Here is a 57,671-nt window from a genome sequence, read left to right on the forward strand (position 1 = left end):
CAAGCAAACCGGGATAGACGAGCCGTGAACATTTCCCTCTATGACCTTTCGGTGTGGGTGCTGCCGCTGGTCCTGGCCATCACCTTCCATGAGGCCGCGCACGCCTTCGTCGCGCATCGTCTCGGCGACAACACGGCCTGGCAGCTCGGCCGCGTCAGCTTCAATCCGATCAAGCACATCGACCCGTTCGGCACCCTGATCCTGCCGGCGATGCTGTTGTTTGCGCATTCGCCGTTCCTGTTCGGCTACGCCAAGCCGGTGCCGGTGAATTTCCGCAAACTCAACAACCCCAGGCTCGACATGGTCTGGGTGGCGCTGGCCGGGCCCGCGACCAACATCCTGCTGGCGCTCGCGGCAGCCCTCGCCCTTCACGCCCTGCCCTTGGCGCCGGCGGCGTCGGCGCAGTGGATCTTCGACAATCTCAAGAATGCGCTGGTCATCAACGCGATCCTGGCCGTCTTCAACATGATGCCGATCCCGCCGCTCGACGGCGGCCGCGTCGCGGTCGGGCTACTGCCCCGCCCCCTCGCTTTGCCGCTGGCCCGGCTGGAGCCGTTCGGTATGCTGATCCTGATCGGCCTGTTGATCCTGCTGCCGCTCGCGGGCTCGCAGTTCGGTCTAAATCTTGATGTTATTTCAGCAATACTGCGAACGTTGACCGGTTATGTGATTCAGGCTGTTCTCTTCCTGACCGGCAATGCGTAGTTGAACAGACCGCTCCGAACACACGCCGAAGGGCCAGAGGCCGACTTGGTCAAAGCTGCCGATATGCTGATCGCGCGACGCGCGGACACCCGTGCCCGCGCCGATTTCGCCACCTGGAAGATGATGGCCAAGCTCAACGGGGCATCCGCGCTGCCTCCGGAAGCCCAGGAGTTCCTCAGCAGCTACAAGAACCTGCTGGCCCGGATGAGCGAGGGCGAGGCCACCGAGGCCACCATCGCCGCGATCTACAAGGCCTACTATGCTGAAATGGGCGGCGGCGGAACACCGCCCGATGTCCGCCCCCGCCAGGCTGAGCCGGCGGCGGACAATGTTACCGCTTTCCGGCGCCCGGCACCGAAGCCGAGGACGACCGGCTTTTTCGGGACTGGCACGGCCGCTGGAACCCAGAAACGGCCGTTGCCGGTGGCGTTGATCTTCGCCTGCCTGGTGGTCGTCTATGTCGGGATCCGGTTTTACTGGCGCTGAGCCGACTTCTTCTTTTTCTTCTCGTCCGCCGGCTTGAACACGATGTCGACGGTGCGTTCGATCCGATCCTCTGTCAGCGCGGCCGGCGGCTGCGGGAACGGGTCGGACTTGCGGACCATGGCGATCGCGGCGGCATCGTAGGCCTTGTCGCCTGATGACGTCACGATATCGACCGACAGCACGTTGCCCATCCGGTTGAGCGCAAAGCTCACCTTGGCCGTTTCGTTATTGGGGTCCTTGCCTTCCGGATTGACCTTGTGCGCCGAAAGATGCGCGCTGATCTTGCGGTTCCAGTCAGCGGTCACCTTCAGGATGTCCTTGCCGATACCCATCACCGGCGCCATGGCCTTCTCGGCCTCGCGGGTTGCGTCCTCGAAGGTCTGGCGCTCCATCGCAATCGACTTCTGCGCGGCTTCCATGGCCGGCGTTTCGACGGCGGCGATCTTGGGATCGTCGTCCTGCTCCTTCTTCGGCTTGTTCTCGGTGACGAGCCGATCGGCCTCCTCGACCTGTTGCGGTCGGTCCTGGGGAAGATCCGTCTCCTTGACCTCGGCCTTTTGCTCGGGCATCTCCGGCCGCTCTTCCTGCTCTTCGGAGTCCACAGGCCCGGGCGGCATATCGGTCTCGCGCGGCGGCGGCGACGTCATCTCGACCGCGAACTCCGCTCCCGCAGCCCCCAGCCCTTCCTCGCTGTCGTCGGCCTTCAGATTTGCGAGCGCGAGCGCAGCGCCACCCACATGGAGGGCGACCGCCGCGACGGCAGCCAGCGTCCAAAGGGCGACAGGCAATATCCAGAGCTTTCGCAACGATCTGGGTTCGAGCTCGGCGTCAGACATGACTGACCTCTAAGGCTGCGCAGGGCCCGCGGCAGGCGTTCCCGCCGCCGTGGGAGGCCCCTCGAGTGCAACCAGCTTCACTCGTGTGTAGCCGCCGGAGCGCAACAGCTCCATGACACCCATCAGCTCGCCATAAGGCACCGAGCGATCGGCGCGCAGGAAGAGGTACTTGTCCTTGCTCATGTCGGACATGGAGTCGAGGGTCATGGTGAGCTCGGCGCGGTGGACGGTCTCCTCGCCTATGGCGATCGTCAGATCGCGTCTGATGCTGAGATAGGTCGGCTTGTCCGGCTTCTTCTGCGGTATCGCGCTCGAGGTCGGCAGGTCGATCGGCAGATCGACCGTGGAGAGCGGCGCTGCGACCATGAAGATGATCAGCAGCACCAGGATGACGTCGATGAACGGCGTGACGTTGATGTCATGCGTTTCCGAGAAATCGTCGTCGTCATCATTGTCTGTGAGCGAGACGGCCATGGTTCACTCCGCTGCGCGCGAATGCACGCTGCCGTGGCTGCGGTCGAGATCGCGCGAGAGCAGCCGCGCCGCCGCGCCCGAGGCCCGGCTGACCAGCTCGAGATAGCCCTTCGTCACGCGCGAGAAGTGATTGTAGATGATGACGGCGGGAATGGCGGCGACGAGGCCGATCGCGGTGGCGAGCAGCGCCTCGGCGATGCCGGGGGCGACCACGGCGAGGTTCGTGGTCTGCGACTTCGAGATGCCGATGAAGCTGTTCATGATGCCCCAGACCGTCCCGAACAGGCCGACGAAGGGCGACGTGGAGCCGATGGTGGCGAGCACGCCCATGCCGATGCGGATGCGCCGCGCCTCCGCGCGCACGATCTCCTGGAAGCTAGAGGCTGCACGCTCCTTGATGCCGGCATCGCTGGACAAGCCGGCCGACATCCGCGCCTCGCGCAGCGCCGCCGCCAGAAACGACGGCAGGATGCCCTCCTTGGCGCCGAGCGCCATCTGCGCTTCGGCGAGCGAGCGTGCCTCCGCGACCTTCTTCAGGGCCGAACGCAGCTTGGCCGAGGCGACCGACAGCTCGATCGACTTCGCGATCAGCACCGTCCAGGTCATCAGCGATGCAAAGGCGAGACCGATCATCACCGCCTTCACGATGACGTCCGCCGACATGAACATCACCCAGGGCGACAATTCCTTCATGGCGGGCGCGGTGGATACAGCCTCGGACTTCGCAGCCGGTGCGGCGGCCGTCGGAGCCGCGGCGGCCGAGGGGGCCGCGGGAGCCGCCGCCATGGGGGCGGTCACGGGCGCAGCCGCCGGCGCCGACGGCGCTGCCGCCGGAGCGGGTGCAGCAGGCTGAGCCTTCTGGGCCGGTGCCGGCGCGGCCGGCTGGGTTTGTGTCTGGGCGGAAACAGGTGATGCGAGCCAGGTGGCCGCCAGAAGGACGGCTGCGGCAAGGCTGGCTTGGAAGGTTGTGGTCTTCATACTTCGGCCCAGTAGCGAATGAGGTTGTGATAGATACCCGTCAATTTGACCGTTTCGGGATCGTCACGCCCGAGCCGTTCCACCAGCGCCTGTATCGCGGTGTCGAGGTCAAAGATCATGCTCCGGGCTTGATCGTCCCGTATCATGCTCTGAAGCCAGAAGAAAGACGCAACCCGCGTTCCCCTCGTCACCGGCGTGACGAGGTGGAGGCTGGTCGAGGGATAGAGCACGCAGTCGCCGGCTGGCAACTTGACTTCGTGCGAACCGTAGGTGTCCTCGATCACAAGTTCGCCACCGTCGTATTCCTCCGGTTCGGCGAGGAACAGCGTCACCGACAGGTCTGTGCGGATGCGAAGGCCGGTCAGCCGGTCGCCTCGGATCGCATTGTCGACATGCAGGCCGAAATGGTGGCCGCTGTCCGCCGCATAGCGGTTGAACAGCGGCGGGAAGATCTGGAGCGGGATTGCCGCCGCGATGAAGCGCGGGTTCGACGTCAGCGCCGAGATGATGCGGTTGCCGAGCTTGCGCGCGACCTCGCCGTCCGGCGGCAATTGCTCGTTGCGCTTGACCATGGCCGACTGCGCGCCCGCGGTGGAGCGGCCGTCTTCCCACGCGCTGGCGTCCATGATGCGGCGGAAATCCGCCACATCATCTTTGCTCAGGATGCCAGGCAGGCAGGTCAACATGATCAGAACTTCGCCGTCGTCACGAGGTAGAAGGCCCGGCCCGGTGCGACCGCCACGAACGGTACGTTGCTGCGATAGAACGAGTCGTAATAGAGCTTGTTGGTCAGGTTCTGCGCGTAGAACTTCATCGTCCAGTTCTTGTCGATCTTCTTTTCGACGAACGCATCGAAACGCCAATAGCTCGGCAGCTCGTTGGTATTGGCCGCGAAGGTGCCGCCATAGACCTTGGAGCGATAGACCGCCTGGCCGCCCAGCTCCCAGCCGTCGTCGAACTTGTACTTGGTCAACATGCTGAACGACTGATGGGCAACGTTGGCAAGCTGCAGGCCGAGATTCGAGGCGACGCCGCTCTGCGTGACCTTGGACTGCATCAGCACCAGGCCGCCGAAGATGCTCCAGCGATCGGTGATCTTACCCTCGGCTTCGATGTCGATGCCCTGGATCCTGTAGGCAGCGCCCGACGTCAGCAGGCCGTTGACGGTCTCGCGCGCGTTGTCCTTGGTGGTCTGGAACAGCGCACCGGTCACCAGCAGGTGGCGATCGGCGAGCTCCCATTTGGTGCCGAGCTCGATTGCCTTGTTGCGCTCTGGCCCGAGCAAGAGGGTCGAGTTGGGGGGAACACCGCCGTAGTCGGTGCCGGTCGCGTCCAGCTCCGAACCGAACGGATTGGCCGAGGTCGCATAGGCTGCATAGACGCTGCCGATCGACATCGGCTTGTAGACCAGACCGACGTTGTAGTTCACCAGATCGGCGTTCTGCTTCACATAGTTCGAATTGTTCGACGCGCTCTGGCTGTAGCCGTCGTAGCGCACGCCGCCGTTCACGATGATCGTGTCCTGCCAGTTCGCGGTATCCATGACATACACGCTGCTGGTGTTGACGCCGTAGCGCGTCGGGTTTCCAACCAGCGAGGGCGTGCCGAAGCCGGTGAGATAGGTGTACTGAGGGGAATAGACATTGACCCCCGAGATGGCCCCCGTGCTCGTAAAGGGCGAGCCGGCCAGTTCCGACGAGAGGCCGGCGTAGCGGTCGATCGAAATGTTCTCGTTCGAATATTCGACGCCGAACACCGCGGTGTGCTTGACCCCGCCGGTGTCGAGCTTGAACGTGGCCTCGTTCTGATTGGCCCACACGTCCACGTTCTGGTAGCGGCTCTGCGCGCTCGCCGTCGTGGTCCAGAGCAGCGGATTGCCGCTGATCGTCACCGGGTTCTGCGGCAGCGTGCCGATGTAGTTGAGCAGCGAGTGCTCGCCGCGCACCTTGCTGGTCAGCGTGATGGCTTCGTTGACCTTGTACTCGATCGTGCCGGTGCCGAAATCCTGCCGCGCGGTCTGGAAGTCGCGGTTGAGGAAGCCGTACCAGTTACCGCGCGGAATGCCCGCCGACGTCACCGGCACGTTGCCCTGCTTGTAATAGGGCACGCCGAAATCCGGCAGGCCGCTGAGGTCGGTGTGGACGTAGTTCGTCGTGATCTTGATGTCGTTGGTCGGGGTGTACTTGGTCGAGATGAAGGTGCCCCAGCGATTGTCGGTCACGTAATCGCGGCCTGCGACATTGGCGTCCTGGAACAGGCCGCCGGTGCGCACCGAGAAGGTCGGATCGACCACCTGGTTGACGTCGATCGTGACGCGCTTGGTCCGGTCGGTGCCGAACTCGGTATCCATGCGCTGGAAGTTGCGGTCGCCGGCCTGCTTGGTGACGATGTTGATGGCGCCGCCGGCGGTGCCGCGGCCGGCATAGGAGGATGCCGGGCCGCGCAGGATCTCGATCTGCTCGGTGAAGAAGTTCTCGCGGATGGAAACCGCGGGATCGCGGATGCCGTCGATGAAGACGTCGTTGCGCGCGTCGAAGCCGCGGATGAAGAAGCGGTCGCCGAACGCGTTGCCACCTTCACCCGAGCCGAGCGTCACGCCGGCGGTCGAGCGCCCGATCTCCTTCAGCGTCGTGGCGTTCTTGTCCTCGAGCACTTCCTTGCTGAGCACCGTGATGGACTTGGGCGTGTTCAGCATCTTCTCGGGAAACTTGCCCGAAGCCTGGACGTGGTCGACCTTGTAGGGCGCGGCCGGATCGGAATAGGGATTACGGTCCGCTTCGCCGGCCGGTGCCGCGGGAGCAGCCTGCTGGGACGCCTGCTGCCGCTGCGCGGCGCGGCGAAGCGCGTTGCGCGCGCGGACCTGATCAGGTGTCGGCTTCGACGCCGTCGGACGCGGCCGCTGCACCGGAGCATCGACCGTCACCGGCGGCAGGTTCGACTGCTGCGCCTCTGCGCCGCTCGAGACCGACGCCACCGCGATCAAGCTCGCGACCGCCGAGACCTTCTTGCCGGAAATGCCCGAAGACTTTTCATCCACCGGATCGAACGCTGCCACCGAACGCAACGACTTCGGTGCGACCACCTGCCCCATTACAACACGCCCCATCTTCATGTTCGCTCACTCACTTCGACGAGCGATTGGGCTGTTGGTATCGGCGGCAAAATAGTGGGTCAATGCGCGCAAGCCGCGAGAACCCTTGAATAAGTCCAGATCAAAACGATTCTAAACTGAAGTTTGAAACGGTTCTAAAGTTAGATTGGACTCATTCTAAAGCGCGCGCGAAAAATACCGCGAAATCAGCGGTGGCGCTCACAGCATCAATCGCTGCTCGGCGGCTTCATCAGCGAGAACAATTCGTCGACGGTCTTCTGCGCGACGGCGCGCACACGATCGGTGCTGTCCATGCCGGTGATGTTGACGCCATTGACCACGGCCTTGATCTCGTCGCGGAAGTCCGTGAGGAAGCGCAAGGGATCGCGCTGCTCGTTGGCAACGCGCGCAATCAATCCCGTGATCAGAATCTGGCACGCGATCAGCTTGCCGTTCAGTTCGTCCATCCTGCGCTCCCCTTGTGGCGGCGCCGATATGGACGATGCCGATTCTCCTGACAACCGAAACGCGGCCGGCGCAATTTAGAACCGTTCTCGCAAAGCGCGCATCCCCACGGCCTGACCAAGATGCTTCGCCAGTCCCGCCGCGCGCGCAACATCCTCCGCGAGCATTGCCCTGATTTTTACTCGCTGATCGCTCGCGGCAGGAAAATGCAGCACTGCACACCGGCGCGCCAGTGCGTTGCCTAGGCGGTGCAAAGCTTTCCAATTGTTTAGATTTCTCACCCGATAGTGCTGTTTACACTGGAACTTGGCGTGTATTATACAAACGCCCTGGAACCCTACGATTGCCCCAAAATTCGTAACCTAGGGCACAAGAGCCGACACGAGCCGACATGAAAAAAACACGGCCGATCCTCTGGATTCTGATCCTCGCGGCCGTGGCCTCCGCGGGTTACTATGGTTGGCAGAAATACGGCTCGCCGGACGCCGGAAAATCCCAGACAGCACAGAAAGGTCCGCCGCGCGCGCCCGCCATTCCCGTGAGCGTGGCGCCGGTCCAGAAGGTCGATTTCCCGGTCTATCTGACCGGTCTCGGCACGGTTCAAGGCTTCAACACCGTCCAGGTCCGCACCCGGGTGGACGGCCAGATCGACAAGATCGCCTTCACCGAAGGCCAGATCGCCAAGGAAGGCGACCTGCTGGCCTCGATCGACCCCCGCCCCTATCAAGCCACACTCGACCAGGCCAAGGCCAAGAAGGCACAGGACGAGGCTAGCCTGGCCAATGCCAACCTTGAGCTCCAGCGCGCCATGAAGCTCGGCGAATTCGCCACCGCACAGCGGGTCGATACCCAGCGCTCCACCGTCGCCCAGCTCACCGCCCAGATCGCCGCCGACGAGGCCGCAATCGCCAACGCCCAGACCCAGCTGGACTACACCCAGGTCAAGGCGCCGATCACCGGCGTCGCCGGCCTGCGCCAGGTCGACGTCGGCAACATCGTGAACGCCTCGACACAGACCGGCATCGTCACGATCACGCAGGTCGAGCCGATCTCGGTGATCTTCACCGCGCCGGAAGACCAGCTTCCCTACATCAGCGAAGGCCAAAAGGCCGGCGCGCTCAAGGTGATCGCTTTCACCACCGACGGCAAGAAGACGCTGGCCGAGGGCAAGCTCGCGGTCATCAACAACCAGGTCGACACCACCAGCGGGACTATTCGGCTCAAGGCGGTGTTCGACAACAAGGACCACACGCTGTGGCCCGGACAGTCGGTCTCGACCCGCCTTCTGGTGCGGACGCTGAAGGATGCGACCGTGGTTCCGGATGACGCGGTCCAGCATTCCACCAACGGCCTCTACGCATACACCGTCAATCAGGACAACAAGGCCGAAGTGCACAAGATCAAGGTCAGCTACGCCATCGACGGCCGTTCGGTCGTCGACGAAGGGCTCACGCCCGGACAGCAGGTGATCACCGGCGGTCAATTCAAGGTGCAGCCCGGAAGCCTCGTCTCGACGGCGGTGGCAAGTTCGGATCCGGCGCAGAACAAGGTACGACGGGAATGACCGAGGGCGGGATTTCGGCACCTTTCATCCGTTATCCCATCGGCACCTCGTTGCTGATGGCCGGCATCCTCTTCGTCGGTCTCGTCGCCTATCCCCTGCTGCCGGTCGCGCCGCTGCCGCAGGTGGACTTCCCGACCATCCAGATCACCGCCAATCTGCCGGGCGGCAGCCCCGAGACGATGGCCTCGTCGGTGGCCCAGCCGCTGGAGCGCCAGTTCGCCCAGATCCCCGGCATCGCCCAGATGACCTCGACGAGTTATCTCGGCACCGCGTCGATCACGATCCAGTTCGACCTCAACCGCAGCATCGACGGCGCCGCCAACGATGTGCAGGGCGCCATCAACGCCGCCAGCGGCCAGCTGCCGAAGAACCTGCCCTCGCCGCCGACCTACCGCAAGGTCAACCCGGCCGACGCCCCGATCCTGCTGCTGTCGGCGACCTCGGAGACACTGCCTCTGACCAGCGTCAGCGACGCGGTCGACGCCCAGCTCGCCCAGCAGATCAGCCAGCTCTCGGGCGTGGCGCAGGTCTTCATCGGCGGCCAGCAGAAGCCGTCCATCCGCATCCAGGTCGACCCGGCGAAGCTCGTCGCCAAGGGCCTGTCGATGGAGGACGTGCGCAGCCAGATCGCAATCACCACCGTCGACAGCCCCAAGGGCAATATCGACGGCGAGAAACGCGCCTACACCATCTATGCCAACGACCAGCTGACCCAGTCCAAGGACTGGAACGACGTCATCATCGCCTACCGTAACGGCGGCCCCTTGCGCATCCGCGACATCGGCCAGGCGGTCAGCGGCGCCGAAGACGCCAAGCAGGCGGCCTGGGCCAACGGCAAGCGCGGCGTATTCCTGGTGATCTTCAAGCAGCCGGGCGCCAACGTCATCGAGACGGTCGACAGGATCAAGGCGACCCTGCCCCGCCTCGTGGCGGCGATCCCGCCCGCGATCAAGATCGAGCTCATCAGCGACCGCACCACCACCATCCGCGCCGCAGTCGAGGACGTTCAGTTCACCCTGCTGCTGACCATCGCCCTCGTGGTCATGGTCATCTTCATCTTCCTGCGCAGCTTCTGGGCCACCGTCATCCCCACCGTCACGGTTCCACTGGCGCTGTTGGGTGCGTGCGCCTTGATGTGGGTCGTCGGCTATTCGCTCGACAATCTGTCGCTGATGGCGCTCACGATCGCGGTCGGCTTCGTCGTCGACGACGCCATCGTGATGCTCGAGAACATCACGCGCTACATCGAGGAAGGCGAATCGCCGATGGCGGCGGCCTTCCGCGGTTCCAAGGAGATCGGCTTCACCATCGTGTCGATCAGCATCTCGCTGGTCGCCGTGCTGATCCCGCTGCTGCTGATGGGCGGCATCATCGGCCGCCTGTTCCGCGAATTCGCGGTCGTGCTGGCGATGACCATTTTCGTCTCGATGTTCGTGTCGCTGACCCTGACGCCGATGATGGCCTCGCGTTTCCTGCGCGCCCATGGCGAGGTGCAGCACGGCCGCTTCTATCAATGGAGCGAGCGCGCCTTCGATTCGATGCTGCGCGGCTACGAATACGTGCTCGATCATGCCCTCGCCTGGCGGCGCACCACGCTCGCGATCTTCTTCGCCACGCTCGGCCTGTCGATTTACCTGTTCGTCCTGATCCCGAAGGGCTTCTTCCCGCAGCAGGACGTCGGCCTGATCACCGCGACCTCGGAAGCCTCGCAGGACATCTCGTTCGCCGAGATGCAGCGCCGCCAGGTCGAGCTCGGCAAGATCGTGATGGAAGACCCGGACGTCGCCACGATCGCGATGAACATCGGCGGCAGCGGCCGCGCCGGCAACAACGGCAACATGTTCATCACGCTGAAGCCGCGCAACCAGCGCGAGGCCTCGGCGCAGCAGATCATCGCGCGGCTGCGTCCCAAGCTCGAGAAGGTGTCGGGCGCCCGCCTCTACATGCAGGCGGCCCAGGACGTCCGCCTCGGCGGCCGGCCGACGCGCACGCAGTTCGAGTTCACCCTGCAGGACGCCGATCTTGCCGAGCTCAACGACTGGGCGCCGAAGATCCTCGCCAAGATGCAGACGCTGCCGGAGCTGCGCGACGTCGCCACCGACCAGCAGACGCAGGGCACCACGGTCCAGCTCAAGATCAACCGCGATACCGCATCGCGCTACGGCATCCAGCCGCAGCTGATCGACGACACGCTGTACGACGCGTTCGGACAGCGGCAGGTGACTCAGTATTTCACCCAGCTCAACACCTACAAGGTGATCCTGGAGATCCTGCCGGAGCTGCAGGGCAATCTCGACAGCCTGAACAAGCTCTATCTGAAATCGCCGCTGACCGGCGACCAGGTCCCGCTGTCGACCTTCGCGACCTGGTCCACCGATCCGGTCCGCCCGCTCTCGATCAGCCACCAGGGCCAGTTCCCGGCGATCACGATCAGCTTCAATCTCGCGCAAGGCACCGCACTCGGTCAGGCCACGGAAGCCGTGCAGCGGGCGATGGCCGAGCTAGGCGCACCGCCGACGCTGAATTCGAGCTTCCAGGGCACCGCGCAGGCGTTCCAGCAATCGCTTGGCACCGTGCCTTTGCTGATCCTCGCGGCGCTGGTCGTGGTCTATCTGATCCTCGGCATTCTCTACGAGAGCTACATCCATCCGATCACGATTCTGTCGACCCTGCCCTCGGCCGGCGTCGGCGCGCTCGCGATCCTGATGGCGGCCGGCTTCGACTTCAGCCTGATCGCGCTGATCGGCATCATCCTGTTGATCGGCATCGTGAAGAAGAACGGCATCATGATGGTCGACTTCGCGATTGCCGCCGAACGCGACGAGCACAAGACGCCGGCGGAATCGATCCGCCAGGCCGCGCTGCTGCGCTTCCGCCCGATCATGATGACGACGATGGCGGCCCTGCTCGGCGGCGTGCCCCTGATGCTCGGCCACGGCACCGGCGCCGAGATCCGCCAGCCGCTCGGCTACGCCATGGTCGGCGGCCTGATCGTCAGCCAGGCGCTGACGCTGTTCACCACCCCGGTGGTCTATCTCTATCTCGATGAGCTCAACAACTGGTTCTCGGGCTGGGGCCGTTCGGGCGACGGCGAAGGCCACGAGACGCACGAGCACGGCAGCGTCAAGCAAGCCGCCGAGTAGCTTGCGCCGCGGCTCCCGCGACGCTACAGCGAGACCCCCGGTTCACGCCAACGCGGTTTCGCCATGCCCATGCAATCCAGACTTGTCGCCCTCGCCGCGGCCCTCCTGTTGTCGACGGGCGCCGCGCATGCCCAGCAGAGTGCCAAGAAGAACGCAGCGCCCGCCCCGGCCGCGCAACCCGCGCCTGCGCCGACGCAGCCCCAGGCTGAAGGTGGTCCCGGACAGTCCGGCTGGATCGTCCGCTGCACCAGTGCCAGCCGCGACGCGCCGCTCGAATGCGCGATGGAGCAGAACGCGGTGCTGACCAAGACCGGCCAGACCGTCATCCTGATCAACATCCGCATCGCTCCCGACACCCGCACGCCGATCGCGCTGCTGCAATTGCCGCTCGGCCTCAACTTGCCGGTCGGCGCCAAGCTCCAGGTCGACGAGGGCAAGACGGTCGACCTGCAGATCCAGACCTGCGAGAACCGCGGCTGCTACGCCTCGACACCGATCGCGGCCGACCTGCTCACAGCCTTGCGGTCGGGCAAGCAGTTGAAGGTCTCTTTCCAGAACATGGCCAAGGAGACGATCGCCATCCCGATGCCGCTCGGCGATTTCGCTTCGGCCTACGACAAGATCAAGTAAGGCGGCACACTGTCATCGCCCGCGAAGGCGGGCGATCCAGTATTCCAGAGACGGCGGTGATTGAACCGAGAGGCCGCGGCGTACTGGATGCCCCGCCTTCGCGGGGCATGACACCGGTTTCTCCTATTGCCGCGCCATCTGCGCGTTGCCGACGGCATCGCCGTCGAGCTTCTGGTCGTCGTGCATTGTAACGGTGACGCGGAGCAGCCGCCCTTCGAACTCGAACGGGGCCTCGTAATGCGAGACCGGGCTGCCGCGGTCGCGGCCGATGTCGAGGCCGGACCACGAGATCAGCGTGTGGAAGCCGAGCTGGGTCTGGAGCGAACCCACCGGCTCGTCATCGATCAGCAGCGTGTATGCGGTGACGCCGGTCCGCGAGCCCTTGGCCGGCGGCTCCCTGCGCACGAGACGTTCGACGTGCACGCCAAGCCGGCGCGCGCCTGACGGCACCTTGCGGTCCGAACGCACGATCTGGTGGCTGCCGCCGATATTGAGGTCGTGCACGAGGTGGCCATCCCTGACGTAGAGGCTGTAGCCCGAGGTCGCATCGCCGTGCGAGATCAGCACGCCGTTGGCACCCCGCTCCTCGATCTCGACATGGGCCTCGATCGTGTAGCTGCGGCTGCGCACATCGGGAGCGACGTCGGTCGGCACGTGACCCATGCCGGCGTGGAAGACGAAATGATGGCGCGCGCCGTGGAAGCGCGCGGCGTTCTCGGCAAAGCGCGGGCCGAAGCGGTCGTCGAGCGGCAGCACCTTGTGCTTCTCGGCCTCCGCCCACCACGTCGCAATCATCGCGGCGAGACGCTCCGGCTCCTTCGCACCGAGGTCATTGGTCTCGGAGAAGTCTTCATCGAGATGGAACAGCTCCCATTTGTCGTTCTCGAACGGCGTCCCCGACGGATGGAAGGAAACCGCCTTCCATCCGGCCTGCCAAAGGCCGCGATGGCCGAACATCTCGAAATATTGCGGCGAGCTCTTCGACGGCGCGGACGCATCATTGATCGAGCGCGCAAAGCTCTCGCCTTCCAGCGACATCTGCGGACAGCCGGCGATCTCGCTGGGCGCCTCGATGCCGATCAGCTCCAGCAGCGTCGGCGTGAGATCGCAGGCATGCACGAACTGGTGGCGCAGCTCGCCCTTGCCTGCGATGCGCTTGGGCCAGTTGATGACGAAGGGATCGCGGATGCCGCCGCCATGGGTGTTCTGCTTGTAGCGCCGCAGCGGCGTGTTCGACGCCATCGCCCAGCCATGCGGGAAGTTGCTGTGCGTGTCGGGCCCGCCGATGTCGTCGATGCGGGCGAGCTTTTCGGCGATCGGCTCCGGCTTGAAGTTGAACGGCCCCATCGCATTGACGAAGCCGAGCGGCCCGCCCTCCTGGCTCGCGCCATTGTCGGACATCACGATGATCACGGTGTTGTCGCGGATGCCTGATGTCTCCAGGAACGCCACGAGCCGGGCGAGATGCCGGTCGGAATGGTCGAGCATGCCGGCGAACGCCGCCTGCAGGCGCGTGAAGACGCGGCGCTCGTCGGCCGAATGCTCCTCCCACGCCTTGACGCCGTCATTGCGCGCCGGCATCCGCGTCTCCGGCGGCACCAGCCCCATCGCCTTCTGGCGCGCAAGACGCTGCTCGCGCTCGACGTCCCAGCCGTGCGCGAAGGCGGCGTCGTAGCTCCTGATGATATCGGCCGGCGCCTGATGCGGCGCGTGACAGGCGCCGAGCGCAACCCAAGTAAGCCAGGGAATCTCCGGCCGGTCGGCATGGTGATCGCCGATGAAGCGGATAGCCTGGTCGATCAGGTCCTCGGTCAGATGATAGCCGTCGGCGTAGGTGCCGGGCGGGTCAATATGCGTGTTGTCGGAGACGAGCTCGGGCGCGTACTGGTCGGTCTCGGCATCGAGGAAGCCGTAGAAGCGATCGAAGCCGCGGCCCAAAGGCCAGCCGTCGAACGGGCCGGTGGCGCCACTCTCGGTCAGCGGCGTGACGTGCCATTTGCCGACCATGTAGTTGCGGTAGCCGTGCACGCGCAGCATCTCGGCGAGCGTCCCCGCCTCGCGCGCGATCTTGCCGCGATAGCCGGGATAGCCTGAATCGAAATTGGCGAGGCACCCGACGCCGACCGAATGGTGGTTGCGCCCCGTGAGCAGCGCGGCGCGCGTGGTCGAGCACATCGCCGTGGTGTGGAAGCCGGAATAGCGCAGGCCTTCCGCGGCGAGCCTGTCGATGGTCGGCGTCCTGATGGCCGAGCCGTAGCAGCCGAAATCGGAGAAGCCGACGTCGTCGAACAGCACCACCAGGATGTTCGGTGCGCCCTCGGGCGGCTTCACGGCCTCCGGCCACCAGGGTTTCGAGTCCGCAACCGTCTTGCCGACGGTGCCGCGGAACGGCGTGCCGCTGCCTGCGCTCATCTCCCCCTCCCTGTTTTAGCCGGCGATGAGCCGCGGTTGACCCGCGGCTCGCCTCGACCTAAATTATAATCAGAATTATGATTATGATTTAAGGCGGATGCAAGCGCGGATGCGGACATCGCTGAAAGAGCCCGGGCCTCGCGACTTCGACCTGCCCGGCGTCGCCCCGTCGCGGCAGAAGCGCAGCCGCGAGACGACGCTGGCGCTGCTGCGCGCCGGCGCCGACATGCTGCGCACACGCAGCCTTGCCGAGCTCTCGATCGAGACGCTCTGTGCGGAAGTCGGCGCCACCGTCGGCGCCTTCTACAGCCGCTTCGAGAGCAAGGAGGCCTATTTCAAAGCACTGATGGCGCTGGCCGCGCGCGACGGCGAGCAGCGGCTGGGTGAGATCAAGAGGCCGTCACCGGAAGCGAGCCTCGACCAGCTCTGCCACATGATCGTCAGCGGCATCGTGGCCTGGATGCGCAATCATGAAGGTGTGCTGCGTGCTGCGCTCCAGCACGACGACACCCATCCCGACAAATGGACGCCGTTCAAGGCGCTCGCGAAGGCGACGACCGCGCGTGCCACCCCTCTCCTGCTCCCGGCCATGGGCAAGGGCCGCAAAGCCGCAAAAACCCGCAGCATTGCCTTCGGCTTCCAGGTCGTGCTGGGCACGCTGGTGAACGCGATCCTCAACGATCCCGGACCGCTGACGTTGCGGTCGAAGGAGATGGAGACGCGGCTTGCCGGCTGCCTGTCGCTGCTGCTCCAGGCGGAGGTCGGTCAGTCCACGCCGAGATAGGCCTTCTGAACCTGCGGGTCCTGCGCGAGCGCCGCCGCGGTCCCCGAGAGCACGCTCTTGCCGACCTGGAGCACGGTGGCGAAGTCCGAGACTTCCAGCGCGAGCTCAATTGACTGCTCGGCGAGCAGAATCGTCAGGCCCTCGCGGTGCAGGCGGCCGAAGGTCTCATACATCGACTCGACCACGGCCGGCGCGAGGCCGAGCGACGGCTCGTCCAGCATCAGCAGCTTCGGATCGCTCATCAGCGCGCGGCCGACCGCGAGCATCTGCCGCTCGCCGCCGGACATGGTGCCGGCGCGCTGGTTGCGGCGCTCCTTCAGGCGCGGGAAGACCTCGTAGACGCGCTCCAGCAGCGTCGCCTGTCGCGATTTGTCGTGCAGCGGGGTCGCACCTAACATCAGGTTGTTCTCGACGCTTTGCTGCACGAACAGCCGCCAGCCTTCCGGCGACAGCGCGAGGCCCTTGCGCACGATCGCAAAGGCCTTCTGTCCCGCGATCTCCTCGCCGCGAAAGCTGATCGATCCGGAATGCACGGGAATGAGGCCGGCGATCGCGTTCAGCGTCGTGGTCTTGCCACCGCCATTGGAGCCGAGCAGCGCGACGACGCTGCCGTCCGGCACCTCCAGCGACACGTCGGAGACACCGATGAGGTCGCCATAGCGCACCTCGAGATGCTCGATCCTGAGAAGCGCTCCGCTCATAGGTCCGGCCCGCCCATCAGCTCGACCGGCGTATGGCCAGCGGCGGCCTTCGCGGCGCGCGTTCCGAGATAGGCCGCGATCACGGCGGGGTTCGACGTGACCTCGCGTGGGCTTCCGCGCGCGATCTCCTTGCCCTGGTGAAACACCATCACGCGGCTTGCGAGCGACATGATCACTTCCATGATGTGCTCGACGATGACGAGCGTGATGCCGGAGCGGTGGATGTCGCGGACGAGGTCAATGGCGAGCCTCACCTCATGCGCGTTGAGGCCGGCCATGGCCTCGTCGAGCAGCAGCACCTTCGGCTCGGTCGCAAGCGCCCGGGCGATCTCCAGCCGCTTGCGGCCGGGCGTGCCGAGCGAGCGCGCCGGCGCCTCCGCAAGGCGGCTCATGCCGACGCGTTCTAGCACCGCACGCGCCTTGGTCTCCGCCTCCTTGCGATGCGAGGTGCGCAGGAAAGCGCCGATCATGACGTTCTCGAGCACCGTCATGCCCTCGAACGTCTGCGGCACCTGGAAGGTGCGGGCGAGCCCGAGGCCGGCACGTTGCTCCGGGGGGAAGTCGGTGATGTCGCTCCCCTCGAACAGCACGCGGCCGAAGGTGGTCTTGAGGTCGCCGGTGAGGCAGTTGAAGAAGGTGGATTTTCCCGCGCCGTTCGGGCCGATCAAGCCTAGGATGTCGCCCTGCTCCAGCGTCACGGAGGCGTCGTCCACGGCCTTGAAGCTGCCGAACGCTTTTGTGATGCCGCGCGCTTCAAGGAGCATGGCTCGCTCCCGTGTCGGTCTTGGGCTTGCCGCGCCGGGTGAGCAGGCTGAGCAGGCCGCCGGGCTGGAAGCGCGCGATCAGCACGATGATGGCGCCATACACCACGAAGGTGAGGCCGGCGCCCTTGCCGCCGAGCCAGCTGTTGGAGATTTCCTCCAGCGGCACCAGGATCGCAGCGCCCACCAGCGGCCCGAACAGCAGCCCTGCCCCGCCGAGCGCGGCCATGATCAGGATTTTCACCGAGATCAGGATGCCGAGCCCGGACTCGGGATCGACGAAGCCGAACATCATCGCATAGAGCGCGCCGGCGACGCTGGTCAGCGCCGCGCTCAGCATGTAGGCGTAGAGCTTCGTGCGGCTGGCGGGCGCGCCGAGCGAGCGCGCGGCGCGCTCGGAATCCTTGATCGCGCGCAGGTAAAATCCCATGCGGCTGTTGGTCATCCACCAGGTGATCGCAAGCGTGATCGCGAGGATGATGAGGAAGAGATAGTAGTAGGGCAGCGCCGAGAGGAACGAGAGATCGAAGATGTTGCGCGGCACGGTCGGACCGGAGAGACCGACGGCCGCGCCGAGCCATTCGGTGTTGGTCACGATCAGCCGCATCGTTTCGGCCACCGCGATGGTCGCCATGCTGAAATAGTGGCCGGACAGCCGCAGCGTCGGCACGCCGACGATCGCGGCGAGCCCGACCGCCAGCACGATGCCGCCGGGAATGCCGAACAGCGGCGACAGGCCGAACTTGGCGTAAGCGCCCATCGCGGCATAGGCGCCGCAGCCGAAGAACACCACATGCCCCACCGACACCTGCCCGGCATAGCCGCCGACGATGTTCCAGGCCGAGGCCGCAATCGCATAGAGCAGCACCAGCGCGCCGAGGCGCTGCTGGAACGGCGAGGACAGCAGCAGCGGATAGGCGATCGCAAAGGCTGCGACGACCGAGGGCCAGATCCAGCGCCGCATCACATCTTTCCCATCAGGCCCTGTGGCCGGAACCAGAGGAAGAACAGGAACAGGACATAGACGACGATGTCCTTGTAGATCGCGCCGATCAGATAGCCGGACAGCGACTCGATGACGCCGATCAGAAGTCCTGCGACGAGAGCGCCGGGCACGCTGCCGAAGCCGCCGAGCGACACCGTGACGAAGGCGACGATGCCGAGGGTCTCGCCGACGGTCGGCACGATGTAGAAGAAGTTCGCGATCAGGGCGCCGGCCAGCCCCGTGGCGCCGGCCGCGATCGCCCAGGCGATCGCCTGCATGGTGTCGGGCCGGATGCCCATGAGCTGGGCCGCGGTCTGATCCTCCGCCACCGCCAGCATCTTCGAGCCGAGCGAGGTGCGCGTCAGCAAGAGATGCAGCCCGAGCGTCACCAGGAGCGCGACGACGCCCGCGAGCAGCCGCGAGGCCTCGATGCGCAGGCCGGCAAAGGCGTAGGTGCCGCCTACGATGTTCGGCGGCATCGACAGGAAGTTGGCGCCGAACCACCAGAACACCGAATAGCGCAGCAGCAGCGCGAGGCCGAAGGTACCCAGGATCTGCGCCAGCATCGGTCCTTTCATGATGCCGCGGATCAGGCCGAAATAGACCACGATGCCGAGCGTGGCGAGCACCAGCGTCGCCAGCGGGGCGCCGAGAAGCGGCCCTCCTCCCATCAGGGTGTAGACGACATAGGCGACGTACATGCCGAGCATGACGAAGTCGCCGTGCGCGAAATTGACGATGTTCATCATGCCCCACACCAGCGTGAGGCCCGAGGAGAACAGGGCGTAGACGGCGCCAAGCAGAAGGCCGCCGACGATCACCTGCACGAGAACAAAGGACATGAGCTGCGCTGCTCTACCAAGCCTTGTGAAAAAGGCGGGACTTAAGGTCCCGCCCTCGCATGATCACCAGCCCTTGTAGGGCAGCATCGGCGCCTTCGCGGCATTGGCCTTCGGCCACACCGAGACGTAGTTCTCGCCGTCCTGAAGCTGGATGATGGCGCCTGAGGCCAGGGTGTTCTGGCCCTTGTCGTCGAACTTCACGCCCTTGTAGCCGATCATGAGCTGCTCGGGCTTGAGGTCCGTCGCCTTCAGCGCGGCCTGAATCTTGGCGGGCTCGGTCGAGCCGGCGCGATCGATCGCATCGGCCAGCACGAAGAAGCCCTGCATTTGGCGAGCGACCGTGTCATCCATCTCCTCGCCGCTCTTCTTCTTGTACATGTCGGCGATGATGGCGGACGGCGAGCCGGCCGGACCCACGACCCAGGACGAGCGGTTGAAGACGCCTTGCGAGATCTTGCCGACCGCCTTGGTGAAGGACGGATCGGAGTAGCCGGCGTCATCGGCCAGCAGCACGGCCGGCTTGTAGTCGAGCGACTGCATGGTCTTGGCGAACAGGATCGCGTCCGACGTGTAGCTGATCATAATGACGACGTCGGGCTTCTTGTCCTTGAGCTGGAGCACCTGCCCCTGCAGGTCCGTCGCGTTGACGGGATAGGCGACGTCGAGCGCGATCGGCAGGCCCTTCTCCTTGAAGGCGCCGGAAATCGTGTTCGCTACCGAGGTGCCATATTCGGTGTTGTCGTGGACCACCGCGACGCTGTCTGTCTTGGCGCCCTGCGACTTGAGGTCGGCGAGGAAGTCGACATAGATCTTGGCGAAGTCGGTGGCGATCGGGGTGGTGCGGAAGAACCATTTGAAGCCGCGCTCGGTCAGGTTGGCGGCGACCGACTCGGAGTTCAGGAATGGAACGCCGTACTTCTCGGCGATGGCGCTCGAGGTCAGCGTCACGCCGGACTGATAGGAGCCGAACACGGCCGCGACCTTCTCTTCCGTGATCAGGCGCAGCGCCTGGTTCTGGCCTGTTGCGGGGTTGCCCTGGTTGTCGGCGATGATCACCTCGACCTTGGCGCCGCCGAGGCCGGCAAGGCCGGCGTTCTTCGCCAACGGGAAATTGCCAAGTTCAGGATGAGCGTTGTTGATGATGTCGGTTGCGACATCCAGCGCCGCCTTGGCATGCGCGCCGATCGAGGCGGTGCCGCCGGACATCGGCATGATCACGCCGATCTTGACGACCTTGTCCTGCGCCTGCGCACCAGCCGTGAGCGCAAGCGACATCGCGGCCGCGCAAAGCAGCCCCGTGACTCGCTTCAATGTCATGAAATCAGACCTCCCAAAGGGTTTCCCCAACCAAGATTTTTTGGAGAGCCTGGGCGAAACGCCCGCCTCCGTTTGATTATGCCTGGCCGCGGGAGGATGGCATGCCGACCGGCGACCGGCAAGGTGAAACGGACTGCGACGATGATGCATGGGGGAAGAACGTGTAGCCCGGGTGAGCGAAGCGACACCCGGGACAACAGCGGCCGCATCCCCGGATGTCGCTTCGCTCATCCGGGCTACGGGTCTTCCCGCTCCACTTCGCTCAACTAATTACGTCACTCGCCCGCAGCAGCGTCGTGAAGCCGCCATAGATCATGCGTTTGCGGTCGAACGGCATGTCGCCGTGCTTGAGCCGCGGGTCCGCCATCACCTTCTTGTTGACGGCGTCGCGCGTCTCCCGATCGCGATAGACGATCCAGGAGAACACCACGACCTCCTCCTCCTTCGCCATCACCGCGCGCGGAAACGATGTCAGCTCGCCATAGGGAACGTCGTCTCCGATGCATTCGACATAGTCGAGCGCGCCGTGCTCCATCCAGATCGCACAGGCCGTTCGCGCCAGAGCCTTATAGGCCTCGATCTTGTCCTTCGGCACGGCGAGCACGAAACCATCGACATAGGGCATCACAGATCTCCTTGGGTTGTGTGTCCCAAGGACGACGGGGCATGCGGCGGCCCGACGTCGAAGACGCCATTTCCACTGAGGCAAACCGTCGCGAGCGACGGCGACACGCCGGTTTCCAAAATGGTACGGCGCCGGGGCCGACAAAATCAGGATCGGGGAAAACCGCCCGGAATTGGCTGGGGAACCTGGACCCTACACGAATGGGTCTGGAACACTGGAAATACCACAAAAACGGGCCTATATCAATCCCTGCGTTGGGGGCGACCCGTTGGGGGCACCGTTAGGGGCAGGCCAAGTGAACGTTATTCTGAGAGCGGAAAAAGGTGGCGGCGATCGGCGTTACCTGACCCAACCCCGGGGCGAAGGGACGACTTGGTACGCGGTCGCTGAGGTCCCTAGGACGCTACGGCGGGCCATTGGCAAGAAACGGCTTCTGAAGTCGCTGGAGACAACCGACCTCCGGGTGGCCCGCATTGCCCGCTGGAATGCCGTTGCGGATTTAAAGTCCGAGATCGCCAAACACCGGACGCCCGGCCCCGAAGATCAGGACCCGTTGCTCTTGGAGGCCATGGCTTTCCGGGAAGAATTTGTCCGAGCGGATGCCGCGCGGCGCAATGACCTCATGTATCAGATCACGGACCGGGCCGAAGAGATCGATCTTGCTGCGGGTGGTACCCGTGACGAGTACGAACCTTTTTCAGAACCCCGGGCGGCCACCAAGCCGGCTACCGAATTCGTTCAGCTAGCATCCGCAAAGGTCACTCCCGCCGACCTATACATTGAACGGTGGCTCGCGGCCTCGACCTATAGCGAGCGCACCAAGGCCGACGCCCGCACGGCGCTAGCGCAGTTCAAGGATTGGTGCACGAAGGCCAGCCAGGGCTTCTTCATCGAGACCACGACCGATCGGGTTGCCGCCGATTTCCGTGATGAGGCCTTCGTCAAGGCTGGCGTGCACTTCAAGACGGCCAACAAGAAGCTATCCGCCTTGCGGCAATACTGGACGTGGCTAGAGAAGAGCTTCGGCGTGAAGTCGAACCCGTGGATGCGCAAGTCGCTCCCCAAGGCCAAGGCACATAGGATTGCCCCGGACGGCCCGATGGGGCCTGAGCGGCCGTTCACGGATGATGAGGTTCGCATCCTTCTTGCGGGTCCGGCAGACACCGACATGGCCAACACCATGAGGATTTCGGCCCTTTCGGGAATGCGCCTCGATGAGATCGGACAGCTCCGCGTGGGTGATTGCCGCAACGACACGTTCAGCGTCACTCGCAGCAAATCTGCGGCCGGAGTTCGCACCATTCCGATTCATTCGGCGCTGCGGCCGATGATCGCGAAACTCGTGGGCAAACGCGATGCGGCGGCCTATCTGTTTCCCGACTTTCAGGACACCGGCTGGGATGGCAACCGCACCATGGCCCTCTCCAAGCGGTTTACGTACTACCGCAAGAAGCTTGGCGTGCATGACAAGAGACCGGGTGCACGACGTTCCAAGGTCAACTTTCATAGCTTTAGGCGCTGGTTTGCGACGAAGGCTGAGGATGCCGGACACCGCGAGAATGTGGTCGCGGATATCATGGGCCACGAGAGCGCTGTTGGAATAACCTTCGGCCTCTACTCAAATGCTCAGCTAAAGAGACTGAAGCTTGCCTGCGTGGAATCGGTGAAGCTGCCGTGAGCGGATGCAGCAGCTTCAATGTACGAAGTAGTTTGGCTTTGCTGGCCGCCGCCAGTATCGCTCTAGCGCCCCTAGCGCTTCGCTGGCCTCAACATCTCGAATCCGACAGACCCGGCGGATCGAATAACTAAATATTCGCTTCCCCTTTTTAGTCCGGATCGACAACCGCCGCCCAGTATCTGCTTCGGAGAATGACGTACCGTAACACTGAAGTTCTTGGGGGACTTTCTTATGCTGAAGAAAGCTCTTCAACATTAACTGCTTGGCCCTAGCCATCGAGGCAAGCGACCAAACGTCGCCTCCAGTATCGCCCTCCCACAGAACCGCAGCTCCATTTCGATTGAACGAGCATAGCTGCAACGCGGCCACGTTCGCCGACAAAACCTCTCGGAAGTCAAAGTGCAGGGCTAAGTCGCCAACCGTCATCCAACCCGTTCTGCCGCTATTGAGCTGACCTTTTTGAAGGCTCTTGTCGTGGTTCTTGATTGACTTGACCGTAAACCGCACGAGAAACGCCATCTTTGTTGCAGACAGGCCAGTATCCCCCCGTGGCACCACGTCACAAAGCTGCCCGAGCAGCATCCAATATTTCTTCTCTGTCTCAAGCTCACCCTTCCAATCTGCATTTGGCTTATCCGCGGATTGACCGGCCTCGATCTCCGCGAACACATCCCCGGGCACGATTGGGAGAGATAGATCGTTTACTAAAGGCCCTTCCGTCATCACTTCCGCACGACAAATACGGCTAAGCTCGCCGCTTATTACGTGATCGCTGACCTCCAATCCGTTGTCGCCATCGATCTGAAACAACCGAAATCTCGCAAGGAGCGCGTGCAATCCATCGCCATTACCGGCCTTTAGACTTTTCGCTAGCTCTATTCGGTGCTTCTGCTGGAGAATTCGCAGTAGCACTTCTAGCTCCGAGACACCTTCCTTATAAGAATTTTGTAAAACAGCTTTGTTGATGTCAATGAATTCCGTAACGATTATATCTCTCAACGCGGTCACACTGTCGTCGAGAGAGCTTTCCACTTTCTGCAGCATCGCATAGAGAACAACGCCAGCGAGCTTATCTCGAAGGCTCTTCGAAAGCACTTCCTCGCCACCATTCTCCAATACGTTTTTGGAAATCACCGAAAAGCGGATCAGATCCTTTTTGTCCTGCTCTCCATCGAGTATCGCCGTTAGAAAATCTTTTCGCGCAGTGGCCTCCTGTTCGACACCGACTTCTTTCGTCAGCACCACGCAATAATTAGAAGTGTCAGCCTTCAGAAAACCGGCGACGGTCTGCTTCAGAATCGCGTTCGATTGCTCGTCATCAATGCCTTCCCGCTTGAAATCACGATCGACGAGAAATAGCGTGTTCTGATACGTCACCTCCGCGCTCTTCAAAGCGGCCTGCCAATCAGCCCCACTCTTGGGCAGCGCTTCGCATCCCATGCTCTGCATGACGCGATTTGCGAGATCCACAGAAACGTTAGTTCCGACCAAATCGCCTGCACGCTTGGTAAGCTCCGGATCGTCGGAGAGCATTCGGATCAATTCTGTAACCGGTTCGTCTTCCGATGCTACGTCGTCAAGGCCTAGGGCTCCAAACATACCCTCTGTCGCGATGCGATGGGCCAATGCGACAACGTCAACCGGCTCCGCTTCAGCAATAGAAGCAAATATATCGTCGATCCAAATCACCCTCTCGACACCGAGAGCTTTGATGACTGAAGATAGTTGCCCCATTATCGCTCTACTGCGTGACTGATGCCAGATCGATGTCGAATCTATACCGCCTGCCATGGGCGTTCCGGGTCTCTGACAGAGCCACGTCACATCCATAGCGCAGCAATATTTCTCTCGTTATAAACAGCCCGAGACCTCTTCCGGTATCTTTTGGTTTGTCACTCACAAACATGCCAAAAATTCTGTCTTCAATCTCCGTCTTCACGCCGATGCCGTTATCGAACACGGAAATGGTCGGCTTGGAGACCTCAATCGTGATTGTCGGCGCCTTTACTTTGGATTGCGCGGCCGGCACTTGCAACCAATACTCAGAATTCCGAACAAGATTGTCAACGATCTGCATAAGCCGCCCGCGCGGAATATGAACTGTGAAAGGCTTGGCGACATTTACCGCGAGGGCAATATTCTCATCGAGCATCCGACGCTGAACATACGCCTCGTATTCTTTGAGAAACTCGGAGAGCTTGACCGTATCTTTGGTCTCCCGATAGATCTTTAACATCGGATTTAGAATCGAAACCTGCTTCCCGACGAGCCGCACGTAAGAGCGAGCCCCCTGCAGATCGTTTGAAATTTGGGTAAGGCCCGACTTCTGCACAGACCGTTGCGACTTTAGAATAAGTTCGGAGGCGCGATCCAATAGCGGATGAACTTCGTGAGCCAAAGTTTCCGCGGCCATACCGGCGGCAATAAAATCATAAGCGGTTCGGACCTGCGATCGCAGCGCCTGGATTTCTTCTCTCAGCAGTTCTACAGACGCATCGACGTTTGCAACGTTCTGATGCCTTCTAAATCCTTGGATCGTCTTCAGCGCAGTCCTTGTCTGATCCTTAAATGATTGGGCCTCTTTCGCACTAATTCCTTTGGCGTTGGAAAATAGTTCTGCCGCCTTCTCCAGAACAGCTTGCTGGGATTCTAAGGTTGATCGGACATCTTGCCCGAACTTCGCTTGAATTGAGAGCTCTCTGATCGCACCTTCTGGAGTTGGAGCTTTCTCCGCCAAATCGGTCTTTGGCTTGCGCGAATCGTTGAAGCCGCGCCGCAACGCCTCGTAAATATCATTGATTTCGTCCCTCAGTTTCTTTGCTAGTAACAGAAACTGCCGCCATGCCGCGGTATCTACGAATCCCTCCCGGTCCGATTTCTCAACAAGTGACGCATTCCCTTGGGAAGTTATGTCGATATGGCCAACCGTATTTGTTCTTCGGAGGCCGTACCAACTTCCACCCGACGTGACATTAGCGGACATATCAAGCCAATCCGGGTCTATTCGAACGCCGAATCCATCCCGGTAAATCGAAACACCAGCCAGCTTTTGAAACAGCGATTTCAATGAACCGGTCGGAGGTGTCGCGCCTACCTGCTGATCACTACTCTGAGCAGTGTCGTCTGCGCTTGGCAGCATACGAAAATTCAACGAGTAGATGGTGCCGGAAAAATCGCCCGGGTAATTGTCGGACTGGTAATCTTTGATTTCACGACAATCGACATTCCGCACAATGCGATAGAGCCACCGCTTTTGTGCCGGATCGCCCGCAACGCGAGCCAGTCCGAATTTTGGGTAACGTTTTGTGAATTTCGAAAAAAAGTTACTCTCATTGTCGGCAGACCACTTCTCGCCGAAAAAGTCTGCAGTTATCTCGGTGGTTAGCTCTAAGGTGTCGCGGGGCTTTTCCTTTTCGATCACACGCTTCAAAGAAAAGGAATGACGACCCGTCGAATGGAGATCAAGATCCTGCTTCAGACGCTGCAGCTCTAACTCTTGTCCGTCTATGGATATTGAAACTCGAAGAGGATGCTCCTTCGAAAACGGGGAGATCAGGCGAGAGATCCGCGCTTGCAATTCAGATTGATCGGCGGCCTTCCAGTGACTAGCGTCCTCCAACCCCTCAATCATGACGCGGGTGGAGAAGCCTTTTGTAGGGGTTGCCGAGACTTCCCGAACCGGGACTTGATTCAGGGTCTTAGCGGCATCGAACTCTGACCACTGAAACTCCACACCGCTAGCTTCCTTCGTGCTCCCTTTAGGTCTCGATACAAATTGAACGCAGTCACCCAATCGCATCGTACCAAGGCGGCCGATCCCCTTATCACCAAGCGGAGTACGCCCTTTCTTGGTCGAGGATTTGGCCATACCCGAGTCGGGTCGCTTTTCCGACCCACTGATTAGAAGCCACCGAGCTTTGATTTCTTCTAGGGTGATGCCAGGTCCGTCGTCCTCAATAGTAATTCGACCGGTAAGTGCGATCGGAGCTTCGGACGCGCCATCGTTGGAGAGGTCATCACTTGCGCCGGAAGGCGCTTCCGTTCGCTTACCTCCCGCAAAATATTCTTTTGCGCTGGTATCTATTTGGACGCGACATTTATCTGCGTCCGCATCATACGAATTCTTTACGAGTTCGAGCAGGGCCTGCTCGGGGTCAGTGATCAACTCAGCACCGAGCTGCCGAACGACCCTAGTGTCAATTCGAAGCTCCAAGGAGCTATCGTGATCCGCCACAGTTCAATCTCCGTAGGTCGGCCTTACGATGCCAGTCTTTTCCTGTAGAAGCACACATGCTCGATCTGCATCAATGAGCCTATGGAATTGTGTGTCGGCATGCGCTTTGAAGGAATAGCACGTTTTAGCTGCGTTACTTCATACGCGCCATAATAGTCATGAAGCTCGCCTAGCACGGCAACCAACGGCGCGTCGGTCGACCTAATTCGCCGCTGCCCGACCGTCCAAGCAAGATAACCACCCGAGTTGACGGTCTTTAGTATGTTTTCCAACGCTCGTGACAAATCACGACAGTAAGCGGTCCAGCGCTTGGCTGCTTGCCTATCAATACCTAGTAGTTGTCTGTACATCTTGGAGAAAGATGCAGACTTCTCGCTTAACTCCTCGATCATAACATTGTCCAAGCGAAGGCCGCCCCCCATACTCGCGGTATCCAATGAATGCGTGCTATCTAATAGAGCTTCATCGATAGACGAGTCGATATCGGCGTGCGGAATCCAGCGAAGCGCCAGGTAGGAAAACTGGCCGTAAGGCACCGTCGTTCGATTGTCCCCATAAGGTGGGGACGTCAGTACGAGATCAATTGAATCGCCTCGATCCAGTCCGGGCTTCGATATGCTTTGAAGCTTTATCGTTGCCGTCGAGATCATCTTTCCATTTACAAGAACGCCAAGCTTCCTTAGTCGCGCCTTTTCCGCGATCATCCGCTCGACATTCGATTTCAATACAGACGTGAATATAGGAATGGCCACGCCGTCCAAGCGCTCTAGATCTTCGCTTGGGCGGATATGAAGCTTGAACGTCGACGTACGAGAATTGCTGCATCGCCTAATCGTTTCAGCGAGCGCCACCCACATGAAGCGACGACATTGTATATTGTCGAGCTTCTCGATAGCGCGACGAATTCTCGAGAGCCCAATCGAATTCGAGCGCTTGAACCATTTGCTCTGATTAACAAAACTTACCGCGTAGTCGCTCCGAGTGTCGGCCGCTATCCAGGCAAGGACTTGCTCCGCCGCTGCTGCATACATGCCCGCGTGAAGAGGGCTCGCTTTCACCTTGGCAATCAAGATGGCCAACGGATTGATGTCGTAGCCGACAAACGACCGGCTCGCCGCAAGTGTCTCCGTTAACGCAGTACCGGAGCCCACAAACGGGTCAAGAACCGTCTTTGCCTTAGGCGCGGCACGAACCATAGACGCTAGGATGTCACGCTGCATCGCAGGGACCATCATGGCCGGATATTGGATTAGGCCATGTGCTGCAGTCCGGCCGGCGTCGCCGGAATAAGACCAAGCCGAGCCCGTTTTTCGCTGAAAATCCGCAGTCTCGCTCAAAGACGCAATCAATGTGCGGTCGTCAGCGTCTAACATCCGGAGGCCTCTGCGAGTAGACTCACTCAATTTCAGCGTGCTTATAGCGTGATCAGCTTAACAAGTCGCTGATAATGCGACAGATTTCCTCAGGCAATTGAACGGTAGAGCGGGGGCGCGGGGCCATGTGTTTGACCTCGGGCGAAATTCAATTGAGGTCCCTCATGGGAGACGTGACCTGGGGGTAGTCGCCGCGCCCCTCCCCCCGGGGGCATGAACCGGCCAACGCCAATTCAAGAGGCGGGGGTGAAGCGTTGCGTCTTCATCAGTCACCTTGGAGGACAGGCAGACCTTAGAGCGCACTTGCCGAGAGTGGAAGGCTGCGAGAGCTTTGGCAAACCCTTCTCCCCCGCAGCCCGCGAAAGATTACCTCAGGGATGAGGTGGCAGGGGCGGCTGTTTGAAGTAGGCCAAAGCCCCCATAATGCCGCCGATGATCCCCATCACGGTACCCACGAGCTGCAACCGGCTCTGCCAGTAGTCCCACCTAGCTTTCTGCTCGGCCCGGATGTCTGAGCGGAGCTTTGCCGCTCCTTTCCGCGTCAGGTACCTCTTCCCGAAGACGGCCGATTCTTCCCAGTCATCTTCAGCCTGGGGAATTGGTAGCCGGTAATGAGCGGCTTGGGCGTAGAGCCGTTTCGTCTCCGCGATTTCCATCTCGTCCCTCACGAAGCGCAGCTCGTGGTGTTCAGACTCCTCTATGTACTCAATATCCTTGCGAGGTTTCTTGGCCGCCTTCGCCGCCTCGATGTCCTTGGCGTAGGCCTTCGAGATCTTCCGCTCGGAGCGCCGCATTCCTCGCACCGTCAACCAATGCCTAAGACCGCCTAGCATCTCGCCCTCTCCGACTCGGCCCCGATTCGCAAATCATAGCTCGTCAGGCGAAGGAGGCTGCCCAAGAGCAAACCAAACGTCGAGGACCAATTCTCTATTTTTTTGACATTCCGCAGCCCCACGATCTGAAGACGCTAAAGCATGCAGAGAGAGTCCGGCTGATATTGCCGGAAGGGTGCCGCATCTCAGAGGTGACCACGTGGCAACAACTCGCCGGTTTACCCCCGTGTAGCCAGTTGCAAAGCTCGCGGCGGCATGCGTCCCGTGGTCCTCTAGAAGGTGCCCGCTCTGGGAACACGAATTGGCGACATTCCGCGACGCTGAGGTCGTGATCTTGTTCGACATGAGCGTCTCCAATGAGTCATTTTGACTCATGGCCAATTGCCAAACGTTCGTTAGCCTAGTGGGGATACAGCGAGGACGACATGGCGCGAGACAGGCATACCGCTCGGAAACCGCAGCGCTACATTGCATATCTAAGGGTCAGCCGAGAAAGTCAGGGCCTCCATGGACTCGGCATCGAAGCTCAACGCAGATCGGTCCGCGAGTATCTTGCCCGAGTAGGTGCGACCGACGCGCTGTTGGCAGAATACGTTGAGGTCGAAAGCGGAAAGCGGGACACGCGTCCAGAGCTGCTCAGAAGTTTCGCTCACGCTCGCAACGCAAGGGCGACGCTAATAATCGCTAAGTTAGATCGACTCTCGCGAGACGTACATTTCCTAACTGGGCTAGAGCGGGCTGGCATTGAGTTCATTGCTTGCGACCTTCCAAACGCAAACCGACTTACGATCACGATCCTCGCAGCGGTGGCTGAGCACGAACGAGACATGACCGCCGAACGTACAAAGGCGGCCCTCGCGGTAGCGCGGGATCGTGTCGCCAGGGTTGGCCAGAGAGGGCACCCCGAGGTCAGGCGATTAGGCAACCCGAATGGCGCGGTCCACCTACAGAAATACGGCAACCAGGCGGCAGTCGCGGCTCTAAAGTCGAAGGCCGACGCGACGGCTCTACGGCTCCGCGACAGCCTACAAGCCGTGGTGGACGCAGGCGCTAAGTCCGCTCGCAGCATCGCGGCTGGTCTAAATGATCGCGGCGTCTTGACCCCGCGAGGCGCTCTTTGGGATTCGAAGGCTGTGATCAACCTAAGGCGCCGGCTACGTTCGTTAGAGGACGGGACCACATACACCCGAGACTCTGCCAGTCACCTGTGATTGTTCATGGTCCGCGGCGGCCCGTGAGCCTGATGACTGACCTGTTCGCTTAGGGGTAAGCTCCAGGGCACCCCCTCCTCTGCTTCTCGCTGTGTCATGTACATTGGGGTGGCAGCCGGTGCCGATGACTTCGGTCGACGGGGACCGGCCGGTTCCTCGCTCCAATCTCTGCTGCCGCCTACAGCTTCGGTAGCCCGACTCCCTCCGGGGACGTCCGAGCGCTTGCCGCCCCTCCCCGCCTAGCTCCCCGTGAGGTCCGCCGCTCGGGCGTCTCGGTTCACCATCCGAACTTCACTGGTGTCGCCTAGATCGTAGTTTCCTGTGATTGACTCACGGTCTGCGCCCCTCCTCGACTTCCTTTGCCTCCGACGTTCTAGGCCTTCATGCTTTCGTCAAGTGTCCATGGAGTCGAAGTGGTGAGAGCACTCTCTATGTGTACGCCTGATCGAGACTGCCTGCTGCTCTGACAATCGCGGTGCTCATCCTACAGGTGGCCTAGGCTCATCATGCCGCAGTACCCTCTGCATGGCTCCAAGGGGGTAGCTCTCTCCCGATACCCCTTATTCTGCAGGCTTTTTTCAATTTTTTTTCATCGTAAGCGTTGCCTTGCATGCAGAAGCGATTACGTGATGTCGTATGGTGCGCAATCGTGCGGCCATGGATAAAGGAAAATCAAAATGTTGCTGGATGCAACGCAGGAAGACATCGACTGGTTTGTCGGCACCGTGGACAATTTCGGATCGATAGAGATCATCCGCAAAAACAAGAATCCAACGCTCATCCTGAAATTCAAGACCCCGTATCTCGATAAGCTCCTGGCGATATGCGATGCCCTTCAATATGCGGGGTCTCCCTCCGGTCCGAAGAAGCCATCAGGCGACTCAGTTCAACCGCAATACGAGCTAGTTTTCCGCGGTCAGAATCTGGCGATGATCGAAAACATTGTCGTGCCGCGCATGAGAACGGGGAAACGCGAGGTGTTTGCGAAACGGCGTGCTGAACTTCATGGCATGCGCAAGAGCCTAGGACTGAATGGGCCGCAATATTTCATCGACGCGGCAGCAGAGACGGCGACTTAATTACATTGCTTCGACTAGCATTCCGGCCGGAATTCGAGCTTCCGAATTTCGACGCGAGGTGCACCGCACCCGATGGGCCGTGGGCCGGAATGGGTTTCGAATCATCCAACATTCAGGAAGGAGTATCAGTCTTGTTTCGAGGCAAGACCCCATCGCGTGCCCAGTCGAAACACCTATTGAAGGAGCGCATTGAGCGCGGTGCATTTGCCGGGGTGCCTACATGCATCATCCCGGGCTGTGGGCGACTACTATGAAGGCCGCCAAGAAGGGGCTGGCCCCGCATCACTGCCGTTCTCATACGGAACACCGGCAGCGGCATGGCAGCTATTGGCTCAGCACCTACACGGCCGCTGAATTGAAGCCGTACCTCACTGCAGCGACCGCTTATCTTCAGCTCCGGGCAGCGAACGACAAATTCATTAGCGCAGCTATAAACTCCACGCGGTTTGCTCTGGAGCAGGCTGGGCCCGCCGAAATCGCGACTCGTTTGAAAGGCCTTACAGCCGCCAAGCGGGCAAAGATCGGATTGGCCCGCCTCCGCGTCGCCAAGGTCAAGCCAGAGCGCATTGTCTCAATCGTCGTTGCCGTGAATGCGCTTGCCGAGGAGCGGGGGCACCGGTCAAAAGAATTCCGGACGGTGCAGGCGTGCAAAGCCGTGCACAGGCTTGCCAGTGGCACAGGGTGGCTGACTTATGACGCTGAGGGCCGCGAGCATCGTTCTAGGAAGCGAGCCTATCCGAGATCATCTGGCCGCGTACTGCGCGTGATGGGGGGAATGCTGGAGGAGCCCTGCGAGTGGGTCATCGAGAAGCACCTGAAGAACGTGCTAGCCCACAAGCGGCGCTACGGACGTGGCCCACGCAATGCGACTAGTTGAACGCTCCGGCCGACAATTGGCTCGCTAGTTTTCTAGCGTGAGATCAGGTCAGATTGGTCAGGTGCGTCAATAATCGATGTTAGAGCCGGTCATTTTAAGCACTTAGCCACATGTCCCCCCAAGTGCAGCCAATGATGTTCGATCCGCAGCTTCGCGCGAAAAGCGCGGAGCTCCAGGCCGCTGTCAGCAGGCTCGCAGACACATTGCTGGCCCACGAGGCTGCGAGCGGCTCCCGCAAGAGGGCACGAAAGGAAGCGGACGCGGCGAAATTCTCATTGGCCGTGGAGGCCCTGGCCTGCAATCTCATTTTGCTAAAGGCCACGGGGAGCAACGCTAAGCTCGCCGTGCCCCGGTCACATGCCGTCCTCTGGCAAGGGAATCCTGTTCTCGGTCAACATTTCCTAAGTGTCATCGACCTTCTATCCGCCGTTGGCTTGATCGCGGAGGGGCGGCGCGGCTACAGGATCTCCGCTAAGTCAAAAATGCCGTCGCTCATTGAGCCACTAGAACGCCTCGCGGATCATCTCCTGCTATCTTCGCCCGAATGGCGCGCAATCCGTCAACTTGATGATCCCGTGTTGGTCATTCTGAAGGAAGGAAAGGACGAGGACGGGAACGCCGCCACCATCGCCTATCGCGAGACCGCGCAGTCTAGAAAGTTCGCGAAGCAAGTTCGGAGCATAAATGGATTTCTCCGCGAGGCTGACATTGAGGTCGTGGGCCAGGACGACACCGGCCCGTCCTTAGGAAGGGATGGACAAATCATTGCGCCCTATCGCCGCTCGCTCAGACGCATCTTCAATAACGCCACGTGGCTTCACGGTGGTCGCCTTGCGGGCGGCTTCTGGATGTCAATGGAGCGTACGGAACGCTCTCGCATTCGTATCGACGGCCAACGGGTGGCGGAGATCGACTATGGGCAACTTTTCCCGCGCCTCGCTTACGTGCGGGCCGGGGCGCCCCAGCCTGAGGACGACCTCTATGATGTTTTCGGGAAGGGCACCGGCCGCGATGGCTGCAAGAAGCTCATGAACGCATTACTGTTCTCGCGGGGGCCGCTGAAGAATTGGCCCGAGGACACGCGCCGGCATTTTCCGGATGGCATCAATCTCCGGACGGCAGTCGAGATGCTCGCCGCGAAGCATGCGCCCATTGCTCACCTGTTTGGGAGGGCCCTTGGTTTCCAACTGATGCGCATCGAAAGCGATATGCTCATCGAGGTTCTCACTGAATTATCGGCTGCTGGAGTCACCGCCCTGCCTCTCCACGATGCGGTGCTCGTCGCGAAATCCCACGTGGGTGTGGCGCAGGAAACGATGGGAGCCGCTTTTCAACGCTGGAGTCGCTCGTCCTGCGCGATCGTCTCAGTGAAATTTCCGCAATAATTACAACGCCCTAATTCTTACGCCTCCGCTAATGGAGGAGAAAGCTAGAGGGAAGAGAACTTAGAGGAGCGACCTTGGTGGGTTTATCTCCGTGAGCCTCTAAGGGTTTCCTTCAAGTTGGGAGGGTGACACCACCCCTCCTACATGGCCCCCTTTTAAGGGCAATCCACTAAGGCCGAGCTTGCAGCCCCCAAGGTCGATCCAGTAGGGCCACCTCTTAGTTCGGGCGAATGAGTCCCCAAGTCCCTTATTGTAGCGCTCGATGATGAAGCCAAAGGGGTGGCGCGACGCAGAAATACCGAGCCTACTGGGGTCCGCTTTGGCGGGAAGCCGACATCCGCCGCACCACGAGCAAGTGAATTGCCGCGGCAAGATCGACGGAGCGCCCAAGTCAATTCGCAATCGCATTGGCGACATCGCGAATGATGTAGAGTAGCCATCCGAGTTTATCGAGGATCACATGAGATCTCGAAAGTCGCAGCAATAGCTACTTTCCGAACTTGAACCAGCCCTTCATGGCTTTGAGTGCGTCCACTACCGGCTTCCCGTAGGCCATAGTCCCAGATAGGCCGAGTGCCACCTCAGGCACGGCTCCCGAGAGATTGCCTACCACCATAAGCGACGAGAATAGACCAAACGTAAAGGCTTTATCGCAGATCTCGTTGTAATGCGATGTCCAATACTCTGCCACTCCCTGTGAGAATGATTTGACGCTACTGGCTACCTCTTTTTCCTTTATGCTGCCCTGCTTCAACGCCTCCGGGTGTGTCCGCAAGACTTCGAGCTGACGCTTGAGCTCGGTTAGCTTTTGCACCTCATCGTCCTTCTGCGCATTGGCTTCCGCCGAGTTTGGGCGGTGATGCGACAGAACGACTAATCGTTCCTCGATCAAAACAACGGACGTCGTGATTGCGGCCGAAAGCGCAGTGGCGTTTACCACGACGGCCTTGCCAATTCGTGTCCGTTGCACCTTTATTATTGGCTTCTTTTTAGGGGGAGGCGGGGGAAACTTCTCAGCGTACTTACGAAGCGCGTCGCCCATCTCTCCCCATCTGAGAATGCGCAGGCCGGGCGCGTAGTCTCTTCTCTCCTCAAGAACTTCCGGATGAACGACCTTTCCTACTACCCAGGTCTCGTCAACCTCGCCAACTTCATAACGTCTCGGTCTGCGGTTGAGTACACGATTGAGTTCGATATGCCGCACCGTGGGCATCATTATTACTTCGAGCTTTATCAGATCTTCGCCACCGGAATACCCTACCATTATCATCGTTAGGAGGGACCGTTGCCGGAGCGATTGCACCACCCTAAAGCCGGCGCCTTCAAACGCATTCGTAGCGTCGGCTTGTAATTCCACCTCCGCGACCTGGCGGTGGTCTTTCCGAGCTAAATGCTTGATGCTGACAGTTTTCTTTTGTCGCTCGATGCGCCGTGGTCGTGTTGCCATGTGCCCCTCCTGCCGGTCCAGTACACACGGTCTCGAAAATCTGTGCAAGGTTGCATCCGGTTACGCTTCACTAAACATAGCGTTAGCTACGACTGCTAGGGTCACATGCTGACATTGTGTGAGTGACTGCGGAAGTCCGCTTTGGATCGAGAGCGATCTTGGGCAATGCGGTCCGGTTCCCAGTGACGGCCCCTACTCTCTCGCGGCCGGTGCTCAAAGTGATCAACCTGACACCGGACGAGATTCAGGCCTGCCCCGCCCCTTCCTCTGAGGCACAGCAAGAGATCAGGGGTCGTATTCAGGGCCTTCGCCAAGCGGGTCAGGACGACGATGGTGCAATTACGGGTGCCTCGCTCCACCTGACTTACATAGGTCCGGTCAAGCCCAGCCTCTAGGGCCAAATCCTCTTGGGACAGCCCGAGGCTCTTGCGTGCCCTCCGCACGGCCTTCGCCACCACATCAACGATCCCGGTCTCGTCATCCATCCCGAGAGCAGGCCCGTCGTGATGACTTTTGGTCTACGGACTATGAGACGGGATACGGACGAACTTGGAGTAGTAGCCACCATTGCGGATGCCCTCCCATCGCTTGGGCGGTCCCATTTTTTCGTTGAGGCTTGATGACTATCGTCTACATTCCTGTGCAGGGTCTATGAGGAATAGAGATATGACCTCCACCGGAAGCACCGCCCCGAATCCCCACGAAGACGACCCCTCAGCGCCGTCGCGACTTCAAGAACCACCGATCCTCCGCTAGTCTCTCCAACCAACGCCACCAAGGGGATGACGAGCTTCTGCAATGCCCGGGTCAATTACGGTCGATCGTCTCAAATCTCACCCAGTCGTTGGCACGTGGTTCGTCCTCGGAAGCAACGAGGAATTTCCCGGTGTTCTATACTTTGAAGACGATAATCTCCGTCTGACCCTCTATCTTACGATTGACGGGAACACACCCTTCGAAATTCTTACCCGAACCGACCCCCGCTTAATGCCTTTCGCGCCGCCGAATCAGCCAACGCTACTCGGTCGAACGAAGGCAGCAGGGCACGTGACACTTTTTAACTGCCCGCAATTGACTTACCAATCTGCAGTTCAGTTAGACCCGCCTCTGGCCCGGGTCGAGCTAACGCTGGGACCGTCCCAGGCGTGGAGCGGCTCTGGTTTCGTTAGCTCCGAAGAGCCCTATCAAGAACTAAGCTTTCGTGCGCCCGGCCTGCACAACATTCTATCGACGATTGACGTTGACCGTCAGTTCCTCGTCGAATCGAAGCCGAAGCGCAAGAGCCCGACGCATAAGCTGAAGAAATTGACTGGCGCAAATGAGGCCATTCTCATTCACCACCGCGAGCAGCCAAAAGCCCAAATTGTCAGAGCGGACAAATCGTTTGAAATCCAATTCGCGTCGTCAATTGCACAGAACAGTTCGAGCCTGGACGGGATCAGCATAACAACGTCAGACTCGGTCCATATCTTGTCGCAGGCTGCGACTTTAACGGAGCTTGTGAACGTAGCTTATGAAGTCGAGCAGTTTCTTGCTCTGTTGTGCATCGGGCCATTTCGCGGTGAGAGAGTAGCACTCAGCCTCGACATGATTCACAGGGCGGAACTGATCTGGAAGATAGGAAAACAGAACCGCTTGGCACGTTTCTCCCTCATGCCTCACCAGATGCTCGTCCCTTTGGGAAGGCACCCCGAACTCGCACGACAAGCGTTGGAGAGATGGTTTGCCGCGAGTGAGTCGACTCGTCTAGCGCGTTGGCTAATCTTTGATGCCCTCTTTACCGAGGTGTCATCGACATCGAAATTTCTTTCCGTAGCGCAGGCGTGGGAGATCGCTGGTCGCGAGGAGAGCAAGGCCGCTCCCTACAATAAACAGAAGTTTAAAGCGGCCTGTCGAGAAGTTGAGAAAATACTGAACAATCAGCTTGGTGAAGATGCGGCGAAGCGGCTCTTACAGTTGTTGCGCTCTAGCAATCGGGAAAGCTTTGCAAACTTCGTTCAAAATATGATGAAGGACATCCCGCGACTCGCATTAGATCGGATTTGCAGAGACCGATCCAATTTTGTTTCCGCTGTAGTCAAGACACGCAATGTGCTGACGCACATGCAGGACGGGAAAGATCTTCCGATTGAAGTGGCATCATATCTATCTCTCTTTCTCACCTATAAGCTGATCGTGCTCTATTGCATTCACACCTGCATCACCATGGGACTGCCTCTTGATAATCTCGCCGGGATGCTTGACAATAACACCATGGCACTGACGGCTTGTCGGCCTCTGCCTTCAGTCTAAGGCAGTATGACAGCGACTGCGCACCACTGTCATTTCATTCTGCTCCGCTCAGAGAACTTGGCGACACTCGCGCACTTCGTGCACGGCATACTCGCTTGTAATCATGGCCATCACCCAAGAAGCGAAAGCGGCCGTCCAATTGCATTCCATGAAATAGGCAGAGGTCGGAGAGGCCCGACTTCGATGATGGGTTTATCTCTATCAGGATGGGATCAGAACTTTCATTGAAGGCAACATCGAATATCACGTCATCAAGATGGGAAGCATCGCGAAACTTTGTGAAAAATGAAGAAAGAGATCTGCGAATGTCGTTTGCATTCGCGACTATTCCCGGATAGGTGACACCTTCCGTGTAGTGATATTGAGAAATACCACGCAGTTGCCGGCCCAACATGAAACATCGAAACTCTTTCCACTGAGGTACATTGATCCACTCACGCAAAAATAGATGGGATTGATACCCAGCCAAGTGGGCTACCGCTAGGTCGAACCGCACTCGCTCCCTCGATGTCAGGATTATTGCTAGACTTTGCTGCGCTGATCGAACTCTAAATCCATATCTGAGACCGTGCGCGCTATCTTTTGGACTGCGAGAACCGAATCGCAAGTACGCGCCGCGGTAGTACGAGCGTAAAGCAGTATTCAAACGAGGCCGTATGCTTTCGATGGCGTCGTCGAGGCGATTAATTGCGAATGGATTTGTGGCTACATTATCAACTGCCCCTATATCTCTCAGTTTCAAATATCGTAGTATTCCGGCGCACTGCATTCGGGACAATCGTACGTCAGTCTGACGAACAGAGAGTTTTCGCAACCCCAACGGCCAATTTTCCAGGAATGTTGGTGAGGCCACATTGATAAATCTCTCGGCGCCCTCTCTGCTTGCTGTCGCGTCTGAGAATGTCACCATGGTCTGGCCGGGTGCCTAGGGACAACTAACTTTATAACGGCGCGATCTCTCACCATGCGGCGGACTCAGCTTCTGCAGGTTAACGCCGGAAAGGTCCAACCCATCCATAGTGTGAGTTGAAACGATTAGAATGCCGTTGATATTCGAGCTCGTGAAGAAGGACAGAATCCTAGCCCGTGTCGCGAGGTCGAGGTGATTCAATGGTTCGTCGAGTATCGTGATGGGGCGCCTTCGCAGTAAGCATCTGCCAAGAGCGAGCAGCTGTCGTTCGCCACCGGACAAGTTACTGCCGTATCGACCTACATCGAATTGCAGCCCCAACATTGCGTGAGACATCTCTAATGCCTCAGTCTCAGCGGCTCGACCCTGCCTGATACCCAGCTCGACTAGCAAATCGTACAGACCAGTTAGATGGGTGATCTGATCGCCGAGCAATTGCTCGGTGGACGCTGCATTTTCATCGAGGCATAGATTCGCGAGGACCGTGCCGCTAAACAGACTTGGATGCTGAGGCAAATACGAAATCCAATCTTGTTCTCGTAGATTGCCCCACATCTCATCAAATCCGTTCACAACGACACGCCCATTGGCAGGCTGCTCCAAGCCCGCAAGCGCTCTCATAAATGTCGACTTTCCTGACCCGCGAGGCCCCATAAGCACTGTCGGCTTTGACGCCGTAGCCTCGAAGGAGTCGATTGCTGAAATTGCAATACCATCGCGGACCGCACGAAAGCCATTCACCAACAGACGCGTTGGCTCAGATGCGTGGCGTGGGGCATGGGAGTATCGGCAACTCTCAGCTCGACCCGCTTTTAGTGCCTCCAAACCAAACATTGATTGCAGACGATTGAGGCTCACGAGAGCGCTACTTAACGACTGAATATTAGACGAGACATGAATCATATGCCCAAGCATGTTGGGGAGCGCCCAAAGAAGCACTGGAACAACGGTGGCAACGGAGCCTCCGTCGGTTCCTAGGAGCATGGCGGTTACGAACCCGAGCATGATGCCAATGGAGGGGGTTACAAGATTGAGCGCAACTTGCCACGACAAGGATTGGCTGAATCTTGCGTACGCGATGCGTCGGTCGGCGATCAGGTGGTCTGACATCCGCGCAGAGATACGCTCCTCATGGCAGGCATATATTTCTTCGGCGGCCATCAGGTGATCTTCAGTGAAATACCTGACCTTATCTGCCGCGGCCATGACGATGGAGTCGTTCCGTGCAGTTCGGCGGGCCAGCGGAATATTCACGGAGTAGAAAAAGACGACAACGAGCAGCATCCCGACGCCGACCGGAATCGACTGAAACAAAAACCAAGCGATATACGCCGCTAATGACAAAAGGCCGCTGGCGACACCGAGTATCGACACCACCCCCGACATGGTGCGACCAAGGTCAACCGTCAGGAGCGAAACCGCTTGCGAAGTACCGACTCTGTTGCGAACCACGCCGCCAGATCGCAACATGTACAGTAGCAAGGCTTTCTCTTGCGCATCGCGGTAGCCTATCGCGAGTTTTGAAGATAGCTGTTCGTATCCCATGGCCTGGACGGCTTGCGCCGAAACAACGATCGAGAGCGCCAGGCAAGCGTAGAGGGTGCTTTTTGATACCTCGTTGGATGATGCTCTAACAGTGGCGAAGAGTTCAGCTATCAGAGAATTCGAGACGACGACAAGGCATGCACCTACAAGTCCTGTCGCGAGGACCGCGCAGGCAGCCACTCTGTGGTCAGGCCCCAATATAGGGCGACCAAATGCCCTGATCGAAGAGGACGAGTCTTCGGGATTGCCGTCCTGAGGCATTGCCAGCCTCGATAGCGTTGTGTAAAGTAGCGTTGCGCTTCCTGTGCAACTTAACTGACAGATGCAACATAAGGGAAGGATTGAGCCGATGGCAACAACAGTCGATACAACAACAGTCGATACTGTGCAGTCGAACGAGCCGCTCGATGATCGAGAGGCGTTCGGACTTCAGTTCGTAGAGCCCGCCCCCACTATGATGGGAGGAACTACGACAACTAAAACGGTAACTTTGCCTGTCGATACGGATCCAGAAGACACGGACATGTAACGACAATTGATCGGCCGCAGCGTTCAACCTTGGCTGCGTGCGTTTATGAGCGTGGCGTAGCCAAGAATTTCAGTCGTGATCCGCCTAGGCGAATACAAGACTCCTATTCCATTCTGACTACTAAGGACACATTTTTGTCGACAGTCCTTATCCTCGGAGATGAGCGCGACCCACACGTGGCGGCAGTTAGAGATGCCGTACTCAGTCGCGGCTCCGCAGTGTTTGTCTTCAACTTCCGGGACTTCTATGCGCGGGTCACGCTGACAGCTGAAAATCATGTCAGCGCGCATTTTGCCAATGCGACTGGCGACCTCAATTCCGACGAAGTATCCGCCGTCTGGTGGAGAATAAAACCCTCAATTCCAAATACGCCGCCGCCGAGTCCCGTAGCTACGAATTTCAAAAATCGCGAATGGGAATACCTGCTTAGATCGCTCCCGGGTTACATGCCGAGCCACGTCAAGTGGCTAAATCCCATCGAAAAGCAGGTGTTCCTTAATTACAAGCCAAACCAAATGCCAATCGCGCTAAAGGCTGGCCTCAAAATTCCACCCACACTATTTACCAACGAGAACGAGCGGATACTCGCCCGTTTTCAACGCGATCAAACAATCGTTTACAAGACACTTAGTCCATTCGTCGATCCTCCGGATGGCGTCATTATGACGAATTTTGTTGGACGAGGAGTTATTGCAGCCAACAACAGGCAAATAGCGGTTTGCCCGGGAACTTTTCAGGCTGCGATAGAGAAAGAGTTCGAACTGCGGGTGTACGTTGTGGGCGAGAAAATATTCGCTTTCCGCATCGAATCTCAACGGTCGATCGCTGGGAAAATGGATTGGAGGCGTGCGCAATCAGAGGAGATATTTGATTTAGTTGAACTGGACGGAGACACGGTCTCTAAGCTGAAGCAGTTTCAGTTATACGCTGGCATCGTTTATGGTGCGTATGATTTGATCGTGTCTACTGATGGCTCGACATACTTTCTTGAATGCAACCCCGCTGGTCAATGGCTCTGGTTAGAGCATGCTCTTGGAACTAGAATAGCGGACACCGTTGCCGAATTGTTGGCCGGTTGAACGGTCTGATTGCATCAAGCATTCCAAGTGACGTGCGATCGATTTTCACTCTTGGTCCTGATCGGCTTCATAAGGGGCATGGGCGGACTCCGTTTTGCCATCGTGTATATGGGGCCCTACCTGAAAACTATGGAAGCGCTTCAATCCCAGCGAATCTATCAGGGATGCCAATCAACGAACTGAATTGCGCGGAGAACGCCTGACTGCTTCGTACCGCCCATTTCGCGCAGCCGTAGGTCATGAAGCCATAAGGAAACATGAAGTTGGATTGGTAGCCCGGACTGATTGGTACTTTGGTTTTGAGTGTCCGGACCCATTTGCCATCGTGGATGTCCGTCTCGCTATCCCAAGCAGGCTTGAAGTGCATGAGCGCGTTTCTGAATCGAACGAGAAGTGCGGCGTCCTGCCAGGCAAGACTACCTATGTCCGGAGTTTGGTCCAGGAGGAGCGCTATGTGCCGATAATGATCGGTAGTATTTCCCGAACGATCGTGCTTCAAATCCCTGAGAAGGGCGATGTGTCCCTGCGCTAGACCTAGTGTCGACCCATCGAGAATATCTTGAATGATCTCGTTACAATTCGCTTCGAGTGCGGCTGCAGCCATCGTTATGGCGACAGGAACATGCATCATCATGCCGTCGAACCAGGCGCCATGCTGACTTGTGTCGCTCGCCCGTTCTACGACATGAGCGCTTTGCGCCGCTTGAATAGCGACGCGTAAGTGGTTGACGGCAAAATTTGACCTGAGGCTAAGCTTCGCGGTCATGCCGTCTGCGGAGCCGGTTGTAAAGGCAACTGCGTTGAGTTCGTGCGGTTCGGACACCATCAAACTCCCTTCGTCTTTGCCATCGCTCTGCTAGGGCGTTGTGTAAAAACCTTTGCCGTAGTGCGCTAGGCGTGAACCTGGTGATAGCATCGTGAAGCTGTTCGTCGGCCTAAATTTTTGGTAGAGAATCGCCACCCAACACCACCTCAGAGGGTGAGACATGCTAAAGGTGCTGCCGCCGCTAATGACTGCTGCCGGCTCTATAATTCTAGCTTACCGGGTGAAGACGATAATCGACCAACTAGCCTTCGCACAGCGAGGCGCCGATGCAAACTTTCGGTCCCTTACAGAATTTCTGGCCGGTAGGTCGGCACAGCTTCCAATGCTCGTTGGCTTTGATGAGCGGGTCCAGCGGAGTGTCCGTTTCGGCACGTGGCTGCTGGTGGTGGGCTTCGCACTGATTGCCGGCGGCGCGATCGTGAACGCATGGCTTCTTTGGAACTCGCCCACTTAGGCGTTGGGGGCACCCGTTAGGGTCATCGTTGGGGTACGCCAATTACCCAGCGCGAAATATCATAACTATTTCAGGTGGTTGCTTTTATGCCAAGAAGTTGGCTGGGGAACCTGGATTCGAACCAAGACAAACAGAGTCAGAGTCTGTTGTGCTACCGTTACACCATTCCCCAACGGAATAGCCGAACAAATTCAATGACTTACTGATTTGTCCGACTGTGGCCGGAAGCGCGTTTGGCGCAAATCACGGCTCAGGCGTGGCAGCGTTCTACCCGCTCGCATCTGGGCTGGCAAGCGCTCCGGTGGATGGCTCGTCAGCCCAATGATGGGACCGGGATACGATCGGAGCGAACCTTCCGCTAATGCATGCGGCCGATGCTGACGACGATTTCGCCCCGGCCATGGGCGATCATCACCTGACCATATTCGTCCTGCGGCGGGCTCTCCTCGTAGCGGAGCGGGATCGTGGTGATCTCCTCCTGCGCCGCGTCGGCGGGCTGCTCCGCATTCACGTCGAGGATCAGGATCTTCGGATTGATCCCCTGCGGTGAGCGCCTGGTCAGGCGGGCCTGCCAGCCATTGCTCGGGACCCGCACGTCGCCAATCATGATCAGCCTGGGCGGCGCCCCGGGTGCGCGGTCGATCCAGGCCTTGAAGGTGTTTCTCAGCAGGACAGTCATGATGCACCTCTCCCTCGCCAAGTTGCGCGATCCTGCGATCGCGGGCGAACCATAGGCGGGCGAAGCGAAGCGAAACGTGAATGGCCCGTGAATCGGGCGAGCCGGCGAGCTTTCCGCGGCGAAGACCACAAGCTTGCCACCACACGATACCGATCGGGACTGGCTGAGCTTGTGCCGGACCGCGACACAAGTCGGCCGGCGACCAAGGTCAGACCGTACTCGCGCGTGAGTTGCCGACGGCTTGCGACCGCATCGCGCGCTTGGTGCAGGTGAGCGAAAACTCGCCATTCACGCTCATTTCACGCGCGTCGGCTCCAAGTGAGGAGCGATTTTCATTTTGCCCGCAAGGTCGCATTCCGATCGTTCAGCAACCCTTGACCGTCTGATAACGCAAGATGTACCATTTCTGCATTGCACCAGATCCGGCGGGCTGCATTCCTGAGCTCACGCGTCATTGGCTTCGCGGACAACGCGAACCGATTATCTGCATTTCACCAAGCCTAAGCTCCCGGGACCTGCCCTCCTGCATTGTCGTCGACGATGTCGACGGGGGATGGGACGAGATGGCGGGAGTTGGCGGCGACAAGGCGGCAGGCGGAAGCGAGACCGGCCGCCTGCGGCTGAATATCATCGGCACATTTTCAGCATCGGTGGACGGACACGAGATCGCGCTCGGCCGAAAGGCGCAAGCGCTTCTCGGCTACATGATGCTCTCCTCCGCCCGCCAGTTGCCCAGAACCAAACTGGTCGGCCTGCTCTGGAGCGAGAAGGAAGACCCGCTCGCCAAGGGCTCGCTGCGACAATCGCTGAGCCAGATCCAGCGCGAACTGAAGACGCACGGCTGCACGCATTTCCATGCCGATCAGATGCACGTGGCACTCGATATCGAACACGTCGCTTGTGACCTGACGGAAATCATCGCAGATGCCGAGCGCGGCGTCGTCCATCCTATCCTTTTTGCACACGAACGCCTGACCGACGACATTCTCGACGACCTCGAGAATGTCGATCCCGCATTTTCGGATTGGCTTGCGGAGACGCGACCGCTGATCCACGAACGGCTGATCGATGCCCTGACGAGGCTGCTTCCCGATGAGGGCCAAGCCGATGTCACGCCCACCGCGGAGGCTGCGGCAAAAGCCATCTACCGGCTGGATTCCGAGAACGAGCGTGCCATTCGCGTTCTCATCAGGAGCCACATCGCGGCCGGAAGCATCGGTGCCGCGCTCGCGATCTATGCGCGGCTCTGGCGCCAGCTCGAAGACACCTATGACATCGAGCCGCACAAGCTCACGCAGGAGCTGATTGCCAGCCTGCGACAGCAGCAACCCGAGACAGTCACGCGGCAGGCCGTGTCCTCTGCGGCGGCCCCCGCACTTGGCCTGGCCGGATTTGCCGTCAGCCGGCCATCGGTCGCCGTTCTCCCCTTCCGCGCGCTGTCGCCGACGCTCGAGCCCCAATTCACGATCGGTATCGTCGACAGCGTCGTGCAGGCCCTGTCGAGCCTGAAAGAGCTGTTCGTGATCTCGCGCGGGTCGACCATGATCCCGATGTCGCAGACACCGGATCTGCGCGCGATCGGCCGCGATCTCAATGCGCAATATCTGCTGCACGGAAGCATTCAGCGCGCCGGCGACCAGATCCGGATCTCGACCGAACTCGTTGCCGCCGAGACGGTCGAAGTCGTTCGTGTCGATCGCCTCAGCGGGACTGCGGCCGACGTCTTCGACCTGCAGGACCGCATTGCCGTCGAGGTCATACGCTCGCTGGCGCCTCAAGTTCGCGACCGGGAGCTACATCGCGCGATGCAAAAACGGCCCGACGATCTCGATGCCTACCAGTTGGCCCTGGTCGGCTACGACCAGATGTTCAGCCCGGACTACACGACATTCGTGACGGCACGCACCAACTTCGAGCGGGCGCACATCCTCAGCCCCAATTGGGCGCCACCTCTGTCCTACAGCGCCATCTGGCACATGCAGCGCGTGGCACGCGGGTGGTCCGCGAATGCACCGAACGAGCTCGACACCGCGCGAGCGCTCGCCGAACGAGCGCTGGAGCGAAACTCGGCCGATCCGCTCGCCAATGCCGTCGGCGGCTACACGCTGTCGCAATGCAAGCACGACCATGTCGGCGCCCTCAAACAGCTCGACCGCGCCATCGAGCTCACCCCGAACCTCGCGCTCGCATTCGCATATCGTGCCGCCGTGCATGTTCGCTGCGAACACTATGAAGACGCACTCGGCGATGCCGCGTTCAATCTGCGTCTGTCGCCGCGAGACAGGCACGCGTGGTTCGCGGAGATGATCTCGGCTCAGGCTCACTTTGCCATGAACGACCTCAACTCGGCCATCGAACACGCGAGGCGGGTCGCGACGCTGCTGCCGAGCAACCAGGTGAACCTGCGCGTTCTCGTCGCTGCGCTCGTGGAAAGCGGGCGTCTCGACGATGCGCAGACTTTCGCGGTGCCACTCATGACGGCCGGCGAGCTCGACATGAGATGGATCGCGAGCTCACCATGGCCGAAGCCGGCCCTGGCGCGCATCGAAGCCGCGCTCTCACGGCTGGCCCCGGCACTTCGGCACGGAACCACCCTAGGCAACACCAACAAGTCCTGACAGAGGAGGCTCATATGGCGGGCGGATACGGAGGATATGGCGGTTACGGCGGTTATGGCGGCTACGGGGGTTATGGAGGGTACGGGGGTTATGGAGGATACGGCGGCACCAGCGGATCGGGCGGCGCCATGTTCGCCGACCGCGTCGATCGTCCGTTCGTCAGCGAGCGCGACGTCAAGGGCGCAAGGTTCGATGCCACCGGCTTCGGCATGAGGCTGTGGTCGACACGGTGGTATTCGTGGGTCGTGATGTCCGATCTTGCCAGCCAGGCAGATTGGCTCAAGCGGCTCGGCGGATTTGCCCTGCTCGGCAAGGGTCCAACCCCTTGGGCAGCGACTCTCGACGACGACATTGCCATATTGAGAAACATGGCCGTCAATGAACGCGCGCCCGCCATGGATGAAATCGTTACCGAGGCCGACGAGTTCATCAGCAAGTTCCTGCATATGGTGTCCGCGACGGCGACGACACACCCCGCGACCTCGCGCATGCTGATCGTCGCCGATGCGCTCACCGCGCTGATCGCGATGCACTACAAGGCGCATTTCAATCGCCCGCGCCCCACGCAGGTGGTCCCCGGCTTCATGTCGCCGATCCAGCACGGCGGGCATGCGTCCTTCCCGAGCGGTCACGCCACTCAGGCCCACGTCTTCGCAGCGCTTCTGAGCAAAGTCATGCCGCAAGCTCTCGGCTTCTCCGATCCCATCCCGGGCTTCGCGGGGCGGACAACGATAGACAAGACGCTGGGCGCCCTTGCCGACCGGATTTCGCGGAACCGGGAAATCGCCGGTCTTCACTATCCGTCCGATACGAAGGCCGGGGTGAAGCTCGCAGCCGCGATCATCGACAAGATTCTCCTGGACCGGGAGTATCTGCCGAAGTTCACGAAGCTCGTCGACAACGCCAAGGCCGAGTGGGAGAACACCGGCGTGTTCGACGATGGGAAGGACGCCGACATCTCCGCGGGAGAGAAAAATGTCCGAGACTGATCGGTGCGGCCTCTACGAAGTCGTGCCCGCCGGCTTCGACCTTCTCAATGCGTCCCCCGCCGAGCTCGATCGCTACGGCATTCCGCAAAAGCCGGATGTCGTCACGGAGCCGGAGCTGTTCCAGTTCTGGACGGAGCTCGTCTCGGCCCCGTTTTCGGCAAAGCAGCCGACCTTCGCCGACATCGATCCCCCCTCCACCGGGGGAGCGCTTCAATCGATGCTGAATTGGTCGGGGGCGCTCATTTCCACACCCTGGCCCCAGCAGATCGTCTTTGCGGCAGCCGGATGGAATGTGCCGGACGTGCGTCGGCCATCCGTGTCGGCCCTGGGGACGCACGCGGACGATCCAAAATCGCTGCTGTGGGTGGGGCTCGACGGCCGCAACGGCGTGCTGCCGAATGTTTCCCTGCCTCAGATCGGCACCGGCCACTGGCCCGATCGCAAACCCAAGCACTTTGCGTGGTGGGATTGGTGGCACAACTCGCAGCCGGATGAGGCGACCGGCAAGTCGGCAACAGCGCCGGAGCCACAAGCGATCACGTTGATCGACAATTTGGCAATCGAGACAGGCCACAAAGTCCTCGCCGGCCTGGCGGTCCAGGTCAGCGGTGACATTCTCTATTTCATCAAGAACCAGAGCACCGGCGAGTTCCGCTCGTTTCTGGCCCCACCACCGCCTGGCGAAATCGAGCCGCTCGGATCATCCGTGCAATGGGTCATGGAGCGGCCGACAGACCCGAAGAGCCGCGATCTGTTCCCGCTTCCAGACTATGATCCCGTAAACTTCAGGTACTGCGTGGCCCGGGCTGCGGACGGAGCGATCGGATCGGGCCGCATGATGACGCTCGAGGACAACGCGCTCATGATCGAGATGCGGGAGACTTTTGCCGATCCTGAGCGCACCGTCATCGTGTCACGTCCGGAGCTGCGGCAGGAGACTCCAAACGGCCCGATCGGCGTCAGTTGCACGTTCCAGGATCCGGCGGTGTAAACGGGCAACCCACGTTCGGGGACGGACCGCGCAGAAGCGGCGTGATCCGTCCCGTCTCGGGTATCGCAAGACCAGCAACGCTGCGCGCCTACTCCAGCTTGATGTTCGCCGCGTCGATCACCTTCTTCCAGCGTGCCGTCTCCGCGGCGATGTAGGCTGCGAACGGCTCCGAATCCACCGCAACCGCGGTGGCACCGAGCTCGGCCATCTTCTGCACCGTCTCCGGCTGCTGCATGAAGGCGCGGATCTCGGCGGAAAGCTTTTCGACGATCGGCTTCGGCGTACCCGCAGGGACGAAGAAGCCGTGCCAGGCCACGGCCTCGAAGCCCGGCAGGAATTCGGCCACCGCCGGCACTTGCGGATCGAAGTCGGCGCGCTTCGGCGTTGCCGTCGCCAGCATCGCGAGCTGGCCGGTCTTCACCTGCGGCAGCAGCAGCGGCACATTGTCGAAGGCGAGATCGATCTGGCCGCTGAGCAGGTCCGTCAGCATCTGGCTCGAGCCCTTGTAGGGCACGTGCACCATCTTGGTGCCGGTCATCTGCTGAAACAGCTCGCCCGCCAGATGCTGCGAGGTACCGACGCCGGCCGAGCCGAACGAGACCTTGTCCGGGTTTGCTTTGAGGTAGGCGATCAGCTCCGGCACGGTGCGCGCGTTGATCTTGTTGGGATTCACCACGAGCACGTTGGGCACGACGCTGATCTGGGCGACCGGGATCAGATCCTTGTCCGGCTGATAGCTCAGCTTCGGGCCGTAGAGCGAGGGATTGATCGCGAGCGCGGATGTGCTGGCCAGGCCAAGCGTGATGCCATCAGGCGCCGACTTCGCCAGCCGCGTCACGCCGAGGATCGAGCCGGCGCCGCCGACGTTCTCGACGACGAAAGGCTTGCCGAGCTTGACCTGCAAATGGTTCGAGACCATGCGCGCGAAGATGTCGGCCGTGCCGCCGGCGGCGAAGGGAACGATCACCGTCACCTGCTTGGACGGATAGCCATCCTGCGCCAGCACCGGCGACGTCGCCAGCAGCACTGCCGACAAAAGACCAAGCCACATCGATCTCATCGAAGTTTCCTCTACTCTCACTGTGTTGTTGGTTGATTGGCTGCTGCGCGCGGCAGGCGTGTCAGAAAGCGACCTCGTACATATTCAGGATCGCATCCCGGCCGAGATCGCGCGGATTGTTGTCGAGCAGGCGGCGAATGGCGTGCGCCTCATCGGCCATCACGCCGAGGTCGTCTTTGGGCACGCCCAGCGCGGACAGCCGCATCTCGATGCCGAGATCCTTGCAGAACGCGTAGGTCGCCTCGAACGCGAGCTTCGAATCGCGTTGCTCGGGCAGCCCCAGCGCCCCCAGCACGGCAACTGTCTTCTCTTCCACCGCCGGCATGTTGAAGGCGAGCGTGTGCGGGAAGATCACCGCACAGGCGAGGCCATGCGCAACATGATGGCGCGTGCCGAGCGGATAGGCCACCGCGTGGCCCGCGGTGGTATTCACCGGCCCGAGGCAATAGCCGCCGTAGAGCGAGGCCAGGGACAGGCCGGCGCGCGCTTCGCGGTCGCCGCCATCGGTAACCGCGCGCTTGAGATAGCGTCCGACCAGCCGTGCGCCTTCGAGCGCGTAGAGGTCGATCGTCGGATGCGCCTTGCGGCTGGTGTAGGCCTCGACGCAATGCGCCAGCGCATCGACACCGGTCGCCGCAGTGACCTCCCGCGGCACGGTCATCGTCAGGTCCGGATCCACGATGGCGATGTCGGCCAGCATGAAGCGGCTCTGCACCGCCTGCTTGTTCTGGCTGACGGGATCGGTGACCAGCGCGCGGGTGCCGGCTTCACTGCCGGTGCCCGAGGTGGTCGGAATCTGCATCAGCGCCACGCTGCGGCCGGCGACCTTCTCCGGCCCGACGATGTCGGCAAAGGGTACGTCAGACGTGCACATCACCGCGACCAGCTTGGCGAGATCCATCGCGCTGCCGCCGCCGAAACCGACGACGAGATCGGGCTTGGCCTCCTTCGCCATCGCCACCGCCTTCTCGAGATTGGGCAGATCCGGCTCGGGCTTGACGTCGCCGAACACTTTTACGGCGCCCGGCAGCGCCAGCGTGTCGACGCGGCGTGCATTGAACGGGTCCGAGATCACCAGCGGCCGCTTGGCGCCGATGCGCTCGGCAAAGCGCGCCGCGGCGGTGATCGTGCCGTTGCCGAACTCCAGGATGGTGGGACGTTGGATTTCGATGGGCGTGAAGGCGTTGGTCATAGGCTCGATCTCATGACTTCGATGCGGAGGCGCCGGCGGCGAGCCGCTCGGCATAGTCGATGGCCTCGATCAGGCTGTGCTCGTTGGCGATGCCCTTGCCGGCGATGTCGAAGGCGGTGCCGTGATCGACGGAGGTGCGGATGATCGGCAGGCCCAGCGTGATGTTGACGCCGGAGAGCTCCTGCCAGCGGCCGGTCGCCGGATCGACCTGGAAGCCGAGCAGCTTGACGGGGATGTGCCCCTGGTCGTGATACATCGCGACAGCGGCATCGAACTGGCCGGCACGCAGCTTGACGAAAATGGTATCGCCCGGCACCGGGCCGACGACGTCGAGGCCGTCGGCGACCGCTTTCGCGATCGTCGGTGCCGACACGTCGATATCCTGCCGGCCGAACAGGCCGCCCTCGCCGGCATGCGGATTGAGCGCGGCGATCGCGATCTTGGGCTTGGCAATGCCGAGGCGATGCAACGCGTCGTTGGTGAGATCGATCACCATGCGCAGCCGCTCCGGCGTCAGGCGCTTCGGCACGTCCTCCAGCGCGACATGGGTCGAGACATGGCTGACGCGCATGTTGCCGTGGGCCAGCAGCATCACCGAGCCGCGCACGCCGGTGAGATGCGCCAGCATCTCGGTATGGCCGGGGAAATGATAGCCGGCCTTGTTCAGGGCTTCCTTGTTGAGCGGCGCGGTGACGATGGCCGCGGTGCGGCCGGCCTGCGTCAGGCGCACGCCCTGCTCGATCGCCTTGTAGGCGAAGCGGCCGCCATCGGCGCTGAGCACGCCGGGCTTGATCGGGTCGCCCTCGGCGTCGGCTTGCAGGTAGCAGAGGTTTGGCCATTCGCGATCGCCGGCCGTGACCTCCGGGATCGCAATGTCGGCGCCGAGCGCGGCCTTGGCGCCATCGAGCGCCGCGCCGCTGCCGATGACGAGCAGACGCAGATCGCCCTTTGCGATCCTATCCTTCAGCCCGACGCAGGCCTTGACGATGATCTCCGGCCCGATCCCGGCCGGATCGCCCATGGTGATGGCAAGATGACGAGAGGTCATATCGGACTCTCCATTCTGAGCAGATGATTGTCCCGGAGCAGGTCGCGCCACAGCTCGCTGTTGCCGAACGCTCCGGACTTTGAAACGACGTCGACGCCGGCCCAGCGCCCACCTTGAAGGATCGAGCGCGGCAATCCGGGAACAATACGTCCCGTAACCTGAAGGGCATGCGCGCCAAGAGCAACACAGGCGGCCTTCAAGGTCTCGCCGCCGGCAACGATCAGCGTGCCGGGCGGTTCGAGCGCCCCGATCAGAGCCGTCATTTCATGCGCAATCCGCCGCGCCGCTTCAGAGCGCGTCAGGCCTTCGGCGAGCGAGAATTTGACCATCGCGACGCGATCATCGGTCAGCTTGCGCTGAACGCGCGATGCACCCTCGCCTTCCGCGAGTGCGATCGTCGCTTCGCCGCACGCAGCCAGCTGGGAGGCGGTCGCGGGCTGGTCGGACCCGAACAGCCCCAGCACCGGCAGCTTCAACTGGCTCGGCGCATCGGCACGGTGACTACGCGCGAGCGCACCGGCCAATCCGCCGCTGCCGCACCACAGCACGGGCCCCGGCATGCGCCGTCCCATCTCGACGACGCGGTCGAGATCGATGTCGCTCTCGGCATCGAACACCTGAACGCCGCCCTGCGACAGCGTATCGGAGCTGCCCTGCCGCGCCTCGATGCCGTCTTGCCTCAACTGATCCAGCAGATTGTCGCCGACCCGGTGCCACTCGCCTTGCACAGTGCGTGCGAATTGCTGGCCGCCTGCGGTGCGGCGCCCCTGATAGTCGAAGGCGGGCGCGACCACGCAGGAGGCCCAGTGGCCGCTGCGCAGGCAGGCGCTAAGCTCGGCCGCCCACGCCCCCCGAAGCAGGCTGTCGACCTTCTTGTAGGCGATCGTCGCGCCGTGAAGCTGCGGCGCCAGCCGTCCGACGATCGCGACGCTCTCGCCCTTCGAGCGCTCGCGGGTGCCGCTGTCGATCGCGAGGCTGCGGGAGCCGGACGCCTTGGGTGCTTCCGGCCAGGTGACATCGAACGGTCCGCACAAGCCGACGAACTCCGCCGCGGTGTCGAGTGCACCGGTAAGATCATCGGCAAGCAGGCGGACGGTCGTCATTGTCAGGCTCCCGCGCTGAAGATTTTGCCGGGATTCATCAGGCCACGCGGATCGAGCAAGCGCTTGATATCTCGCATCAGCTCGATATCGAGCGGATCGGCGACACGCGCAAGCCGGCCGCGATTGGTGATGCCGATGCCGTGCTCGGCACTGATCGCCCCGCCCTGCGCCGCGGTCTCGTCATCGACGATCTCGTTGATCTCAGCCACCAGCCTCGCCGTCGCTTCCGGGTCCTGGCAATGCACCCGGTCAATCAGGGCCACGACGTGGATGTTACCGTCGCCGATATGGCCGTGCATCACGACATTCGCATGCGGGACGGCCGCCTTGATCCGGGCTTCGACATTATTGACGAAAGCCGCCTGGCGCTCCAGCGGCACCACGCTGTCATGCGAGACCACGTAACCGCTGCGCTTGTTGCCTTCGGACACGCTGTGCCTGACAGCCCAGATCGCCTTCGCCTGCGCGAGGTTGGAGGCCAATATGGCGTCCTCGGCAAGCCCCGCTTCCATCGCATCCGCGAGGACGGCGGCCAGCGGCTCGTTGAGGTCAACGCCTGCAAGCGTGTCGGTCAGCTCGACGATCAGATACCATGGCGTCGTCAGCTCGTAGGGAATGGTGACATGCGACACCGTCGCGGCGATTGCCTCGATCTGCGAGCGCGACATGATCTCGAGGCTGCCGAGCCGGTCGCCGACTGCGCCGCGCAGGCGCTGCATGATCTCGAGCGCCTGCTCGACGCCCTGCAGCTTCAACAGCGCCAGGGCCGAGCTGCGCGGCGGCGCGAACAGCTTCAGCACCGCCGCGGTGACGATGCCGAGCGTACCCTCCGCGCCGATGAAGAGCTGCTTCAGCGCGTATCCCGTATTGTCCTTGCGCAGCGCGCGCAGGCCATTGAACACTCGGCCATCGGGCAGCACGACCTCCAGCCCGAGCACGAGATCGCGCGTTGGACCGTAGCGCAGCACGGCGGTGCCGCCGGCATTGGTCGAGATGTTGCCGCCGATCTGGCACGAGCCCTCGGCGCCGAGGCTCAAGGGAAAGTAGCGATCGACGTCCCGCGCCGCGTTCTGCACCTCCGCGAGGATGCAGCCGGCCTCCACCGTGATGGTGTTGGCGAGCGGGCTGACGTCGCGCACGGTGCGCATGCGGTCGAGCCGGATCACGACATTGCCGGCGTGATCGTCGGGCGTCGCCGCCCCGCACATGCCGGTGTTGCCGCCCTGCGGCACGATCGCGAGCCGCCTTGCGCCGCAGAATTTGACGACTGCGGCGACCTCGGCCGTCGATCCGGGCTTCACCACCGCCACCGCGCGGCCGTGATAGCGCCCGCGCCAGTCGACCACATAAGGCTCCTGGTCGGGCCCGGACGCGATGACGTGCTTGTCGCCGACGATAGCGGCGAGCCCGGCCAGCGCATCCTGGAAAGCATCGGACATCGGTTCGCCTCGTCGCCCGGGCTGACTCTAGACGGTGGCGGCAGCGAATGCCGCAGCATCCGCAAGCAGCTCTTTCGCTTGAGCCAGCGGCAGCGACTCCAGCGGCGGCCGCAGGCGCTGCCATCCGGCATGGCCGGTGCGCTCGGCGACGATCGCCTTCAGCGAGGCCATTTGCGGGAAGCGCGAGACCAGCTCGCGCGCTTTCACGATACGCGCCTGCGCCGCCTTGAGCGCCGCATCATCGTCGCTGTCGCGAAAATGCTTGTAGACATAGGCAAGGTCGCGCGCGATGAGGTTCGAGGTCGCGGTGATGCAGCCCGCCCCGCCCTTGCGCAGTAGCGGCAGCAGCAGTGGATCGGCCCCGACGAGAACCGAGAAGCCCGGGAAGCGCTCGACCATCGCGGTCATGTTGGCGAAGTCGCCCGAGGAATCCTTGATACCGGTGAAGATGGCCGGATAGGTCTTGCGCAGCCGCTCGATCAGCGCGTGCGAGATCGGCTGCGCCGACATCTGCGGGATGTGATAGAGCACGACCTTGAGCCTGGCATCGCCGATGCGCTGCACGACCTCGCTGTAGGACGCGTAGATGCCGTCGTCGCTGACGCCCTTGTAATAGAACGGCGGCAGCATCACCACGGTGTCGACACCGACCGAGAGCGCGTGACGCGTCAGCGCGATGGTCTCGGTGAGCGCGGCGACGCCCGTTCCGGGGAGAAGCCGCTGCGGCGCGATGCCGGCAGCCACCGCCGCCTCGAGCAGGGCCAGTCGCTCGGCCGCGGAGAAGGAGTTCGCCTCGCCGGTGGTTCCGAGCAGCGCGATGCCGTCGCAGCCTTCGTCCAGCAGGTAACGGCAATGCGCGACGAAGCGCGCATGATCGGGGGCGAGCTCAGCGTCGAGGGGCGTCAACGCGGCGGAGAACACGCCATGAGGGTGCAGCGATGATGTCGACAAACTTCCTCCGATCGTCAAATCGATATTGTTCGGAATGCGAACATTTGTTATGATCTGCCCCGTTGGTAAGATCAGGCTGACGCCGCGTCAAGGGCAGCCGTCATGGCGGGGCATTCGGGCATGGCCAAGATTGATAGCAAGACTGCGAGCAAGGCCACAAAGCGCAAACCTGAAGCGACACCGAAAAATCCAAAGAATTACGTCGCTTCGGTCGGCAAGGCGTTTGCCGTGCTCAAGAGTTTCACCAGCGAGGCCTTCGAGCTCACCCTGAGTGAGATTGCCGCACGGGCCGATCTCGATCGCGGTACCGCGTTCCGCCTGATCCAGACCCTGATCGAGCTCGAATACCTCCAGGCGGTTCCGCAGAGCCGCCGGTTCCGCCTCGGCGTCGCCTGCCTCGATCTCGGCTACACCGTGCTGTCGCACGGATCCTTGCGGACCATCGTCGAGCCGCTGCTGCGCGAACTCGTGCCTGCGGTAGGCGACGCTGCCTCGCTCGGCATCCTCGACGGCGGAGACGTGATCTATCTTGCGCGCGTCGGTGCCGGCCTCGATCGCCACAAGATGGACCGCCGGCCGGGCACGCGCATCCCCGCCTACAGCGCCGCGCTCGGCCATGTCATGCTGGCGCATCTGGCGCGCGACGAGCAGATCACGCGGCTCGAGTTGCGCCCCCGTGTCAAGCTGTCGGAGCGAACGCTCACCGATCTCGATGCCCTGCTCGCCCGGCTCGATCAGGTGAAGAAGAAGGGCCATGCCGTCTCTGACGGCGAGAACGCCTATGGCCTGCGCACGCTGGCAACGCCGATCTTCGACGCGCAGGGTCTGGTGATCGCCGGATTGAGCGTCACCGTCGATGCGATGCGGATGGACATGCCGTCTTTTCGCGACCAGGCGCTGCCGCGGCTGATGCAGGTGACGAACCAGGCGCAGGATCTCGCGATCAAGTCGGGATTGTCGAGCTGAACACGGGGCGCGGCGACTAGATGACCACATGGTCGAAGTCGGCGGCGATCCGGCTGTTTGGAAGGATCCTTGTCGCCTCCGCCAGGATCTCTTCGTCCTCATAGCGTCCCGACATGTGAGTCAGCACCAGCTGGCCAACGTTGTTCGCGGCCGCAAAGGAAGCCGCCTCTGCTGCGGTGAGATGGCCGTAATTCCGCGCGGTCGGCGCGTCGCGCTCGAGGAACGTCGCCTCGATCACCAGCATGTCGGCGTCGGCAACATGTTTGGACAGTCCATCCGTCGTCTCGGCATCGCCGATCACGACGAGCTTTTTGCCGCCGCTCGGCGGCCCCAGGACATCCTCCGGGTCAATCGCTCGGCCATCGACGACGATTGGCCGGCCGGCGGCCAGCTCGCCGCGTAAGGGACCGTCGGGGACCCCGAGCGCCGCGAGACGATCGGACTGAAGATGCCGACGCGCGGGGCTCTGGAAGACGAAACCAAAACTGTCGGTGTCGCGGTGGCGGACCGGAAAGCAGTCGATGGTGAAGTCGCCGGCGTCGATGACCTGCCCTTCGCTTAGGGCTGCGAACTCAACAGGGATCGGCGCCCTGCCCGCGCCCCACAGGCCCGCAAGCATGCGGATGACGAGATCGAGCGTGCCTTCCCCGCCGTGAATGGTCATCGCGTCGGAGGTTTGCCGCAAGCCCAGTGTCGAGAACAGACCGGGGATGCCGAGCACGTGATCGAGATGCGCGTGCGTCAGCAGGATACGGTCGAGCCGCCGGAAGCCGGCGCCACTGCGCAGCAGCTGGCGCTGTGTGCCCTCGCCGCAATCAACCAGGATGCGTTGGCCCGCCGCCTCCACCAGAAGAGCCGGATGGTTGCGCTCCGCCGAGGGAACGCTTGCCGAGGTCCCGAGAAATGTCAGGGCGAACATGGTCCGTGTCCAGAGACCGCCCGTCTCCACGACAATGCGATGGACGGCCTCACCGTCCCCAATGCCACGCGAGCAGCAGCGCGTACAGGCCCATCGACGCGGCGTAGAGCGCGGCAAGCAGCACGTAGCCCGCGATCTGGCGACTGATCGCCGCCTTCGGCGCCACCCACCAATCGAGCGCCTTGAAGGCGGCCGGCACCAGCCACCAGCCGAGCAGCTGGGTGCTGACGAGATTGCCGACGAACAGCGACAGCCAGACCGGCACGCCGTGGCTGTCGATCAGCGGCCTGCTGATGAAATAGCCCCAGAGGTACACCACGGGATAGAGCACCAGGAGAACGATGAGGTTGCTCTTCCAGATGAAGCCTGCGCCTTGCTCGGGTGCCTGCGTCTTGCCGGCGGGGAACCAGAAGTTGAAGCCGTAGCTCGCCCGCTTCACATTCATGCCGGCGTTGAAGCGCGCGCCCTCCTTGAGCAGCGTCTGCCGCAGCGGCGAGTCGAGCCAGGCATTGAGGTTGGCATCGCTGTCAAACGACAGGATGACGATCCACTCATCGTGCAGGCCCGGAATGGGCCGCTCGATCTTGTGGCGCAAAAATCCTTTGAACTCGGCTTCGGCGGCCTGGATGCGTTGCTGCCACGTGAAGAAGGCGTCCTCTAATCCGGCGGGCACCTTAAAGGAGATGACGGCAGAAACCGCGCTGTCGCGTTGAACGCCGGTGTCCGGCAGAATATGGACATCCTCCGAGCCGACGAAGAAGCGTTGCACATCCGCGATCAGCTTCGCCCGCACCTCGCTCTGGAGCCAGGCGCGCGCGGCGGCCGGGCTCGCAAAGCGCACGATCGTCACCCAATCCACATGCGCGGGCGGCTGCGGCGGCACCACCTCCTGGCTGAGAAAGCCGGGCCAGGTCTTGAGCACCTCGCCGACCTCGCCGTTCCACCGCGCGAACGCGGCAAAGCCGTCATCGGCGATGCGGCGCTGGATGACGAGGGCGACCGGCTGGCCGGCTGTGTCAGGAGATGCGCTCATAGGCGGCCGTCCGCTTCAGCTCTTCTTGTAGAGACGCTTGCCCATCACCCAGGTCTCGTCGACGCAGCGGTCGTCGCCGACCATCATGACGGCGAACAGCATGCTCGCAGCCTCGTCCATCGTGCGCGGACC

49 protein-coding genes and 1 tRNA gene (1 of these 50 cut by a window edge) are annotated in these 57,671 nt (G+C 61.2%); 17 read left to right on the plus strand and 33 right to left on the minus strand.

Annotated elements, in window-relative coordinates; translation table 11 throughout:
* Positions 1 to 24: 24 nt before the first annotated feature.
* Positions 25 to 705: a site-2 protease family protein gene (locus IQ16_RS13260; protein WP_026312420.1), complete on the plus strand. Its 681-nt coding sequence runs from the start codon at positions 25 to 27 to the stop codon at positions 703 to 705.
* Positions 706 to 768: 63 nt separating this feature from the next.
* Positions 769 to 1,191 carry a hypothetical protein gene (locus IQ16_RS13265; RefSeq protein WP_018645704.1) on the plus strand — a complete coding sequence of 141 codons (423 nt, stop codon included), beginning with the start codon at positions 769 to 771 and terminating at the stop codon, positions 1,189 to 1,191.
* On the opposite strand, the gene IQ16_RS13270 is transcribed toward IQ16_RS13265, so the two are convergent.
* The 6 genes from IQ16_RS13270 to IQ16_RS13295 form a co-directional block, all read right to left on the minus strand.
* Positions 1,179 to 2,027: a TonB family protein gene (locus IQ16_RS13270; RefSeq protein ID WP_026312419.1), complete on the minus strand. Its 849-nt coding sequence runs from the start codon at positions 2,025 to 2,027 to the stop codon at positions 1,179 to 1,181. The two genes, IQ16_RS13265 and IQ16_RS13270, sit on opposite strands and share 13 nt — an antisense overlap.
* A gap of 9 nt (positions 2,028 to 2,036) precedes the next feature.
* The gene (gene exbD, locus IQ16_RS13275; RefSeq protein ID WP_018645702.1) at positions 2,037 to 2,501 is read right to left on the minus strand and encodes a TonB system transport protein ExbD; all 465 of its coding nucleotides are present in this window, start codon (positions 2,499 to 2,501) and stop codon (positions 2,037 to 2,039) included.
* A 3-nt stretch (positions 2,502 to 2,504) separates the two neighbouring features.
* Positions 2,505 to 3,479: a tonB-system energizer ExbB gene (gene exbB / locus IQ16_RS13280; RefSeq protein WP_018645701.1), complete on the minus strand. Its 975-nt coding sequence runs from the start codon at positions 3,477 to 3,479 to the stop codon at positions 2,505 to 2,507.
* Positions 3,476 to 4,165, minus strand: coding sequence for a Fe2+-dependent dioxygenase (locus IQ16_RS13285; protein WP_018645700.1), 690 nt, complete (start codon positions 4,163 to 4,165; stop codon positions 3,476 to 3,478). The genes exbB and IQ16_RS13285 overlap by 4 nt, the downstream gene beginning before the upstream one ends.
* A 2-nt stretch (positions 4,166 to 4,167) precedes the next feature.
* A complete protein-coding gene (locus IQ16_RS13290; protein WP_018645699.1) occupies positions 4,168 to 6,570 on the minus strand; it encodes a TonB-dependent receptor in 2,403 nt (800 codons plus the stop codon).
* Between the two features lie 227 nt (positions 6,571 to 6,797).
* The gene (locus tag IQ16_RS13295; protein ID WP_018645698.1) at positions 6,798 to 7,037 is read right to left on the minus strand and encodes a hypothetical protein; all 240 of its coding nucleotides are present in this window, start codon (positions 7,035 to 7,037) and stop codon (positions 6,798 to 6,800) included.
* 389 nt (positions 7,038 to 7,426) lie between these two features.
* On the opposite strand from IQ16_RS13295, the gene IQ16_RS13300 reads away from it, so the two are divergent.
* From IQ16_RS13300 to IQ16_RS13310, 3 genes are all read left to right on the plus strand, one after another.
* The gene (locus IQ16_RS13300; protein WP_145831503.1) at positions 7,427 to 8,599 is read left to right on the plus strand and encodes an efflux RND transporter periplasmic adaptor subunit; all 1,173 of its coding nucleotides are present in this window, start codon (positions 7,427 to 7,429) and stop codon (positions 8,597 to 8,599) included.
* Positions 8,596 to 11,742, plus strand: a complete 3,147-nt coding sequence (locus tag IQ16_RS13305) for a multidrug efflux RND transporter permease subunit (RefSeq protein WP_018645696.1) — start codon at positions 8,596 to 8,598, stop codon at positions 11,740 to 11,742. The genes IQ16_RS13300 and IQ16_RS13305 overlap by 4 nt, the downstream gene beginning before the upstream one ends.
* Before the next feature lie 63 nt (positions 11,743 to 11,805).
* Positions 11,806 to 12,372, plus strand: a complete 567-nt coding sequence (locus IQ16_RS13310; RefSeq protein ID WP_018645695.1) for an invasion associated locus B family protein — start codon at positions 11,806 to 11,808, stop codon at positions 12,370 to 12,372.
* A 123-nt stretch (positions 12,373 to 12,495) separates the two neighbouring features.
* Here the strand turns inward: IQ16_RS13310 and IQ16_RS13320 are convergent, their stop codons facing one another.
* On the minus strand, positions 12,496 to 14,784 hold the full coding sequence (locus IQ16_RS13320) for an arylsulfatase (protein WP_018645694.1): 2,289 nt from the start codon (positions 14,782 to 14,784) through the stop codon (positions 12,496 to 12,498).
* Positions 14,785 to 14,893: 109 nt separating this feature from the next.
* Between IQ16_RS13320 and IQ16_RS13325 the strand changes: the two genes are divergently transcribed.
* Positions 14,894 to 15,568: a TetR/AcrR family transcriptional regulator gene (locus IQ16_RS13325; RefSeq protein WP_018645693.1), complete on the plus strand. Its 675-nt coding sequence runs from the start codon at positions 14,894 to 14,896 to the stop codon at positions 15,566 to 15,568.
* Here IQ16_RS13325 and IQ16_RS13330 read toward each other — a convergent pair.
* The 6 genes from IQ16_RS13330 to IQ16_RS13355 form a co-directional block, all read right to left on the minus strand.
* Positions 15,550 to 16,269, minus strand: coding sequence for an ABC transporter ATP-binding protein (locus IQ16_RS13330; protein ID WP_018645692.1), 720 nt, complete (start codon positions 16,267 to 16,269; stop codon positions 15,550 to 15,552). The two genes, IQ16_RS13325 and IQ16_RS13330, sit on opposite strands and share 19 nt — an antisense overlap.
* Positions 16,266 to 17,033, minus strand: a complete 768-nt coding sequence (locus IQ16_RS13335; protein WP_018645691.1) for an ABC transporter ATP-binding protein — start codon at positions 17,031 to 17,033, stop codon at positions 16,266 to 16,268. The genes IQ16_RS13330 and IQ16_RS13335 overlap by 4 nt, the downstream gene beginning before the upstream one ends.
* Complete coding sequence (locus IQ16_RS13340; RefSeq protein ID WP_018645690.1) at positions 17,023 to 17,994, minus strand: branched-chain amino acid ABC transporter permease; 972 nt, start codon at positions 17,992 to 17,994, stop codon at positions 17,023 to 17,025. Before IQ16_RS13340 ends, IQ16_RS13335 begins: the two co-directional genes overlap by 11 nt.
* Positions 17,994 to 18,857: a branched-chain amino acid ABC transporter permease gene (locus IQ16_RS13345; protein ID WP_018645689.1), complete on the minus strand. Its 864-nt coding sequence runs from the start codon at positions 18,855 to 18,857 to the stop codon at positions 17,994 to 17,996. Before IQ16_RS13345 ends, IQ16_RS13340 begins: the two co-directional genes overlap by 1 nt.
* Positions 18,858 to 18,920: 63 nt before the next feature.
* On the minus strand, positions 18,921 to 20,174 hold the full coding sequence (locus tag IQ16_RS13350; protein WP_018645688.1) for an ABC transporter substrate-binding protein: 1,254 nt from the start codon (positions 20,172 to 20,174) through the stop codon (positions 18,921 to 18,923).
* A gap of 262 nt (positions 20,175 to 20,436) precedes the next feature.
* The gene (locus IQ16_RS13355; RefSeq protein WP_026312418.1) at positions 20,437 to 20,799 is read right to left on the minus strand and encodes a DUF1428 domain-containing protein; all 363 of its coding nucleotides are present in this window, start codon (positions 20,797 to 20,799) and stop codon (positions 20,437 to 20,439) included.
* A gap of 295 nt (positions 20,800 to 21,094) precedes the next feature.
* On the opposite strand from IQ16_RS13355, the gene IQ16_RS13360 reads away from it, so the two are divergent.
* Positions 21,095 to 22,477: a tyrosine-type recombinase/integrase gene (locus IQ16_RS13360; RefSeq protein ID WP_145831505.1), complete on the plus strand. Its 1,383-nt coding sequence runs from the start codon at positions 21,095 to 21,097 to the stop codon at positions 22,475 to 22,477.
* A gap of 15 nt (positions 22,478 to 22,492) precedes the next feature.
* On the opposite strand, the gene IQ16_RS13365 is transcribed toward IQ16_RS13360, so the two are convergent.
* From IQ16_RS13365 to IQ16_RS13380, 4 genes are all read right to left on the minus strand, one after another.
* Positions 22,493 to 24,211, minus strand: coding sequence for a hypothetical protein (locus IQ16_RS13365; RefSeq protein ID WP_145831506.1), 1,719 nt, complete (start codon positions 24,209 to 24,211; stop codon positions 22,493 to 22,495).
* Between the two features lie 7 nt (positions 24,212 to 24,218).
* On the minus strand, positions 24,219 to 26,711 hold the full coding sequence (locus tag IQ16_RS13370; RefSeq protein ID WP_145831507.1) for an ATP-binding protein: 2,493 nt from the start codon (positions 26,709 to 26,711) through the stop codon (positions 24,219 to 24,221).
* Between the two features lie 23 nt (positions 26,712 to 26,734).
* Positions 26,735 to 28,084: a DNA methyltransferase gene (locus IQ16_RS13375; protein WP_145831508.1), complete on the minus strand. Its 1,350-nt coding sequence runs from the start codon at positions 28,082 to 28,084 to the stop codon at positions 26,735 to 26,737.
* 371 nt (positions 28,085 to 28,455) lie between these two features.
* Positions 28,456 to 28,878 (minus strand): hypothetical protein, encoded by a 423-nt coding sequence (locus IQ16_RS13380; protein ID WP_145831509.1) that lies wholly within the window; start codon positions 28,876 to 28,878, stop codon positions 28,456 to 28,458.
* Between the two features lie 464 nt (positions 28,879 to 29,342).
* On the opposite strand from IQ16_RS13380, the gene IQ16_RS13385 reads away from it, so the two are divergent.
* The 4 genes from IQ16_RS13385 (at position 29,343) to IQ16_RS13400 (ending at position 33,469) form a co-directional block, all read left to right on the plus strand.
* Entirely contained in the window at positions 29,343 to 30,128 is a 786-nt protein-coding gene (locus tag IQ16_RS13385) for a recombinase family protein (protein WP_145831510.1), read from the plus strand.
* Between the two features lie 677 nt (positions 30,129 to 30,805).
* Positions 30,806 to 31,207 (plus strand): hypothetical protein, encoded by a 402-nt coding sequence (locus tag IQ16_RS13390; protein WP_145831511.1) that lies wholly within the window; start codon positions 30,806 to 30,808, stop codon positions 31,205 to 31,207.
* Between the two features lie 250 nt (positions 31,208 to 31,457).
* A complete protein-coding gene (locus IQ16_RS13395) occupies positions 31,458 to 32,084 on the plus strand; it encodes a hypothetical protein (RefSeq protein ID WP_244635666.1) in 627 nt (208 codons plus the stop codon).
* Between the two features lie 131 nt (positions 32,085 to 32,215).
* Positions 32,216 to 33,469, plus strand: coding sequence for a hypothetical protein (locus IQ16_RS13400; RefSeq protein WP_244635668.1), 1,254 nt, complete (start codon positions 32,216 to 32,218; stop codon positions 33,467 to 33,469).
* 487 nt (positions 33,470 to 33,956) lie between these two features.
* Here the strand turns inward: IQ16_RS13400 and IQ16_RS13405 are convergent, their stop codons facing one another.
* Complete coding sequence (locus tag IQ16_RS13405) at positions 33,957 to 34,916, minus strand: hypothetical protein (protein WP_145831513.1); 960 nt, start codon at positions 34,914 to 34,916, stop codon at positions 33,957 to 33,959.
* A gap of 101 nt (positions 34,917 to 35,017) precedes the next feature.
* Positions 35,018 to 35,401: a helix-turn-helix domain-containing protein gene (locus IQ16_RS47500; protein ID WP_145831514.1), complete on the minus strand. Its 384-nt coding sequence runs from the start codon at positions 35,399 to 35,401 to the stop codon at positions 35,018 to 35,020.
* 313 nt (positions 35,402 to 35,714) lie between these two features.
* On the opposite strand from IQ16_RS47500, the gene IQ16_RS13415 reads away from it, so the two are divergent.
* Positions 35,715 to 37,208, plus strand: a complete 1,494-nt coding sequence (locus IQ16_RS13415; RefSeq protein ID WP_244635670.1) for an ApeA N-terminal domain 1-containing protein — start codon at positions 35,715 to 35,717, stop codon at positions 37,206 to 37,208.
* Positions 37,209 to 37,242: 34 nt separating this feature from the next.
* On the opposite strand, the gene IQ16_RS47625 is transcribed toward IQ16_RS13415, so the two are convergent.
* Together IQ16_RS47625 and IQ16_RS13425 are read right to left on the minus strand one after the other, a co-directional pair.
* Positions 37,243 to 38,118, minus strand: a complete 876-nt coding sequence (locus IQ16_RS47625) for a cell division cycle protein 123 family protein (protein ID WP_145831516.1) — start codon at positions 38,116 to 38,118, stop codon at positions 37,243 to 37,245.
* A 15-nt stretch (positions 38,119 to 38,133) separates the two neighbouring features.
* Positions 38,134 to 39,924: an ABC transporter ATP-binding protein gene (locus IQ16_RS13425; RefSeq protein WP_145831517.1), complete on the minus strand. Its 1,791-nt coding sequence runs from the start codon at positions 39,922 to 39,924 to the stop codon at positions 38,134 to 38,136.
* Positions 39,925 to 40,326: 402 nt separating this feature from the next.
* On the opposite strand from IQ16_RS13425, the gene IQ16_RS13430 reads away from it, so the two are divergent.
* Positions 40,327 to 41,271, plus strand: coding sequence for an MvdC/MvdD family ATP grasp protein (locus tag IQ16_RS13430; RefSeq protein ID WP_145831518.1), 945 nt, complete (start codon positions 40,327 to 40,329; stop codon positions 41,269 to 41,271).
* 127 nt (positions 41,272 to 41,398) lie between these two features.
* Here the strand turns inward: IQ16_RS13430 and IQ16_RS13435 are convergent, their stop codons facing one another.
* The 3 genes from IQ16_RS13435 to IQ16_RS13445 all read right to left on the minus strand — a co-directional run bounded on the left by IQ16_RS13435 (position 41,399) and on the right by IQ16_RS13445 (position 43,230).
* Entirely contained in the window at positions 41,399 to 42,094 is a 696-nt protein-coding gene (locus IQ16_RS13435) for a hypothetical protein (protein WP_158646929.1), read from the minus strand.
* Between the two features lie 555 nt (positions 42,095 to 42,649).
* A tRNA-Gln gene (locus IQ16_RS13440) sits at positions 42,650 to 42,723 on the minus strand.
* Positions 42,724 to 42,909: 186 nt separating this feature from the next.
* Positions 42,910 to 43,230: a hypothetical protein gene (locus IQ16_RS13445; RefSeq protein WP_018645648.1), complete on the minus strand. Its 321-nt coding sequence runs from the start codon at positions 43,228 to 43,230 to the stop codon at positions 42,910 to 42,912.
* Positions 43,231 to 43,793: 563 nt separating this feature from the next.
* Between IQ16_RS13445 and IQ16_RS13450 the strand changes: the two genes are divergently transcribed.
* From IQ16_RS13450 to IQ16_RS13460, 3 genes are read left to right on the plus strand one after another with little or no spacing between them, the layout of a single operon-like run.
* Positions 43,794 to 45,848, plus strand: a complete 2,055-nt coding sequence (locus tag IQ16_RS13450; RefSeq protein ID WP_018645646.1) for a BTAD domain-containing putative transcriptional regulator — start codon at positions 43,794 to 43,796, stop codon at positions 45,846 to 45,848.
* Between the two features lie 14 nt (positions 45,849 to 45,862).
* Positions 45,863 to 46,837, plus strand: coding sequence for a phosphatase PAP2 family protein (locus tag IQ16_RS45605; protein WP_167526323.1), 975 nt, complete (start codon positions 45,863 to 45,865; stop codon positions 46,835 to 46,837).
* A gap of 22 nt (positions 46,838 to 46,859) precedes the next feature.
* Positions 46,860 to 47,828, plus strand: coding sequence for a G1 family glutamic endopeptidase (locus IQ16_RS13460; RefSeq protein WP_158646930.1), 969 nt, complete (start codon positions 46,860 to 46,862; stop codon positions 47,826 to 47,828).
* Positions 47,829 to 47,916: 88 nt separating this feature from the next.
* On the opposite strand, the gene IQ16_RS13465 is transcribed toward IQ16_RS13460, so the two are convergent.
* The 6 genes from IQ16_RS13465 to IQ16_RS13490 form a co-directional block, all read right to left on the minus strand.
* Complete coding sequence (locus IQ16_RS13465) at positions 47,917 to 48,888, minus strand: Bug family tripartite tricarboxylate transporter substrate binding protein (protein WP_026312414.1); 972 nt, start codon at positions 48,886 to 48,888, stop codon at positions 47,917 to 47,919.
* Positions 48,889 to 48,949: 61 nt separating this feature from the next.
* On the minus strand, positions 48,950 to 50,080 hold the full coding sequence (locus IQ16_RS13470; RefSeq protein WP_026312413.1) for an iron-containing alcohol dehydrogenase: 1,131 nt from the start codon (positions 50,078 to 50,080) through the stop codon (positions 48,950 to 48,952).
* Between the two features lie 10 nt (positions 50,081 to 50,090).
* The gene (gene pdxA / locus IQ16_RS13475; protein WP_018645641.1) at positions 50,091 to 51,128 is read right to left on the minus strand and encodes a 4-hydroxythreonine-4-phosphate dehydrogenase PdxA; all 1,038 of its coding nucleotides are present in this window, start codon (positions 51,126 to 51,128) and stop codon (positions 50,091 to 50,093) included.
* Positions 51,125 to 52,231, minus strand: coding sequence for a four-carbon acid sugar kinase family protein (locus IQ16_RS13480; RefSeq protein ID WP_018645640.1), 1,107 nt, complete (start codon positions 52,229 to 52,231; stop codon positions 51,125 to 51,127). Before IQ16_RS13480 ends, pdxA begins: the two co-directional genes overlap by 4 nt.
* A gap of 2 nt (positions 52,232 to 52,233) precedes the next feature.
* Positions 52,234 to 53,670, minus strand: a complete 1,437-nt coding sequence (locus IQ16_RS13485; RefSeq protein WP_018645639.1) for an FAD-binding oxidoreductase — start codon at positions 53,668 to 53,670, stop codon at positions 52,234 to 52,236.
* Between the two features lie 27 nt (positions 53,671 to 53,697).
* Positions 53,698 to 54,621, minus strand: a complete 924-nt coding sequence (locus IQ16_RS13490) for a dihydrodipicolinate synthase family protein (protein ID WP_035667258.1) — start codon at positions 54,619 to 54,621, stop codon at positions 53,698 to 53,700.
* A 120-nt stretch (positions 54,622 to 54,741) separates the two neighbouring features.
* On the opposite strand from IQ16_RS13490, the gene IQ16_RS13495 reads away from it, so the two are divergent.
* Positions 54,742 to 55,587, plus strand: coding sequence for an IclR family transcriptional regulator (locus IQ16_RS13495; RefSeq protein WP_018645637.1), 846 nt, complete (start codon positions 54,742 to 54,744; stop codon positions 55,585 to 55,587).
* 16 nt (positions 55,588 to 55,603) lie between these two features.
* On the opposite strand, the gene rnz is transcribed toward IQ16_RS13495, so the two are convergent.
* The 3 genes in view from rnz to guaD are tightly spaced (at most 49 nt apart) and all read right to left on the minus strand, a layout consistent with a single transcriptional unit that may run on beyond the window.
* Positions 55,604 to 56,506, minus strand: coding sequence for a ribonuclease Z (rnz, locus tag IQ16_RS13500; RefSeq protein WP_018645636.1), 903 nt, complete (start codon positions 56,504 to 56,506; stop codon positions 55,604 to 55,606).
* 49 nt (positions 56,507 to 56,555) lie between these two features.
* Positions 56,556 to 57,539: an antibiotic biosynthesis monooxygenase gene (locus tag IQ16_RS13505; RefSeq protein WP_018645635.1), complete on the minus strand. Its 984-nt coding sequence runs from the start codon at positions 57,537 to 57,539 to the stop codon at positions 56,556 to 56,558.
* 15 nt (positions 57,540 to 57,554) lie between these two features.
* Positions 57,555 to 57,671 carry the 3' end of a guanine deaminase gene (guaD, locus tag IQ16_RS13510; protein WP_018645634.1) on the minus strand. 1,281 nt of this gene lie beyond the right edge of the window, so the window shows 117 of its 1,398 coding nt (coding positions 1,282-1,398); its start codon lies off the right edge, out of view — the gene reads right to left on this strand; its stop codon occupies positions 57,555 to 57,557.

Source organism: Bradyrhizobium huanghuaihaiense (assembly GCF_007830635.1).
GTDB lineage: Bacteria > Pseudomonadota > Alphaproteobacteria > Rhizobiales > Xanthobacteraceae > Bradyrhizobium > Bradyrhizobium huanghuaihaiense.

Excerpts from the sequence above, each read along its gene's own strand:
- IQ16_RS13265 (WP_018645704.1), top strand. The coding sequence starts at position 769 with ATGCTGATCGCGCGACGCGCGGACACCCGTGCCCGCGCCGATTTCGCC.
- IQ16_RS13270 (WP_026312419.1), bottom strand. The coding sequence starts at position 2,027 with ATGTCTGACGCCGAGCTCGAACCCAGATCGTTGCGAAAGCTCTGGATA.
- exbD (WP_018645702.1), bottom strand. The coding sequence starts at position 2,501 with ATGGCCGTCTCGCTCACAGACAATGATGACGACGACGATTTCTCGGAA.
- exbB (WP_018645701.1), bottom strand. The coding sequence starts at position 3,479 with ATGAAGACCACAACCTTCCAAGCCAGCCTTGCCGCAGCCGTCCTTCTG.
- IQ16_RS13285 (WP_018645700.1), bottom strand. The coding sequence starts at position 4,165 with ATGTTGACCTGCCTGCCTGGCATCCTGAGCAAAGATGATGTGGCGGAT.
- IQ16_RS13290 (WP_018645699.1), bottom strand. The coding sequence starts at position 6,570 with ATGGGGCAGGTGGTCGCACCGAAGTCGTTGCGTTCGGTGGCAGCGTTC.
- IQ16_RS13295 (WP_018645698.1), bottom strand. The coding sequence starts at position 7,037 with ATGGACGAACTGAACGGCAAGCTGATCGCGTGCCAGATTCTGATCACG.
- IQ16_RS13300 (WP_145831503.1), top strand. The coding sequence starts at position 7,427 with ATGAAAAAAACACGGCCGATCCTCTGGATTCTGATCCTCGCGGCCGTG.
- IQ16_RS13305 (WP_018645696.1), top strand. The coding sequence starts at position 8,596 with ATGACCGAGGGCGGGATTTCGGCACCTTTCATCCGTTATCCCATCGGC.
- IQ16_RS13310 (WP_018645695.1), top strand. The coding sequence starts at position 11,806 with ATGCCCATGCAATCCAGACTTGTCGCCCTCGCCGCGGCCCTCCTGTTG.
- IQ16_RS13320 (WP_018645694.1), bottom strand. The coding sequence starts at position 14,784 with ATGAGCGCAGGCAGCGGCACGCCGTTCCGCGGCACCGTCGGCAAGACG.
- IQ16_RS13325 (WP_018645693.1), top strand. The coding sequence starts at position 14,894 with ATGCGGACATCGCTGAAAGAGCCCGGGCCTCGCGACTTCGACCTGCCC.
- IQ16_RS13330 (WP_018645692.1), bottom strand. The coding sequence starts at position 16,269 with ATGAGCGGAGCGCTTCTCAGGATCGAGCATCTCGAGGTGCGCTATGGC.
- IQ16_RS13335 (WP_018645691.1), bottom strand. The coding sequence starts at position 17,033 with ATGCTCCTTGAAGCGCGCGGCATCACAAAAGCGTTCGGCAGCTTCAAG.
- IQ16_RS13340 (WP_018645690.1), bottom strand. The coding sequence starts at position 17,994 with ATGCGGCGCTGGATCTGGCCCTCGGTCGTCGCAGCCTTTGCGATCGCC.
- IQ16_RS13345 (WP_018645689.1), bottom strand. The coding sequence starts at position 18,857 with ATGTCCTTTGTTCTCGTGCAGGTGATCGTCGGCGGCCTTCTGCTTGGC.
- IQ16_RS13350 (WP_018645688.1), bottom strand. The coding sequence starts at position 20,174 with ATGACATTGAAGCGAGTCACGGGGCTGCTTTGCGCGGCCGCGATGTCG.
- IQ16_RS13355 (WP_026312418.1), bottom strand. The coding sequence starts at position 20,799 with ATGCCCTATGTCGATGGTTTCGTGCTCGCCGTGCCGAAGGACAAGATC.
- IQ16_RS13365 (WP_145831506.1), bottom strand. The coding sequence starts at position 24,211 with ATGGGGCAACTATCTTCAGTCATCAAAGCTCTCGGTGTCGAGAGGGTG.
- IQ16_RS13375 (WP_145831508.1), bottom strand. The coding sequence starts at position 28,084 with ATGTTAGACGCTGACGACCGCACATTGATTGCGTCTTTGAGCGAGACT.
- IQ16_RS13380 (WP_145831509.1), bottom strand. The coding sequence starts at position 28,878 with ATGCGGCGCTCCGAGCGGAAGATCTCGAAGGCCTACGCCAAGGACATC.
- IQ16_RS13385 (WP_145831510.1), top strand. The coding sequence starts at position 29,343 with ATGGCGCGAGACAGGCATACCGCTCGGAAACCGCAGCGCTACATTGCA.
- IQ16_RS13390 (WP_145831511.1), top strand. The coding sequence starts at position 30,806 with ATGTTGCTGGATGCAACGCAGGAAGACATCGACTGGTTTGTCGGCACC.
- IQ16_RS13395 (WP_244635666.1), top strand. The coding sequence starts at position 31,458 with ATGAAGGCCGCCAAGAAGGGGCTGGCCCCGCATCACTGCCGTTCTCAT.
- IQ16_RS13400 (WP_244635668.1), top strand. The coding sequence starts at position 32,216 with ATGATGTTCGATCCGCAGCTTCGCGCGAAAAGCGCGGAGCTCCAGGCC.
- IQ16_RS13405 (WP_145831513.1), bottom strand. The coding sequence starts at position 34,916 with ATGGCAACACGACCACGGCGCATCGAGCGACAAAAGAAAACTGTCAGC.
- IQ16_RS47500 (WP_145831514.1), bottom strand. The coding sequence starts at position 35,401 with ATGGATGACGAGACCGGGATCGTTGATGTGGTGGCGAAGGCCGTGCGG.
- IQ16_RS13415 (WP_244635670.1), top strand. The coding sequence starts at position 35,715 with ATGCCCGGGTCAATTACGGTCGATCGTCTCAAATCTCACCCAGTCGTT.
- IQ16_RS47625 (WP_145831516.1), bottom strand. The coding sequence starts at position 38,118 with ATGGTGACATTCTCAGACGCGACAGCAAGCAGAGAGGGCGCCGAGAGA.
- IQ16_RS13425 (WP_145831517.1), bottom strand. The coding sequence starts at position 39,924 with ATGCCTCAGGACGGCAATCCCGAAGACTCGTCCTCTTCGATCAGGGCA.
- IQ16_RS13445 (WP_018645648.1), bottom strand. The coding sequence starts at position 43,230 with ATGACTGTCCTGCTGAGAAACACCTTCAAGGCCTGGATCGACCGCGCA.
- IQ16_RS13450 (WP_018645646.1), top strand. The coding sequence starts at position 43,794 with ATGGCGGGAGTTGGCGGCGACAAGGCGGCAGGCGGAAGCGAGACCGGC.
- IQ16_RS45605 (WP_167526323.1), top strand. The coding sequence starts at position 45,863 with ATGGCGGGCGGATACGGAGGATATGGCGGTTACGGCGGTTATGGCGGC.
- IQ16_RS13465 (WP_026312414.1), bottom strand. The coding sequence starts at position 48,888 with ATGAGATCGATGTGGCTTGGTCTTTTGTCGGCAGTGCTGCTGGCGACG.
- IQ16_RS13470 (WP_026312413.1), bottom strand. The coding sequence starts at position 50,080 with ATGACCAACGCCTTCACGCCCATCGAAATCCAACGTCCCACCATCCTG.
- pdxA (WP_018645641.1), bottom strand. The coding sequence starts at position 51,128 with ATGACCTCTCGTCATCTTGCCATCACCATGGGCGATCCGGCCGGGATC.
- IQ16_RS13480 (WP_018645640.1), bottom strand. The coding sequence starts at position 52,231 with ATGACGACCGTCCGCCTGCTTGCCGATGATCTTACCGGTGCACTCGAC.
- IQ16_RS13485 (WP_018645639.1), bottom strand. The coding sequence starts at position 53,670 with ATGTCCGATGCTTTCCAGGATGCGCTGGCCGGGCTCGCCGCTATCGTC.
- IQ16_RS13495 (WP_018645637.1), top strand. The coding sequence starts at position 54,742 with ATGGCCAAGATTGATAGCAAGACTGCGAGCAAGGCCACAAAGCGCAAA.
- rnz (WP_018645636.1), bottom strand. The coding sequence starts at position 56,506 with ATGTTCGCCCTGACATTTCTCGGGACCTCGGCAAGCGTTCCCTCGGCG.
- IQ16_RS13505 (WP_018645635.1), bottom strand. The coding sequence starts at position 57,539 with ATGAGCGCATCTCCTGACACAGCCGGCCAGCCGGTCGCCCTCGTCATC.